The following is a 55,881-nucleotide window of genomic DNA, read 5'->3' on the forward strand; positions in this document are numbered from 1 at the left end:
TCCAGCCTCATGCTGGGCTTCCTCGCCCGCGCCACCTCGACCGACATCAACGTCGACGGCGACGAGATCCACGAGGCCCGCTGGTTCTCCCGCGACGAGCTGGGCGCCGCCTTCGAGTCAGGCGAGGTGCTCCCGCCGTACGGCATCTCGATCGCGGCCCGACTGATCGAGCTCTGGTACGGCAAGCCGCTGCCGACGAGAAGCTTCGTCTGAGGTCGGGCACACCAAACCCTTACCGGATTCACGACGTCCGGGGAGTGGGACGAAACACCGGAAGGCGGCCCCTGAACCCATGTCAGGGGCCGCCTTCCGGCAACCGTCCGCGGCGCGCTACGCGCCGATCCTCTGCTTGACCTGAGCCAGCGAAGGGTTCGTGAGCGTCGAGCCATCCGGGAAGAGCACGGTCGGAACCGTCTGGTTTCCGCCATTCGCCTTCTCGACGAACGCGGCGGATTCGGGGTCCTGCTCGATGTTGATCTCCGTGTACGCGATGTTCTCGCGGTCCATCTGGCTCTTGAGCCGACGGCAGTAGCCGCACCACGTGGTGCTGTACATCGTCACAGTGCCCAGCATGTCTCTCGTGCTCCTTCGGCGGGTCGGCGGATGTGCTCGCAGTGGGGAACGTACTTGAAAGGGTCACCATTCCCGCGGGCCGGGTTCCGCTGCACGTGACGCCTGCCGCATTAGTACGACTGCAGATGCCTGCCTGTGGACAACCGGCTCACCCGTCTCCGCCGACCTGGCAGCATGGCCGTGTGACAGCAGCAACGCACTCCCCGCTCTTCCCGCGAACACCGGACTCGGCCGACGCGGTGCTCGAAGGGCTCGACCCCGAGCAGCGCGAGGTGGCCACCGCCTTGCAGGGTCCGGTGTGCGTCCTCGCGGGCGCCGGCACCGGCAAGACCCGCGCGATCACCCACCGCATCGCCTACGGGGTGCGTGCCGGGATCCTCCAGCCCTCCAGCGTGCTGGCCGTCACCTTCACCAACCGTGCCGCCGGCGAGATGCGCGGCCGGCTGCGACAGCTCGGCGCCGCCGGCGTCCAGGCCCGCACCTTCCACTCGGCCGCCCTGCGTCAGCTCCAGTACTTCTGGCCGAAAGCCGTCGGTGGCTCCATGCCCCGGCTGGTCGACCGCAAGATCCAGCTCGTCGCCGACGCCGCGGCCGCCTGCCGGATCCGCCTCGACCGGGGCGAGCTGCGGGACGTCACCGGCGAGATCGAATGGTCCAAGGTCACCCAGACCGTCCCCTCCGAGTACGCGCCGGCGGCCGCCAAGGCAGGCCGTGAGTCCCCCCGGGACCCGGCGGAGATCGCGCAGCTCTACTCCGCCTACGAGGACCTCAAGCGCGCCCGCGCGGTCATCGACTTCGAGGACGTCCTGCTGCTGACCGTCGCCGTCCTCCAGGACCGGCACGACATCGCCGAGCAGGTGCGATCCCAGTACCAGCACTTCGTGGTCGACGAGTACCAGGACGTCAGCCCGCTTCAGCAACGCCTGCTGGAGCTGTGGCTCGGCGACCGCGAGAACCTGTGCGTGGTGGGCGACGCCAGCCAGACGATCTACTCGTTCACGGGAGCAACTCCCGACCACCTGCTCGACTTCCGCACCCGTCACCCCGGCGCCACGGTCGTCAAGCTGGTCCGCGACTACCGCTCCACCCCTCAGGTCGTCCACCTCGCCAACGGCCTGCTCGCCCAGGCCCGGGGCCGCGCCGCCGACCACCGGCTGGAGCTGGTCTCCCAGCGCGCCGCCGGCCCCGAGCCCGTCTACAGCGAGTACCCCGACGAGCCGGCCGAGGCCGAGGGCGCCGCCCGGCGTATCCGTGAGCTCATGGACTCCGGCGTACGGGCCAGCGAGATCGCCATCCTGGTCCGTACGAACTCCCAGTCCGAGACCTACGAACAGGCCCTCGCCGACGCCGGAGTCCCCTACCAGCTGCGAGGCGCCGAACGGTTCTTCGACCGCCCCGAGGTGCGCAAGGCCGGCGTGGCCCTGCGCGGCGCGGCCCGCTTCGGCGGCAATGACTCGCTCCTGGACGACGTCGTCGACCTGCCCTCCCAGGTGCGTGCCGTGCTGTCGGGCGAGGGCTGGACCACCGAGCCCCCGGCCGGCTCCGGGGCCGTCAGAGAACGGTGGGAGTCACTGGCCGCCCTGGTGAACCTCGCGCAGGACTTCTCCGCCTCCAGACCCGGCGCCACCCTCAGCGACCTGGTGGCAGAGCTCGACGAGCGGGCGAGTGCCCAGCACGCCCCGACCGTCGAGGGCGTCACTCTCGCCTCACTGCACTCGGCCAAGGGGCTGGAGTGGGACGTCGTCTTCCTGGTCGGTGTCGCCGAGGGCATGATGCCGATCACCTACGCAAAGACCGACGAGCAGATCGAGGAGGAGCGCCGCCTGCTCTACGTCGGCGTCACCCGCGCCAGAGAGCGTCTGCATGTGTCGTGGGCCCTGTCCCGCTCACCCGGCGGCCGTCCGAACCGCAGGCCCAGCAGATTCCTCGACGGCCTGCGTCCGGGCTCGGTCGGTGCCGCGGCGCGGAGCGCGGCGAGTGGCTCCGGAGGAGTCGAACGCGGCTTCACCACCAGCAGAGCCGACACCGCCCCCCGGCGCCGGCAGCGCACTCCGGCCCGCTGCCGGGTGTGCGGACGCACGCTCACCGACGCCGGCGAGATGAAGCTGATGCGCTGCGAGGACTGTCCTTCGGACATGGACGAGGGGCTCTACGAGCGGTTGCGGGAGTGGCGTGCGCTCCAGGCACAGCGCAGCGGGCAGCCCGCCTTCTGCGTCTTCACCGACAAGACGCTGATGGCGATCGCCGAGACCGTCCCCGACGACGAGGGGGAGCTGGCGCGCATCCCCGGGGTCGGGACCCGCAAGCTCAACCGCTTCGGAGCCGATGTCCTGGCGATCTGCGCAGGCCAGGAGCTCGGGGGAGAAGAAACTGAGAACTGACGCGAACTCGTCGAAAAAATAGTTTGCGCATGCCCCAGCAATCCCCATAGGTTCGTAGCCACGAGAACGGAGGCCTTCTCGGGGGCCCCGCTTTCGTGCTGTACTTGCATATCCGTCGGACTGGTTCATCCCAGTCCCCCGACGCGCCGAGAGGAGGCGATTCCAGTGATCAGCATCAACAGCAGCTCTGTCAGCACCGCCAAAATGACCGATCGCTCGGTCGTCTCCACGTGCATGCTCGGCGTCTCGAACCTGGGCACCGGTCTGTCCGGCATTCCTGCCGCGCGTCCGGCGTCCTCCGTGTCTCTCGCGGGCCTTCCCGTCCGGGAGCGCAATGAGCGACCGACCAAGGCACTGGAAGCAGTAGAAGCACAGGCGCACGCCTATGCCTTTACGGCAGCCGGTGCCGGAGACCGGAAGCAGACGCAGCACCACCTGATGTGGGCCTTCCGTGGGCCAGAACCCTGGAGTGATCCAGCCTGATCGTCGATCAGGCCGGCGCCTTCAGGGCCGCGGAACCCCATCCGGGATCCGCGGCCCTTCTGTTTTCCCCGAACGGGGACGACGGAGCGAAGGGGCCTCGGGACAAGAAAAGACCCGGTACCAGCCGCAACTCGGCCCAACAGGGCCGGAACGACAGACGAGGAAGACGAACCGTGCAACTCGAAGCGCACGCCCCGTCCGTACCGCCTTCCGAAACGATCCCCCCGCCCGGCCTCACGGAGGACTCCACCTTGACCCCGCTCACGGCGCTCACCGCGCTCGACGACGCCATCGAGAACCTCGGCGTGCCCGTCCCCTGCCGTTCTTACGACCCGGAGGTCTTCTTCGCCGAGTCGCCGGCGGACGTCGAGTACGCCAAGTCCCTCTGCCGTACCTGCCCGCTGGTCGAGGCCTGCCTCGCCGGTGCCAAGGAACGGCGTGAGCCCTGGGGCGTCTGGGGTGGCGAGCTGTTCGTCCAGGGTGTCGTCGTCGCCCGGAAGCGGCCGCGTGGTCGCCCGCGCAAGAACCCGGTCACGGCATGAACACCACAGGAACAATCGACCGTCCCCTCACGCACGACCCCAAGAAGCAGGCCCCGATGAAGCCGTCCACCAACGAGCAGTTCGCAGGCTCCGCGCCTGAAGACTTCACCACCAGTGGTGCGATCGACTCGCGCCAGAACAGGACCCGAGAGATGCAACTCATCCCAGAAGCCCTTGCTCGTGCGCATATGCACGAGCGACTGTACGAGGCCGAGCGGGAACGCCGGGCCGTGCGCCTGGCGACCGCTCGCCGGATGCAGCGCAGGGCGGAGCGCGCCTCGATGCGCGCCCGCCGTGCGCTCGCCATGGCCGTCATGCAGTAAGCGGAAACCGAACACACCTGAAGCGGTGGCCTCCCTAGCGGGAGGCGGAGCTTTCCCTTCGGGGGCCGGTCCGTCCGAACGGACCGGCCCCCGCCGTGCGTTGTGCCCGTCGATCGACGGGTGGCGGAGTTATCGTCACCGCGTGAGGAGTCTTTCTGGAGGCAGTGAGGACCACGGCTCGGCCAGGGAACCCGAGGAACTCGGAACACCGACGGAGTCCGAGCCTGCTGTGTGCGCCCGGTGCGGTGCCGCGGCCGCCGGACCGCAGCCCACCTGGACCTGCTCGGTGGAGAACGGCGTCCGCCAGTACTTCTGCGACGCCTGCTCCCGGGAGAACCTCAGGGCGATCGAAGGGCGGCTGGACTCCGACTGGTGGTGAGACCTGAGACCTCCCGGAATCCTCCGCGCGCAAGCCTCACGCTTCAGCCGCGGATTCCTCCTCCAAGTCCTCCTCCAGGTTCTCCTCCGGGCGCTTCTCCGGGTCGAACCCCGGCAGCCACTCCTCCAGCTCCTCGCGAAGCCGCACCGTCGCGCCCAGCTGGCACAGCACGCCGATCGTGCTCAGCGTCACCCGGTGGATGAGCAGATACGCCGGGGGCAGGTTGAGCTGCTTGGCCAGCTGGTAGGCCGGGGAGCGCGGATCGCCGATCCGGGCCGCCTGGCTGCGCATCCAGCCGCGGGTGAAGGTGAACTCCTCCGCCTGGGCCGGTTCGATGATCGGCAGGAGATAGTCGAGTACGGCATCCGGGTCCAGCTCTATGGACTCCTTGACGAACCCCTCCGTGCAGAGGAGCTCGTAGACGGCCTCCGCCTCGCCGTCGAGCGTCATCCGCAGTGACGTGCCGATCGGGGTCGGCAGACCACCGGGGAGGCGGTCCACCGTGCCGAAGTCCAGGACGCCGAGACGCCAGTCGCCTTCGCCGTCCGGGCAGCCGGGCAGCAGACGGAAGTTTCCCGGATGGGGGTCGGCGTGCAGCAGACCGGTCCGGGCCGGGCCGGAGAACAGGAAACGGGCCAGGAGCTGGCCGGCCCGGTCGCGCTGCTCCTGGGTGCCGTCGGAGATGACCTCCGAGAGCGGGACGCCGTCCATCCATTCCGTGATCAGGACCTGGTCGCACTGGTGGACCACGTCCGGCACGACGACGTCCGGGTCGTCCATGAACTCCTCGGCATGGGCCCTCTGAGCCTGAGCCTCCAGGCCGTAGTCGAGCTCCTCCGAGACCCGGTCGCGCAGCTCCGTGATGAGGGGCTTGACGTCGATGCCGGGGACCAGGGGCCCCAACAAACGGGCGAAACGTCCCAATTGGTTCAGGTCGGACAGGAGGGCCTCGCCGGCTCCGGGGTACTGCACCTTGACCGCCACTTCGCGGCCGTCGCTCCACACCGCCCGGTGCACCTGACCGATCGACGCCGCCGCGGAGGGCTTTTCCTCGAACTCGAGGAACAGCTCACGCCAGTCCTCGCCGAGCCGCTCCTCCAGCACCGCGTGCACGGTGCGCGTGGGCATCGGGGGTGCCGCCTCCTGCAGCTTCGTCAGCGCCGCCCGGTAGGGGCCGGCGATCTCCTCGGGAAGCGCCGACTCGAAGACCGACAGGGCCTGGCCGAACTTCATCGCGCCGCCCTTGAGCTCGCCGAGCACCTTGAACAGCTGCTCGGCCGTGCGCTGTTGTACCTCGCGGCCGACCAGCTCGGCGGACTCGCCGACGATCCGTTTGCCGAGTCCCCAGGTCGCCCGTCCGGCGAAACCGAGCGGCAGCGCGGCGAGCTTGGCGGTACGGGTGACCGCCTTGCGGGGAAGATCAGACATGCGCCCTCCAGGTCCCAGCCAGCCGCGCCGCGTCTGTCCTACGGCGAAACTCCTTCGACGATCGTTGCACCATCATTGTCTCGTGCGGGTCCTCGTCGGTGGAGGTGTGTTCCTCCTTACCTTTCTCCGCCGCCCCGCATGGGCAGGCGGGGTGCCCCCAGACCGGCCGCGCATGCCAGTTGAGGGCGGGCAGGGAGACCTCCCAGCGGGCGCCGGCGCTCGACGGGACCCGGCCGTCCAGGAAGGCGAGTGCGTGTGCGGCGGCCAGTCCGGCGACCGTGGTGGCCAGCGCCAGATCGCAGGCCCGCTCCCGGCGCGGTCTGCCGGAGCGCCACTGTGCGACCAGGCGGGGCCAGGTCTGGTCGCGGTCCGTGCGAGCTTCGTGCAGACAGCCGGCGCAGCCCGTCTCACCCGGCAGTACGAACGGCCCGACCAGGCCGGTCGCCTCCACCACCCCGACGTACAGATGCGGTGTGCCCGAAGCGATCAGCGGGTCGGCGGCGGACGGGGCGGGCGCGTGTACGTCCACGTCGTCCCGTGGCGCGAGGATCACTAGGGAGAGGCCCTGGTCGTCGCCCGCCAAGGGTGTGCGGGGCCCGCGGCGCTCCGGACGGTCCGGCGCTGATCGCCGAACGGCCTGGCGCGCCGCCTCCTGCCTGCGGTCGCCCACTGACTCGGCGGGCAGCCCGCCCGGCGCGACATCTCCCGGCTCGACCGAGCCCACATCCCGCACCTCGACCTCGCCGACCCCGGCTCCCGACAGCAGCGCTGCCAGGACCGTGCCCACCCGGCCGGCGCCCCTGACCTGGACGCGCAGGGAACGACGGGCCGCCAGGAGCCGGATGGCCTCACCCGGCCCGGACGTGGTCAGCGAGAGCGAGGCCAGGTCGGGGCGCAGCCGGTCGAGGACGTCTTTCTTCGCGCGCAGGGCCTCGGCGGCCGGGCCGCCGCCCCTCGCGTCGTCGACGAGCCCGGCCCGCGCCAGCCTTTCCACCAGCGCGTCGACGTGCCCGTCCGGCAGGTCCATGCGGCGGCCCTCCTCCCGCAGGAGCGGGAGCCCGCGCGTGCCGTTGAGCAGGTCGAGGAAACTGCCCGTCGCCGTGTCCATCGGACCCAGCGTCAGCGCGTGCGCCGGAGTCATCCCGAACTGCACGGTGTTGAGATCCCGCCAGCCGCGCCGGAGCGCGGGCTTCACGAGCGGAACGATCTCCACAGGCTCAACCGCCGACGCCGACGCCGACGCCGACGCCGACGCCGACGCCGACGCCGACGCCGACGCCGACGCCGACGCCGACGCCGAGGTCGACTCGCCCTCCGGCGCCGCCGACACCCCAGGAGTGGGCGAAACCGGTGAGCCCGGTGAGCTCGGAGATCCCGGTGAGCCCGGTGAGCCCGGTGAGCCCGGACGAACCGTCGGATGTGGATTCCTCGACTGCATGACAGGCCCCCGTAGCCCTCGTAGACCATCCCCGTCCAGCCGGTGACGCTCGGTCGCAGCTCCGCCGGCCCAGCCAGCATGCCCGGGCCCGCCGCGGGGTGCCGAAAGTTGTCCACAAGCAGTGGGTATTCGTCGTACAAGTCAGTCGTACGAATCAAACACACGTGGGGGATCGGAACGCATCCGCCCCGGAGTCGGGACTTCCCCCGTGTGCAGCGGGTAACGTCGGGGCGTGCCCGCCGACCCCCTGCACCGCGCCGGAACACCACAGCGCAGCACGACGAGCCTGCCGCCGAGCGGCTCGGGGGCGAGCGCGATCGAGGTACGCAGGAGTTCCCGTCGACGTCGGACGGTCTCCGCGTACCGCGAGGGCGATCGCACCGTCGTACTGATCCCTGCCCGGATGTCCGAGGCCGAGGAGCAACGCTGGGTGAGCGTCATGCTCGACAAGCTGGCCGCACAGGAGAGCAAACGGGTCCTGGGCGACGCCGAGCTGGCTGAGCGGGCCGCACGCCTGTCCAGCCAGTACTTCGACGGCCGTGCCCGGCCCTCCTCGGTGCGCTGGGTCACCAACCAGAACACCCGCTGGGGCTCGTGCACCCCTTCCGAGGGCAGCATCCGTCTGTCGCACCGGCTGCAGGGCATGCCCGAGTACGTCGTCGACTACGTCCTCCTGCACGAGCTCGCGCATCTGCTGGTGCCCGGTCACGGTCCCCGTTTCTGGCGGCTGTTGGAGGCGTATCCGCGCACCGAGCGGGCCCGGGGCTATCTGGAAGGGGTGGTCGCCGCCGAGCGGTTGCCCCACCTGCCGGGTACCGGCTGAGCGTGCCCGTGGCCCGGTCGGGCCCGTACGGGGAGTCTCGTGCGGGATTTTGTACCGGATCTGTACCGACTTCCTCCGGTGTCCGAGATTGCCGTTAGCCTGTCGCGACGCACTCGCATTCGGGATGGGGGACGGTCGTTACGCATGGCCAGGGAATTCCAACGCGGCCACAAGGCCAAGATCAGTGACCTCACCGCGGGCACGGACCTGTACGTAGGCGTACAGATCTCCGGCCCCGGGCTGACCTTCGACATCAGCTGCTTCGGGCTCGACGCCGACGAACGGCTCTCCGACGACCGGTACTTCGTCTTCTTCAACCAGCCGAAGTCCCCCGAGGAATCCATTCAGCTCCTGGGCTCGCAGGCGGGCGACACGGAGGCCTTCAGGGTCAGCCTCGACAAGATCCCGTCGCAGATCCAGAAGCTGTCGTTCACCGCGACGATCGACGGCGCCGGTCAGATGTCGCAGATCGCCCCCGGGTACGTCCGTATCGTCGCCGGCGGTGAGGAGGTGGCCCGGTACTCCTTCGACGGTGGCGAGTTCTCGACGGAACGCGCCGTCATGCTGGGTGACTTCTACCTGAAGGACGTCTGGCGGTTCGCCGCCGTCGGGCAGGGCTTCGACGGCGGCCTCGACGCGCTGCTGAAGAACTTCGGCGGAGAGGTCGCCGAGGAAGAGCCCGCTCCGGCCGCCCCCGCGCCTTCCCAGGCTCCGGCGTTCGCACCCCCGCCCCAGGCCTCCCCCGCACCCGCGCCGGCGCCCGGCTTCGCAGCCCCCGCGCCGGCCCCCGCCCCCGCGGCCCCGTCCGTCCACACCGCGCCCACGATCGTCGGCACCACTCCGCCCGGCGGAGTCGGCACCCCGCCCGGAGTCCCGCCGCAGGCGCCCGCGCCGACCAGCCCGCAGATGTTCACGCCCCCCGGTGCGCCAGCCGGCCAGTTCGCGCCCCCCGGTGCGCCAGCCGGCCAGTTCACGCCCCCCGGGGCCCCCGCGGGCCAGTTCGCCCCTCCGGGTGCGCCCGCGGCCTTCCCGGGCCAGGCCCAGCCCTTCGCCGGGGCCACGGCGCTCGCGCCCGTGCCCCCGGAGGCGAACGTCCGTGTCGTTCTGACGAAGTACGCGGAAGCCCCCGTAGGGGACCGCTGGACGGAGCAGAACCCGCAGCTGGTGCGGGCCACCCTCACCAAGGGCGCCGCCATCCTCGCCAAGCAGGGCAGCATGGTCGCCTACCAGGGCGACATCGACTTCGCCCACAAGGGGTCCGGTCTGCTCGGCAAGCTCACCGGGGCGCTCACCGGCCAGGGCATGTCCCTCATGCGCTGCGCGGGTGACGGCGAGGTGTTCCTCGCCGACGAGGCCAGCCGGGTGTTCGTCATCCGCCTCCAGGGGGAGCAGCTCTACACCAGCGCCCAGGGCGTGCTCGCCTTCGACGAGGCCCTGGACACCGAGGTACGCCGCATCGAGGGCGCGGGTCTGCCGGGCGGCGGCCTGTTCAGCATGCTCTTCTCGGGCACCGGAGCGGTCGCCGTGAAGACACGCGGCGTGCCGGTCGTCATCCCCGTGGGCCCGGCCACCTATGTCGACGGGAACGCCGTCATCGCCTGGTCCGCCGGTGCGCAGGCCGTCACCACGACCGCGCTCAGGTTGCGCCGCTCCGGGTACTCCCGGCAGACCTCGGAGGCCGTGAACCTCCAGTTCCGCGGCGCACCCGGCAACTTCGTCGTCGTACAGCCCTTCGAGGTGTGAGGTTCATGGACACCCAGACACTCAGCGCGCACCGCGCCGTTTCGACCGGCGTCCGGATGAGCGTGCACAGCTCCAAGACGCTCAAGGTCACCATGGCCACCGGCCACGACCTGCTGGCCAAGGCCGGCTCGATGATCGCGTACGACGGTTATGTGCAGTTCGACGGGGCACCCGCCAGCCTGCGCCGTTCGGCGGAGGAGATGGTCAGCGGTGAGGGCGGCAGGCTGATGCTCTGCCGCGGTGACGGCGACCTCTACCTCGCCGACTACGGCGGCGACGTCCTCGTCCTCCACCTGAACGGGGAGGCCCTCTCCGTCAACGGTGCCACGCTGCTGGCCTGCGACGCCTCACTGGAGCTCACCATCGAGCCGGTCAAGGGTCTCGCCAAGCTGTCCGGCTCGGGCCTGACCAACCTCGTCATCCGGGGCACGGGCTGGGTCGCGCTGGTCAGCCGGGGCATTCCGATGGCCCTGGACTGCGCCGAACGGGAGACCTACGTCGACCCGGACGCGCTCATCGCCTGGACCACCGGCATGGACATGAAGGCCCGGCGCACGGTCAAGGCGAGCGCCCTCATCGGCCGGGGCAGCGGCGAGGCCTTCCAGATCGGCTTCAAGGGCCAGGGCTTCGTGGTCGTCCAGCCCAGCGAGGACACCGGCGACCGATTCAAGATCCGGGGCTGAAGGGAGCACCACGCACATCATGCACAGCACACTCTTCGCACACGTCCCGGTGGAGTCCACCGGCCGCTACACCCTGCAGAACCCACAGCTCCTCAAGACCGACGTCACCCAGGGCAGCAGCGCAGTGCTGGCCCGGCAGGGCGCGATGGTGGCCTTCGAGGGGCAGGTGGAGTTCGACAGCCAGTACCGTAACCGCAGCTGGCGCAACGTCGAGCGGATGACCGGCGAGCGCCTGGAACTCATGCGCTGCAAGGGCAACGGCATCGTCTACCTCGCCAACCTCGCCCAGCACCTGCACATCATGGAGGTCGGCCGCGGCCTGACCGTCGACAGTTCCTACGTCCTCGCCTTCGACGGCTCTCTCGGCCTCGGCATCGTGGCGGTCGACAGTGCGGTGGAGATCGCCTCGGCGGGCGCCTACAACCTGGAGCTGTCCGGATCCGGGCAGGTCGTCCTCATGACCTCGGGCGAGCCGCTGGTGATGGAGGTGACCCCGGAGAAGAACGTCTGCTGCGACGCGGACGCGGTCGTCGCCTGGTCCACGTCCCTGCGGACCCAGCTCCAGGCACCGACCTCCACGTCCGCCGTGTGGCGACGCAGGGGCTCCACCGGCGAGGGCTGGGAGATGCAGTTCTCCGGCACTGGGCACGTCCTGGTGCAGCCCAGTGAGCTGCTGCCGCCCCAGCACCTGCGCAACTCCGGGATGCTCGGCCAGTTCGGCATGCGGGGGAACTCCCTCGGAGGCAGCAACGCCTGAGCCGTCCGACGCCGTCGGGCGGGCGCGAGAAGGCCCTACGGCATCGTCGGGGGGCGCGAGAAGGCCCTCCGGCGTCGTCGCCCAGGCAGACGTAAGGGGCGCCCGCCATCGCGGGCGCCCCTTACGCACTCCTCCGGGAAGCCGCCTCTAGAGCCGCTCCCGGGTCGCTTGCAGCAGTCGCAGGACCGACTCGTCCGCCACTGCCGCCACCTCGTCGTATCCGAACCAGCGCAGGTCGAGCGACTCGTCGCTGATCGCGTGGGCCGCGCCGGGCGGGGCCACCACCGCGTACTGGACGTCGAAGTGCCAGTGGCACGGCGGCGGGATCGGATGCCGGTCCAGGCGCACCGGGCCGCCCGGAAGCAGCGTCAGCCCCTCGACACCGGACTCCTCCGTCGCCTCCCGCAGGGCCGCCGTCTCCAGCGAGGCGTCCTGTGGCTCGCAGTGACCACCCATCTGGAGCCACATGCGCAGCTTCTTGTGGAGCGTGAGCAGTACCCGCCCGTGCTCCGGATCGATCACCAGAGCGCTCGCCGTGAGATGACCGGACCCACACGCCTTCCACATGCCGTCCGGGTGGGCGGCGAGGTGGTCGAGGTAGGCCTGGCGCAGCTCTCGCTGGCCCTCGTACTCCTTGAGCACGAGGACCGCGTCGTCGTGCAGGCTCACTCGGTGTCGTCGCCCTTCTCGGGGTCGGACGTCTTCGGGTCGGACGCCTTCGGGTCGCCCTTCTCGGGGTCGGACTTCTTGAGGTCGGGCTTGCCCGCCGCCTCGCCGAGCATCTTGTCCAGCTCGGAGAAGTCCAGCTGCTCGCGGTGCACGAAACCGTCCGGGTCGTCCAGGTCGGAGGCCGTCGGCAGCATGTCCGGGTGGGCCCACAGGGCGTCCCGGCCGTCGACACCGCGCGCGTCGGTGAGCGAGGCCCACAGACGGGAGGCGTCCCGCAGGCGGCGCGGGCGCAGCTCCAGACCGATCAGCGTGGCGAACGTCTGCTCGGCGGGACCGCCCGAGGCGCGGCGGCGGCGCAGCGTCTCGCGCAGTGCGTCCGCGGACGACAGACGCGGCTTGGCAGCCGCGTGCACCACCGCGTCCACCCAGCCTTCGACGAGTGCCAGGGCCGTCTCCAGACGGGCCAGAGCAGCCTTCTGCTCGGGCGTGTCCTCCGGCTGGAACATGCCCTGCTGAAGGGCGTCCTGCAGCTGCTCGGGGTTCTGCGGGTCGAACTGGCCGACCACGTCCTCGAGCTTGGCGGTGTCGACCTTGATCCCGCGCGCGTAGCCGTCGACCGCGCCGTACAGGTGCGAGCGCAGCCACGGCACGTGCGCGAACAGGCGCTGGTGGGCGGCCTCGCGCAGGGCGAGATACAGCCGCACCTCCTCCTTCGACACGCCGAGGTCCCTGCCGAACGCGTCCATGTTCACCGGCAGCAGCGCGGCCTTGCCGGCCGGGCCGAGCGGCAGGCCGATGTCGGTGGAACCGACGACCTCGCCCGCGAGCACGCCGACGGCCTGCCCGATCTGCGTGCCGAACATGGCACCGCCCATCGAGCGCATCATGCCGATCAGCGGGCCGGCCATGGCCTGCATCTCCTCCGGCAGGACATCGCCCATGGCCGCGCCGACCCGCTCGGCGACCGGGTCCACGAGCTCCTTCCAGGCGGGCAGGGTCGCCTCGACCCACTCCGCGCGGCTCCACGCCACCGCGGAGCCCGCGCCGGACGGCAGGGACGTGGCGTCGTCCAGCCAGAGGTCGGCGAGCCGGACGGCCTCCTCGACGGAGCTGCGCTCGGCGGGGCCGACGCTCGCGTCCTTGGTGCCGTCCGCCGTGCCCTGGGAGACCGTCTGGCGGGCGATCTGCTTGGCCATGTCCCAGTTCACCGGACCGCCCTCGTACGAGAGCATCTGGCCCAGCTGCTGGAAGGCGGCGCCCAGGTCGGTGGGGTTCAGGGAACCGAACATGGCAGCGAGCGGGTTGTCGGCGCCGGGGCCACCGAAGCCACCGGCTCCGGGCAGCCCGCCGAAACCGAACGGGTTGGCCGGGCCCTGACCACCACCGCTCTGCTGGTCCTTCTTCTTGCCCTCGTCGCCGTCGTCCGGCTCCTCCGGCGGAAGGCCGAATCCGAATGGGGTGTCACTCACGGGATTCCTCGGCTGGTAAGGCCGCCGGTTGTCTCCGACGGCGCGACTGCCCGATAACACCACCCAGCGTAGACACCATGGGCGGTTCGGGCCTCGGTGCTTCGCCGACTCGCGGCCTGCGGCAGGATGGATGCCACCTGGTACGTACGCGTCACTAGCGTTCGTACTGAAGACAACCGCTGGAGACGCCCGGTGAGTTCCCCAGATCCGCAGGTTCGCGCAGCGCGAAACCACTCAACCACGCCCGGAGTGCGCGGGCCCGTCGTCGCGGTCACCGGTGCCGCGTCCGGCGTCGGCGCGATGCTCACCGAGCGGCTCGCCGCGTCGGACGAGATCAAGCAGGTCATCGCCATCGACGAGCGGCGCGGCGAGTGCGCTGCGGCCCAGTGGCACATCCTGGACGTACGGGATCCGGCCATCGCGGAGAAGCTGCGCGGGGCCGACGTGGTGGTCCATCTGGCCCTCGACCTCGATCTGGAGACCGACGGAGCCGCCCGAACGGCCTACAACGTCCGGGGGACCCAGACCGTCCTGACGGCTGCCGCGGCGGCCGGGGTGCACCGGGTCGTGCTCTGCACGTCGGCCATGGTCTACGGCGCCCTGCCGGACAACGAGCTGCCCCTCTCCGAGGACGCGGAGCTGCGGGCCACCGCCGAGGCGACCGGGGTCGGGGACCTGCTGGAGATCGAGCGGCTCGCGCGGCGTGCCCCCCGGGCGCACCCGGGGCTCAACGTCACCGTGGTCCGGCCGGCGGTGCTGGTGGGGGAGACGGACACCGCGCTGACCAGGTACTTCGAGTCACCTCGGCTGCTGGTCGTGGCCGGCTCACGGCCCGCCTGGCAGTTCTGCCATGTCGAGGATCTGTGCAGCGCTCTGGAGTACGCCGTCCTGGAGAAGGTCGAGGGTGAGCTCGCCGTCGGGTGCGACGGATGGCTGGAGCAGGAGGAGGTCGAGGAGCTCAGCGGGATCCGCCGCATGGAGCTGCCCTCCACCGTCGCCCTGGGGGCCGCCGCGAGGCTGCACCGGATCGGACTGACGCCGTCTCCGGCGGGTGATCTGGCCTACACGATGTACCCCTGGGTGGTGAGCGGCAGCCGGCTGCACGACGCGGGCTGGCGCCCGCAGTGGACCAACGAGGAGGTGCTCGCGGAGCTGCTGGACGAGGTCTCCGGGAGGCACACCGTGGCCGGGCGGCGGCTGGGCCGAAAGGACGCGACCGCGGCGGGTGCCGCGGGCGCGACGGTGGCTCTGCTCGGTGCGGCGGCGGTGGTACGGCGGGCTCGGAAGGCCAGGCGCCGTATCTGAGGGCGGACGGTGGGCGTGTCGCGCGGCGGCGGGACCGGCGCCGCCCTGCGCCGGGGCAGGCCGGAGGCGTTCGTGCAGCCCTTCCGTCAGTCAATGGGCGCCTCCTGCGCCCGTGTGCGGACGGCTACGCCCGTGTGTGACGGCTGCGACGGCGCCCGCTGGTGCCGCCCGGGCGGCACGACCGCCCACAGCCGTGCGGTGCCCGGCACGCGGGCGCCCGAGCGGCACAACGGCCCGCCCGCAGCCGGGTGGCGCCCGGCCCGAGCGGCACGACCGCCCACGGCCATGCGGTGCCCGGCACGCGGGCGCCCGTGCGGCAAGACGGCCCGCCCGCAGCCGGATGGTGCCCGGCCCGTGCGGCACGCCCGTCCGCCCGCAGCCGGATGGTGCCCGGCACGCGGCCTGTAGGAGGCTCCAAGCAGCCACGCACGCGTGCCGGGCGATCACGCTATTCCCCCTGGTTCATGGCGTGCGGCACGATGGAGGGCATGGCACCCACACACGACCATCCCGGTGAGCAGGCCGCGCAGGACCCGGTCAAGCTCCTCGCCATCCGTGAGACGGCCCTCTCCCTGGACGAGGTCTTCCGGGCGGTCGGGGACGACGCCGCGGGCGGCACCGCCCTGTTCGTCGGGACCGTAAGGAACCACGACGGCGGGGCCGACGTCGACGAGCTCGGCTACTCGTGCCACCCCAGCGCCGAGGCCGAGATGCGCCGGATCGCCGAGAAGGTCGTCGCGGAGTACCCGGTGCGGGCCCTGGCGGCCGTGCACCGGGTGGGGGACCTCAAGGTCGGGGACCTGGCGGTCGTCGTCGCCGTCTCCTGTCCGCACCGGGGCGAGGCCTTCGAGGCCTGCCGGAAGCTGATCGACGACCTCAAGCACGAGGTGCCCATCTGGAAACACCAGAAGTTCTCGGACGGGACCGAGGAGTGGGTCGGCGCCTGCTGAGGCCGTCTCAGCCCCCAAGCGCTCGGTGACGGCCCTTTCCGGTTGCGTAACCGCACCCCTGGCGTGAGCGTTGTCAGTGCGGATGGTTAATCTGCTGATCAGTCAGTTGCGGTCGCTCATCGGGGTTGGGAGGACGGCATGGCGGCGCTCGCCTGGTTGCTGATTCCGCTGTTGGCTGCGATCGGCGCCGGTCTCTGGGGCAGTTGGGCCCATCGGACCAGAAGGGCCCGCGGCGACGGCCCGGAGCTCGACGGATACGCCCGTTTTCGGGCCGCCATGGAGAAGCCCCCTTCCGGCGCATGATCGGGACGCGGCCCTGACGGTGCGCTGACAGACACGTCCCGTACTGTCGTGCCATGCCACGCCGCACCGCGACGATGCTCGCCTCCACCCTGATGCTGATCGCGCTCCTGTGCGCGGGAGTCTTCATCACCGTGCCGTACTCGGAGATGTCACCGGGGCCGACCGTGAACACGCTCGGGGACCACGACGGCGAGCCGGTGCTGCAGATCTCCGGGCGCAAGACGTACGCGACGAGCGGGCATCTGAACATGACCACCGTCCGGGTCACCAGCGCCGACTACAAGATGAACCTCGTCGAGGCCGTGTACGGCTGGCTCGCGCACGACAACAAGGTCGTGCCGCACGACACCCTCTACCCGGACGGCAAGACCGAGCAGCAGTCCACCCAGGAGAACGCCGAGGAGTTCAGCCAGTCCCAGGAGAGCGCCAAGGTCGCCGCCCTGAAGGAGCTGGACGTCCCGGTGCGGTCCTGGGTGATCGTCTCGACCGTCGTCAAGGACTCCCCGGCCGAGGGCCGACTGCACGCCGGTGACGTGATCAAGGCCGTCGACGGTACGACGGTGAAGGAGCCCGGCGACGTCGCCGAGCTGGTGACCAAGCACAAGCCGGGTGAGGACGTCGTCTTCACGATCGTGCCCGCCAAGGAACAGGCCGCGGCCGAGAAGGAGAACCGGACGGCGACCAGAACCCAGGACGTCACCATCACCACGAAGACCTCCGCGGACACCGGCGAGAAGCGCGCCATCGTCGGGATCTCGGCGGGCACGGACCACACGTTCCCGTTCACCGTCGACATCAAGCTGGCCGACGTCGGCGGGCCGAGCGCCGGCCTCATGTTCGCGCTGGGCATCTACGACAAGCTCACCCCGGGCAGCCTCACCGGCGGCAAGTTCGTCGCCGGCACCGGGACGATCGACGACGACGGCAAGGTCGGCCCGATCGGCGGCATCGAGATGAAGACGGTCGGCGCGCGCAGCAAGGGCGCCCAGTACTTCCTCACGCCCGCCGACAACTGCGCGGCCGCCGCGAGCGACGCCCCCGAGGGGCTCACCCTGGTCAAGGTGAAGACCATCGACGACGCTCTGGGCGCCCTCAAGGACATCCGCTCCGGCGACACCGCCGACCTGCCGCAGTGCACGACGAAGTAGCCCGGCGGGCTACTCCTCGAACGTCGCCGCCAGGGCCTCCGCCAGCCCCGGGACCAGGTCGCCGCCCGTGAGGACCTCGGTCGGGGAGTCCTTCTCGCGCAGCCGCAGGGCCGAGTCGCGGCCGCCGTCCCGCAGGACCGCGACCGTCATCCGGACCTCCTGACGGTCCGGATGCTCGGCCACCCAGCGGGCGAGCTTCTGCTCGCTCAGTCCCTCCGGGACGGACGCCTCGGCGGACGGCGGCAGCATCAGGCGCTCCACCGTGAGCGCGCAGCCGACCACCGCGTCGGGCCAGGCGATCGTGCCGAGGAACTCGTCGAGTGGTTTGCCCTTGGGGATCTCCTCCTGCTCGATCGGGGTGAGACCGGTGGTCTCCTGCTCCCCGTCGAGACCCAGCTGGGCCGCGAGGCCGGGTTCCTGGGTGCGCAGCCGGGCGGTGTCTACGAGGGCGAAGAGGCGGGCAGGCTGGTCCCAGCCGAGGCCGGAGGCGTACTCGTCGATCTCGAGAACGGCCCGGGTCAGCGGGCTCGCCGCCATGGGTGTGTTGGACATGGTCACAATCCTGCCTCGTTCAGGGCCGGAATCGGGAACCGAGTAAAGCGTGAGTAAGTTGCATAGGTGGGGGCCTACGATCACGAGGCCCACGGACGGCCCGTGAAGACGCGGGTCTGACAGACCAACAGCGAACTTCGAGGTGCGCACCTTGGCTTTCCAGATGCCGGACCGCGGCGGAGGCCCGACGGGGCCACGGATCAGAGTGGGCCGCCCGTCCCGGCGCGTCCGGACCCTGCTCATGACACTGGGCGTGCTTGCCGTCCTCGGCATGGCGTTCACCATGTTCGCCGGGTTCTGGACGGACTGGCTCTGGTACCGGTCGGTGAACTACTCGTCCGTGTTCACGACCACACTGTGGACCAAGATCGGACTCTTCTTCGTCTTCGGTCTGCTGATGGCCCTGGCGGTCGGCTTCAACATCTGGCTGGCCCACCGCCTGCGCCCGCCGCTGAGCGCCATGTCGATGGAGCAGCAGAACCTCGACCGCTACCGGATGGGCATCGCGCCGTACAAGCGGTGGCTGCTGATCGGGATCACCGCCCTGGTGGGTCTGATCGCGGGCGCCTCGGCGTCCGGCCAGTGGCGGACGTGGCTGATGTGGGTCAACGGCGTGCCCTTCAACCAGAAGGACCCGCAGTTCCATCTCGACGTGTCCTTCTACGCCTTCGACCTGCCCTGGTACCGGTTCCTGCTCGGCTTCGGCTTTGCCGCCGCGATCCTCTCCGTGATCGCCGCCGCGCTGACCCACTACCTGTACGGCGGGCTGCGGGTCACCTCCCCGGGCGCGCGTGCCACGGCGGCCGCGACCGGGCACCTGTCGGTGCTGCTGGGCATCTTCGTCGCCCTGAAGGCGGTCGCCTACTGGCTCGACCGGTACGGACTGGCCGTGAAGTCCAGCGACTTCAAGGCCACCGACAGCTGGACCGGCCTGAGGTACGTCGACGCCAACGCCTATCTGCCGGCCAAGACGATCCTGTTCTGCATCGCCGTCATCTGCGCCGTGCTGTTCTTCGCCACCCTGTGGCGGCGCACCTGGCAGCTGCCGGTGATCGGCTTCGGCCTGATGGTCCTGTCCGCCATCCTCATCGGCGGCCTGTACCCGGCGATCGTCCAGAAGTTCCAGGTCCAGCCCAACGAGCAGGCCAAGGAATCGCCGTACGTCGAGAAGAACCTCAAGGCGACGCGCGAGGCGTACGGCATCGACGACACCAAGGTCACCGAGTACGCGGGCCGGTCCAACACCACGGACAAGACCAAGCTGCGCGACGACGTCGACGCCACGGCCAGCATCCGCGTCATGGACCCGAACGTCGTCTCGCCGACGTTCCAGCAGCTCCAGCAGATGCGTAACTACTACGCGTTCCCGACCAACCTGGACGTCGACCGCTACAGCAAGGACGGCAAGGACCAGGACACGGTCATCGGTCTGCGGGAGCTGAACCTCAACGGCATTCCGAAGAACAACTGGATCAACGACCACTTCCGCTACACCCACGGCTACGGCGTGGTCGCCGCCAAGGGCACCACCGCCGACGCGGAGGGCCGCCCGGTCTTCACCGAGTCCGACCTGCCGTCCAAGGGCGACCTGGGGACGTACCAGCAGCGGATCTACTACGGCGAGAAGACGGAAACGTACTCGATCGTCGGCGGTCCCCAGAAGGAGATCGACTACTCGGACGACAGCGGCGAGAAGACCTTCAGCTACACGGCCGACAGCGGGGTCAACCTCTCCAACCCGGTCAACCGGGCCGCGTACGCGGTGGCGTTCAGCGAGCCGCAGATCATGTACTCCGGCGCGATCGGCGACGGCTCGCGGATCCTGTACAACCGCACGCCCAAGCAGCGGGTGGAGGCGGTTGCCCCCTGGCTGACCATCGACGGCGACGCCTACCCGGCGGTCGTGGGCGGCAAGATCCAGTGGATCGTCGACGCGTACACGACGACGAACGGCTACCCGTACTCCTCGCGGACGACCCTCGGTGACACGACGGCCGACTCGCTGACCGCGACGAACACCTCGCGTGCGGTGGTGGCCCAGCAGAACCAGGTCAACTACATCCGTAACTCGGTGAAGGCGACCGTCGACGCGTACACCGGTCAGGTCAAGCTCTACCAGTGGGACACCCAGGACCCCGTCCTGAAGACCTGGATGAAGGCGTTCCCGGGCACGGTGGAGCCCAAGGGCGACATCTCCGAGGCGCTGATGGCCCATCTCCGCTACCCGCAGGACCTGTTCAAGGTCCAGCGGGAGCTGCTCAGCCGCTACCACGTCGAGGACGCGGACACGTTCCTCAGCGGCAGCGAGGTGTGGCAGGTGCCGGACGACCCGACCAACAAGTCGGGCGACGCGGTGCCGCCGTACTACCTGAGCATGAAGATGCCGGACCAGTCGGCGCAGGCGTTCTCCCTGACGACCACCTTCACACCCAACGGCCGGGACAACCTCAGTGCGTTCATGGCGGTCGACGCGGAGGCGGGCACTCCCGACTACGGCAAGATCAGAATTCTGAAACTGCCGACCAGTACGACCGTCAACGGGCCCAAACAGGTGCAGAGCCAGTTCAACTCCGAACAGGACATCGCCGAGTCCATCAGACTTCTGCAGGGCGGCGACTCCGAGGTGGAGTACGGCAACCTGCTGACGGTGCCGCTCGACGGAGGCCTGCTCTACGTGGAGCCGGTCTACGTACGGGGTGGTGGACTCAAGTACCCGCTGCTGCGGAAGGTGTTGGTGACCTACGGAGGCAACACCGCCTTCGAGGACACCCTGGACCAGGCCCTCAACAAGGTCTTCGGAGCGGACGGCGCGACCACCGAGCCACCGGACGAGGGCGAGGGCGACGGTGACGGCGGCACGACCACACCGCCACCGACGTCCGACAACCCGACGGTCCAAGAGGCGTTGAACGACGCCCAGAAGGCCTTCGACGCCGGCCAGGAAGCTCTGAAGAAGAACGACTGGCAGGCGTACGGCGAGGCGCAGAAGGACCTGGAGGACGCGCTGCGGCGGGCCGAGGAGGCGCAGGCCGCGGCCGACAAGGCCGGCGGTGGCGGCACCGGCAGCCCGAGCCCCAGCGGCAGTCCGAGCGGCAGTCCGAGCCCCAGCCGCAGCCCCGACAGCAGCTGATCAAAGTCCACCCCGCGCCGTGATACGGTTGCAGAACAACGGCGCGGGGTGGAGCAGCTCGGTAGCTCGCTGGGCTCATAACCCAGAGGTCGCAGGTTCAAATCCTGTCCCCGCTACTGAAGTCGACGACACGAGTCGTAGGCCGGCGAAGGCCCGGATCCTGAAATGGGATCCGGGCCTTCGCCGTGTGCGAACGCATGTGCCGACCCGACGGACGGCTGTGCCGCCGTGGGGAGTTGGACGATCTGTGTTTGACTTGTCTCTCTGTGGGCATGTCGACAAAACGCTGAAGTGACCTCACTGGCTGCGGTATACCAGGTGTACCCAGGTTGCAGGTGGTGCGACGATGGACGTTATGGGGGACAAGGCAACTCTGTTCGAGACAGGGCGTTTTGTGCAACCTTCCGGGCGGGACGAGGCCGGGGAGGTGGTCGAGGGTGTCGCCGAGGACGCGGCCGAGGAGGTCCGTCGACGGATCGCCGCCGAGTCCGGCGACGTCGAGGCGATGAGTGTCCTCGGGGCCATGCTGCTGCGCCGCGGTGATCTCGACGGAGCCGAGCCCTACCTGCGTGCTGCCACCGCGGCCGGTGACCGGGCCGCCGCCAACAACCTGGGAGTCCTCCTTCACCAGCGCGGTTACGCCGACGACGCCGCCGGATGGTGGCGGGTCGCCGCCGTCGCCGGGTCCGCGGCGGCCGCGCACGCGCTGGGCCGGCACCACCGGGAGCGGGGCGACGAGCCGGCCGCCGAGTACTGGCTGCGGCAGTCCGCCGAGCAGGGGCACGCGCTCGGCGCGTACGCCCTCGCCGATCTGCTGGAGCACCGCGGGGACGCCGGGGCCGAGCGATGGATGCGGTCCGCGGCCGAGCGGGGGCACCGCGAAGCGGCCTACCGGCTGGCCCGCCGGCTCGACCGCCGGGCGGGCGGCGAGACCGAGACCGGGACCGACGGCGGCGCCGCCGTGCTGGAGGAGGCCGAGCAGTGGTACCGGCAGGCCTCCGCGCGCGGGCACCGTCGGGCGGCACTGCACCTCGGGGCGATCCTCGAGAAGCGCGGAGAACTCAAGGAGGCCGGGCGCTGGTACCTGACCTCCGCCAAGGACGGGGAGGCGCGGGCCGCCTGCGCGCTCGGGTTCCTGCTGCGGGACGCCGGGGACACCGAGAGCGCCGCCGTGTGGTGGCTGCGGGCCGCGCAGGACGGCGACGGCAACGCGGCCAACGCGCTGGGGGCGCTGCACGCCGAGCGCGGTGAGCCGCAGACCGCCGAGCGGTGGTACCGGGCGGCGATGGACGCCGGGGACGACAACGGCGCCTACAACCTCGGGCTGCTCTGCGCCGAGCAGGGGCGGACGGCGCAGGCCGAGCAGTGGTACCGGCGGGCTGCCTACGCCGGGCACCGGGAGGCGGCGAACGCGCTGGCGATCCTGCTGCTGCAGGGCGGGGACGCGACGGGGGCGGAGCCGTGGTTCTCCAAGGCCGCGGAGGCCGGGAGCGTCGACGCCGCGTTCAACCTGGGCATCCTGTTCGCGGGGCGGGGCGAGGACACCGTCGCGCTGCGGTGGTACGAGCGGGCGGCCGGCGCCGGGCACACCGAGGCGGCGCTGCAGGTCGGGATCGCGCGGCTGCGGGACGGGGACGAGAGCGGGGCGGAGCGGTACCTGCGGTGCGCGGCGGGAGGCGGCAGCGCGGAGGCCGCCTACCGGCTGGCGACCGTGCTGGACGCTCGGCGCCCGCCGGTGCCCGCGCACGAGCTCGGGGAGACGGTGCACGAGAAGAGCGAGTGCGAGGAGTGGTACGAGCGGGCGGCGTCGCTGGGGCACCGGCGCGCGCAGGTGCGGGTCGGAATGCTGGCCGCCGCGCGGGGCGATGTCGTCGAGGCCGCTCGGTGGTACCGGGAGGCCGCCGAGGCCGGGTCCCGCAACGGCGCGTTCAATCTGGGGCTGCTGCTCGCCCGGGAGGGCAGTGAGCCGGAGGCGGCGGTGTGGTGGACCCGGGCGGCCGACGCGGGGCACGGGCGGGCGGCGTTGCGGCTCGCCCTGGTCTACGCGCGTCGTGGCGAGCTGGCGGAGGGGCAGCGGTGGGCTGACCGGGCGGTGGCGCTCGGCCCGGCGGAGGTCGCTGAACGCGCGGCCCGGTTGCGGGACGCGCTGCGGCAGGAACTGTCGGCGTGACGCCGCGCGAGTGCCGCGGAAGGCGTGGCTGACCTGCGGTGATGCTCGGCAGGTAATGGATTTGCCTCTGTCGCTGTCCTTGACGTAGTGTTGCATTCATCGCCGCGGGGTGGAGCAGCTCGGTAGCTCGCTGGGCTCATAACCCAGAGGTCGCAGGTTCAAATCCTGTCCCCGCTACTGAAGGCCGAGGGCCGGAATCCAGAAATGGGTTCCGGCCCTCGGTCGTTTGCGTTTCTCGGGTGCGAGGCCGCGGGCTATCGCCACCCGTTGGCGCCATTCCGCCCGAAAGGGCCGCCGGGTGGGCATAGGCGAAGTCCGCGAGGCCCAGGCGGGTCAGCCCACTCGTCGGCGCGGGCGTTCGCCTCGCGACGCGGGACGCGCTGGATGTCCAGGCCGAAGCGGACGTTCGCGCGGACCGTCTTCCAGTCGTAGATGCCGTAGTCCTGGAAGATCACGGCGGCCGGGCGGGGGCTGGACGTGCGGATCTCCAGGCGGCCCGTGCTCGGGCGGAGCAGGCCCGCCGCGATGCGCAGGAGCGTGGACTTGCCACAGCCCGACGGACCCGCGAGGCAGACGAACTCGCCGGGGGCGACGGTGAGGTCGACGGGGCCGAGGGCGTCGACGGCGTGGGGCGCGCGGCCGAAGACGCGGGTCAGTGCGGTGGCGTGGAGTTTCGGGTGCGGGTCTCCCACGGCTGCTTCTTGCGGAGTTCGGTACGGGGGTGGGGGGGGTGTGCCCACGACGATATGACGACCCGTCAGATATCGGAGGGGTGTATACGGCGGAAAGCCCCGGCGCTCATGCGTGCCGGGGCTTTCCGAAGTCGAGGACGGCTATGCCGCCGCACAGTTGGGGCAGACGCCCCGGTAGGTCACCTCGACGTCCGAGACCGTGAAGCCGAAGCGCTCGGTGTCGGGGAGGTCGGCCAGCGGGTTGCCGCCGGGGTGGACGTCCCGGATGGTGCCGCACCGGGCACAGACCAGGTGGTGGTGCGGACGGTGCGCGTTCGGGTCGTAGCGCTTGGCGCGCTTGTCCGTGGCGACCTCGAGGACCTCGCCGAGGGAGACCAGCTCGCCCAGCGTGTTGTAGACGGTCGCCCGGGAGATCTCGGGCAGCTTGGCGACGGCCCGGGCGTGGACCTCGTCGGCCGTCAGGTGGACGTGATCACCCTCGAGCACCTCGGCCACGACACGCCGCTGCGCGGTCATCCGCCATCCGCGTCCGCGCAGCCGTTCCAGAAGGTCACTCATACGCATCAGCTTAACAGCACGAGGACCAGATCCCGAACAGGTGTGACTTTGGAGCGCTGCTTGACTTAGACCTTGTCTATTGTGGGGCCGGGTTCGGAATTGCTTCGGAGTGCCCACGGGTTGCGGGCGCGAAGTGAGCGGACGGGCCGGACCCCCACGGAAGGGGGGTCCGGCCCGTCCATGCGCTCAGGCCGGTACGTGGTGGGCCTGCCGGGCCGGGGCCCAGCAGCGGATGATGTCGCGGACCGAGACGACGCCGACGGGCTCGTCGCGGTCGAGGACGATGAGATGGCGGAAGCCGCCGTGCGCCATGGCGCGGGCCGCCTCCTCCAGCGTCCAGGTAGGGGTGGCGAAGACGACGTCGGTGGTGGTGTGGGCGTGGACGTGTTCCGTGTCAGGGCTCTGGCCGAGGCCGACGGAGTTGAGGACGTCGCGTTCGGTGAGTATGCCTATGCCGCCGGCGTCGGGATCGTGGACGATGGCCGCGCCGACCCGGCGGGCGGACATCAGGGCGGCGGCCTGTCGGAGGGTGTGGGCGGGGCCGATGGTGAGAACCACCGTGCTCATGGCGTCGCGGACCAGCATGGGTGCGGAGTCACCTCCCGGGAACCACTGTGGTAGTTCAGTGGTTCACAAGTTCACAAATGAGGGTGCTCTCAGAGTCGCAGGCAAAGCGGAGGTCAACAAGAGGGCGTGCGGGGCCGATTGAGGGCGTGCGCGCTCACATGTGTGGTGTCGACGGCTCTTCCGGCCGCTCAGTAACGCTCGTTGAGGTAGCCCAGGAACTCGTCGTGGAGCAGTCCGTTCGACGCGGCCGCGTTGCCGCTGTGCGGGCCGGGGCGGCCGTCGAGGCCGGTGAAGGTGCCGCCGGCCTCGGTCACGATGATCGCGGTCGCGGCCATGTCCCAGAGGGAGAGCTCGGGTTCGGCGCAGATGTCGACCGAGCCCTCGGCGACCATCATGTACGGCCAGAAGTCGCCGTACGCGCGCGTGCGCCACACCTCCCGTGTCAGGTCCAGGAAGCCGCCCAGGCGGCCCTGGTCCTCCCAGCCGGTGAGCGAGGAGTACGCGAAAGAGGCGTCGGAGAGCTTCGAGACCTGGGAGACGCGCAGCCGTGAGGCCGAGGACAGGCTGCGCCCGGAGAAGGCGCCGCCACCCTGGGCGGCCCACCAGCGGCGGTTGAGAGCGGGTGCGGAGACCACGCCCACGACCGGCTGGAAGCCGCCCTCGCCCGCCTCCATGAGCGAGATGAGGGTGGCCCAGACGGGCACCCCACGTACGTAGTTCTTGGTGCCGTCGATGGGATCGATGACCCAGCGGCGGGGACCGGTGCCCTCGACGCCGTACTCCTCGCCGAGAATCGCGTCCCGTGGGCGGGCGCGCTGGAGCTGGCCGCGGATGAGCTCCTCCGCGGCCTTGTCCGCTTCGCTGACCGGTGTCATGTCCGGCTTCGTCTCCACCTTGAGGTCGAGCGCCTTGAAGCGGGCCATGGTCGCCGCGTCCGCCGCGTCCGCGAGGACGTGGGCGAATCGCAGGTCGTCGAGGTAGTCGGGCATGTAGCGAACGGTATCTGCCGCTGGTGGCGGGGTGCTACCGGGGGCCGGGGCGCGAGCGGTGCCCGCGTGCGGCGGCCGAAGGCGCCCCCCGCATGCTCTCGCGAACCCTTGACAGTGCCTCCGTGCGCGTCAAACCTGGGGCGCACAGCCGATCGCCCCAGGGAGGCGACGATGCCTGCAGCGCGGGAATCCCTGCTGGACGCCGCATACACGGCGCTGGCGCGCCGGCCGTGGTCGGCCGTGCGGATGGTGGACGTCGCCGCGGCGGCCGGGGTGTCCCGGCAGACGCTGTACAACGAGTTCGGCAGCAAGGAAGGCCTGGCCCGGGCGCTGGTCCGGCGGGAGGCGGACGGGTATCTCGCCGGCGTCGAGCGCGCGCTGTCCGGGCACGGTGACGCCCGCGAGCGGCTGACCGCCACCGCCGAGTGGACCGCGTCGACGGCCCGCGAGAACGCGCTGGTACGGGCCATGCTCACCGGCTGCTGGAGCGAGCGGCTGCCCTCACCGACCCTGTCGGCGGTGCCGTCCTCCTCGGCCGTACCGGCGCAGCGCCGGGCGGACGGTCCGCTGCCGTCACCCGGTGACTTCGTGGTCCTGGTGCGCGACCGCGCGGTGACGGTTCTCTCCGGACCCGGCACGCCCAGGCCGGACTCCGCCGAACTGGCCCGTTCCTGCGAACTCGTCGTCCGCCTCGCCCTGTCCTGCGTGGCGGCCCCGCCCGGCGAGGGCGGCGTCGCGGACCTCGTACGCAGCGCGCTCCAGCGCCAGTTGACGTACTAGGCAGCCGTCGTGGCCGTCGTGGCCGTAGTAGCTGTCGTAGCCGACGGGCCGGGCGCCGTTGTCAGTGCGAAGAGCCCGACAGCTGGAGGCCGATCACCCCGATGATCACCAGGCTGATGGAGACGATCTTCAGCGTGGAGACCAGGTCCCCGAGGAAGATCATCCCGTAGATCGCCGTCCCCGCGGCTCCGATGCCCGTCCACACGGCATACGCCGGCCCCACGTCGAGTTTGCGCAGTGACAGGGTCAGCAGGCCGAAGCTGCCGAGCGCGAAAACGGAGAACGCGACCGTGGGCCACAGCCTCGTGAAACCGTGTGAGAGCTTCAGGCACACGGCGAAACCGGTCTCGAGCAACCCGGCCACCACCACCAGCAGCCACGCCATGTGCTGTCCTCCCGTAGGTCCGGCTCGGTGCGAGTATGCCTTTACCTAACCTGCACGGGCACAAACAACGCGGAGGTCAGTCGCCTTCCTTCCGCTCCCTCGTGGAGAGCAGCCGGCGCAGTGAGTACAGCCGCGCCGGGTCCGCGTGCCCCTGGGCCACCCACTCGTCCAGTGCGCAGTCGGGCTCATCATGACTGCACGCGCGCGGACAGCCCTCGGTTCCCGGTTCCAGGTCCGGGAAGGCCTGGATCACCCGGGACGGATCCACGTGGTGCAGGCCGAACGACCGTAGGCCCGGGGTGTCCACCACCCAGCCCGCGTCGCCCGCGAGCGGCAGTGCCAGGGCCGAGGTCGTGGTGTGGCGGCCACGGCCCGTCACCGCGTTCACATGGCCGGTCAGCCGGCGGCGGTCTTCTGGGACCAGCGAGTTGACCAGGGTCGTCTTGCCGACGCCCGAGTGACCCACGAAGGCGGTGATCCTGCCGTCGATCTGCTCGCGGACCCGGCCCACCGCGGCACCGCTCTCCAGCTCCTCGCGGCTGGTGACGACGTGCGGGATGTCCAGGTGACCGTAGAGCTCCAGCAGCTTGTCGGGGGAGGCGAGGTCCGACTTGGTCATGACCAGGAGGGGTTCCAGTCCGGCGTCGAACGCCGCCACCAGGCAGCGGTCGATCAGGCGCGGGCGGGGTTCCGGGTCGGCGAGGGCCGTGACGATGGCGAGCTGGTCGGCGTTGGCGACGATCACGCGCTCGTAGGGGTCGTCGTCGTCCGCCGTGCGGCGCAGGACCGACTTGCGTTCCCCGATGCGGACGATGCGGGCGAGGGAGTCCTTCTTGCCGGTCATGTCGCCGACGATGGCCACCCGGTCGCCGACCACGGCGGCCTTGCGGCCGAGCTCACGGGCTTTCATCGCCATCACGATCCGGTCGTCGACCAGGCAGGTCAGGCGGCCCCGGTCGACGGTGACGACCATGCCCTCGACCGCGTCCTCGTGCTTGGGGCGGATGTGCGTACGCGGCCGGTTGCCCTTGCGGTTCGGGCGGGAGCGGATGTCGTCCTCGTCGGTGTTCTTGCCGTAGCGGCGCATGAGTGAGTCCCTACGCCCCGAGCATCCCGGTCCACAGTTCGGGGAAGTCCGGGAGGGTCTTCGCGGTCGTCGCCACGTTCTCGATCCGCACCCCCTCCACCGCCAGGCCGATGATCGCGCCGGCGGTCGCCATGCGGTGGTCCTCGTACGTGTGGAAGATCCCGCCGTGCAGGCGGCGCGGGCGGATGTGCAGGCCGTCGGCGGTCTCCGTCACGTCGCCGCCGAGCTCGTTGATCTCCTTGGTGAGCGCGGCCAGGCGGTCCGTCTCGTGCAGGCGCAGGTGCGCCACGCCCCGGAGGGTGGAGGGGGAGTCCGCGAGGGCCGCGACCGCCGCGATGCCCGGCGTCAGCTCGCCGACCTCACCCAGGTCGACGTCGATGCCGTGGATCGCGCCCGACGCGGTGAACACCAGGCCGTACTCGGTGAGTTCGCAGGAACCGCCCATTTCGGTGAAGATCTCGCGCAGCCGGTCACCGGGTTGGGTGGTGCGGGCCGGCCAGTCCGGGACGACGATCCTGCCGCCGGTCACCAGGGCCGCCGCGAGGAACGGCTGGGCGTTCGACAGGTCCGGCTCGATGGTCAGGTCCCGGCCGAGCAGGGCCCCCGGCGTCACCCGCCACACGTTCGGCTCGCCGCCCGACTCCGGGGTGTCCACCTGGGCGCCGACCGAGCGCAGCATGTCGACGGTCATCCGGATGTGCGGCATGGAGGGGAGGGCGGAGCCGGTGTGGCGGACCTCCACGCCCTGGTTGAAGCGCGGGCCGGAGAGCAGCAGCGCCGACACGAACTGGGAGGACGAGGACGCGTCGATCTCCACCGGGCCGCCGTCCAGGGCACCCCCGCCGTGCACCGTCAGCGGCAGCGCGCCCCGGCCGTCGTCGTCGATCCGGGCGCCGAGGACGCGCAGCGCGTCGATCACGCCGTTCAGGGGACGTTCGTACGACCTCGGGTCACCGTCGAAGCGGATGGGACCGTCGGCGAGCGCGGCGACCGGCGGCAGGAAGCGCATCACGGTGCCGGCGTTGCCGACGTCGACGGTGGCCGGGCCGCGGAGGCCGGCCGGCAGCACCCGCCAGGTCTCGCCCGTGCCGTCGGGGCCCACGCCCTCCTCGATGCCGACGCCCATCTCGCGCAGGGCGGCCGCCATCAGCAGGGTGTCCCGGGAGCGCAGCGGGCGGCGCAGCCAGCCGGGCTCGGAGGCGAGGGCGGCGAGCACCAGGGCGCGGTTGGTGACCGACTTGGACCCCGGCACGTGGACCGTCGCGTCGACGGCTTCGCTCGCGTGCGGGGCGGGCCAGAGGGCGGTGGGTGCGGGGTTCGGGGCCATGGGCCCCACTTTAGTGGTCGGCAGGGGTTCGGGTGCGGCGCCGTCGGGGCTGGTCGCGCCCCCGCGGCCGCGCCGTGCACGGCTGTCGCCCCTCGCCTCCGCCAACGCGTTCTCGGGGGGTGCTCAGTGGCTTCTCAGCCTTCCAGGAGCCAACGACCGCCACCTATCAATGAGCACAGCGACACGGCGTGGAACAGGAACAGCCACAGTCCCGCGGGCACGTGCGTCAGCCGCGACAACTGGTCGGCGTCGGAATCGCCCGCCCCACCCCGCGCCCGCTTCGCCTGCAGCTCGAAAGCCGGACGCACGCCTCCGACGAGCAGGAACCACACCACCGCGTACGCGAACGCCGCCTGCACCTGGGGACCCGCCAGCCACGACACCACCACGAACGTGCCACCCGTGAGGACGACCGTCAGGGCGCCGTACGCGTTGCGGATCATCACCAGCATCGCCACCAGCAGGAGCGTCGCCAGCCACAGCAGGGCGGTGATGTGGCCGGCCGCGAGGAGGGCGGCGCCGCCGAGGCCGAGCAGCGGGGGAGCGGTGTACCCGGACGCCGCGGTGAGGATCATGCCGATGCCGTGCGGCTTGCCGCGGCTGACGGTGAGGCCGCTGGTGTCGGAGTGCAGGCGTATGCCGGTGAGGGTGCGGCCGGTGAGGAGCGCGACCAGCCCGTGGCCGCCCTCGTGGGCGATGGTGATGGCGTTGCGCGAGACCCGCCACAGAACGGGCGGGACGACCACGGCGAGCGCGGCGACGAGCGTGGCGATCACCACCCACAGGTCCGGATCGGGCTGACTGCCGAAGACCTCGTCCCAGAGGGAGGCGAGCGAGTCGGATGCGGTGCTGTCCATGGTGGGCGGTTGCTCCCGTGGGTGGCGTAGGAAACAAACAGCGGCGGCGCCGGGCGCCGTCGTCGAGAGGTGGTGGCCGGGTGGCGGCTGGGCCTGGCAGTGTGGCACGTATGTGCGGACGGTATGCGGCAAGTCGTGGGCCCGAGGATCTCGCAGGAATCTTTGAGGTCGAGAAGTGGGAGCCGGAGGAGACCCTGGCCCCCGACTACAACGTGGCCCCGACCAAGGAGGTCTACGCGGTCCTCGACCGCCCCCTCAAGGACGCCGGGGAACCGCGGCCGGTTCGGCAGCTGCGCAAGCTCCGCTGGGGGCTGGTCCCGTCCTGGTCGAAGACCCCCGAGGGCGGCGCCCGGATGATCAACGCCCGCGCGGAGACCGTCCACGAGAAGCCGTCGTACCGGCGGGCCTTCGCCGCCCGGCGCTGCGTCATCCCCGCCGACGGCTACTACGAGTGGGTCACCGGCCGGTCCGAGCGCGATCTGGAGGTGGAGGGCAAGAAGAAGCGGCCGCGCAAGCAGCCGTACTTCGTGCTGCCCGCCGACGGGTCGGTGTTCGCGATGGCGGGACTGTACGAGTTCTGGCGGGACAGGACCCTTCCCGACGACCACCCGCAGGCCTGGTGGGTGACGTGCTCGGTGATCACCACGGAGGCGGAGACGACCCCCCTAGCGGTCGCCCCGGAGGACGGACCGCACGCACTGGCCGAGATCCACCCCCGGATGCCGCTGATGCTGACCCCGGACCGCTGGGACAGCTGGCTCGATCCGTCCCACACCGACCCCGGGAACCTGCGCGAACTCCTCGCCCCGCCGCCCGCCGGGCTGATGCGCGCCTACCCCGTCTCCACGGCCGTCAGCAACGTCCGCAACAACGGCTCGGAGCTGCTGAAGGAGCTGGAGGGCCCCGAAGAGGGCACACTCTTCTGACGTGACGAAAGACACCAGTGAGGTCATCGAGACGGACGCGGGTACCGCCCGCATCACCTGGCACACGGCGGACAGGGCGCGGCTCGTCCTCGCCGTCAGCCACGGGGCCGGGGGCGGCGTCGAGGCGCGCGATCTGCAGGCGCTCGCCCGGGTGCTGCCGGGCCACGGGGTGACCGTCGCCCTCGTCGAGCAGCCCTGGCGGGTGGCCGGCAAGAAGCTCGCGCCGGCCCCGAAGACCCTCGACCTCGGCTGGCGGGGACTGTGGCCCGCGCTCGCCGGGCCCGGCCTGCCCGTGATCTCCGGGGGCCGCAGTGCCGGCGCCCGCGTCGCCTGCCGGACGGCCGTCGAGCTCGGCGCGCACGCCGTCCTCGCCCTCAGCTTCCCGCTGCACCCGCCGGGCAAGCCGGAGAAGTCCCGCGCCGAGGAGCTGCTCGGCGCCGGGGTGCCCACGCTCGTCGTCCAGGGCGGCAACGACCCCTTCGGCAGGCCGGAGGAGTTCCCGGAGGGGACGTACGAGCTGGTCGAGGTGCCGTACGGCGACCATGGCTTCGCCGTGCCCAAGCGGGCGCCGCTCGACCAGGACCAGGCTGTGGCGGTCGTCACCGACGGCGTCGTGAAGTGGGCCGGGTCACTCGGGTAAAGACCCGGGAATGTTGCGGAGCGGACCTCTGTTGTGCGGGACAGAAGTGCTGGGGCACCGGCACCGACGTCGTAGGAGAGGAAGTCCGCCGCATGGGTTCTACCGCATGCCCGAGCCGTAGCAGCCGTGCCGACCTGGACTGGACGGTGCTGCACGCGGCCAAGGCCGGCCCTATTCGGGCGGCGGGCGGACCGGATCGTGTTCTATCCTCCGATTCTGGTGGGTCCGGTTTCGGCCCCGCCCGGAATCTTGAGGAGGTGGGTCCGGTTCCCGGTACCGACGCAGGGACCGAACAAGGCCAGGCGGAGCAGCCCGAGGGCCAGGGCAGCACGGGTGTGGAGTCGACCGCGGAGCGCAGCGCGCGCTTCGAGCGGGACGCGCTCGAGTTCCTCGACCAGATGTACTCGGCGGCCCTGCGCATGACGCGCAACCCCGCCGACGCCGAGGACCTGGTGCAGGAGACGTACGCGAAGGCGTACGCGTCCTTCCACCAGTTCCGTGAGGGCACCAACCTCAAGGCGTGGCTGTACCGCATCCTCACCAACACCTTCATCAACTCGTACCGCAAGAAGCAGCGCGAACCCCAGCGCTCCGCGGCCGAGGAGATCGAGGACTGGCAGCTGGCGCGTGCCGAGTCGCACATGTCGACCGGTCTGCGCTCCGCCGAGTCGCAGGCGCTCGACCACCTGCCCGACTCGGACGTGAAGTCAGCCCTGCAGGCGATCCCCGAGGAATTCCGCATCGCCGTCTACCTCGCTGACGTAGAGGGCTTTGCGTACAAGGAGATCGCGGACATCATGGGGACACCCATCGGTACGGTGATGTCCCGGCTGCACCGGGGACGCCGTCAACTGCGCGGAATGCTCGAGGACTACGCCCGCGAGCGCGGTCTGGTCCCGGCCGGTGCCGGAGAGTCGAACGAAGCGAAAGGCTCGGGCTCATGAGCTGCGGAGAGCCGCACGAAACGGATTGCAGCGAGATCCTGGACCATCTCTACGAGTTCCTCGACCGAGAGATGCCGGACACCGACTGCACCAAGTTCGAGCACCACTTCGAGGAGTGCTCGCCGTGCCTGGAGAAGTACGGCCTCGAGCAGGCCGTGAAGAAGCTCGTGAAGCGCTGCTGCGGTCAGGACGACGTGCCGACCGACCTGCGCTCCAAGGTCATGGGGCGGATCGAGCTGATCCGCTCCGGGCAGGCCGTGCCCGACCATGACGTGACCGCGGCTCCGACGGGCCCGCAGGAGTCCTGAACTCCCGCCCGGGAACGGGCTGTCGTCACTCGAACGTGCTAATCCGCGGGTTATCGGCCCGCCCACTCCCCCTTGCCGCCTAGGCTCCGGACGCCGGACGGGCACGGCCGGGGGGAGTGGCATATGGAGGCGGTACCACCACGGGCACGTGTGTACGTGGCCTGTGTGGTCCTGGGCGCCCTGTGCTGTCTGCTTCCGCTGCCGAACCCGCGTGCGTCCTGGTGGGCGGTGCTGCTGCTCGCCGTGCTGTACGGCGTCTGTGAGCGGGTCGGCGCCCGGTGGCGCTTCGCCGGCACGTTCTACCCCGTGCTCCTCGCCGGGGCCTTTCTGCTGTCCCCACCCGCCGCCGCGCTGGTCGCGCTGCCCGGAGCGCTGCTGTCCCCGGTCGAGCAGCGACCACGCCTGCTGCGCCGGCTCTGGCGGTCGGCGCAGCTCGTCGTCGCCGTCTGGGCGGCCGCGCGGGTGCACCGGGCGCTCGGCGGGCGGGACGCCGTCGACGCCGCCGACTTCCCCTACGCGCTCGCCCCCGCCGGGGCCGCGGTACTGACGTTCTGCCTGGTGCTGACCGTGCTCGACGGGGGGATCCTGGCGTTCGCCGAGAAGGTGCCGGCGCGACGGGCCTGGCGCGGCCTGTTCGTACGGTCGCTCCCGCCGGGTGTCGTGCACGGGCTCGCCGGGCTGATGATGGCCGTGCTGTGGCGCAGCCGGTACGGGCCCGTCGCCGCTCTGCTGGTGCTGCTGCCAATGTGCGTGTCCTGGTGGGTGTTCGCCCAGTACCACCGGGAACGGACCGCGCACCAGGCGACGATCCGGGCGCTCGTGCAGGCCGTCGACATCAAGGACGGGTACACCCGCGGGCACAGCGAGCGGGTCGGGCAGGCGTCGATGATGATCGCGCGTGAGCTGGGGATGGACGAGGGCCGGGTCGAGGTCCTGCGCTTCGCCGGGATCCTGCACGACGTGGGCAAGCTCGGGGTCCCGACGCGGTTGCTGCGCAAGGACGGGCCGCTGACCGCCGAGGAACGGCGGGTGATCGAGCTGCATCCCGAGTACGGGCACGAGATGGTGCGCGGGATCTCCTTCCTCGGCGAGGCCCGGGCGGCCGTGCTGCACCACCACGAGCGGCTGGACGGGAGCGGGTACCCCTACGGGCTGGCCGGGGCGCAGATCCCGGAGTCGGCCCGGGTGGTGGCGGTGGCGGACGCGTTCGACGCGATGACGTCCACGCGGGCCTACCGCCGGGCCCGGCCCGTCGCCGTGGCCCTGGAGGAACTGGAGCGGTGCGCGGGCGCGCAGTTCGACCCCGTCATGGTGCGGGCGTTGGTCGGCGCGCTGCGACGGTACGGGTGGCATCCGGCGGTGACCGCCGACGGCGTCCCGTCGCCCTGCCCCGCTCCGCCGCACTCGCCGCCCTCCAGCCGGGCAGGAGGGCACCCCAACAGCGTCGGCCGGAGGGCCCCATGACCTCGTCGCCCCGCCCGAAGCGCCCGAAGCACCCGGCGTGCCCGCCCCCCCCTCTCCTGCTCGTCCTCGTCCACACCGCCGCCGCCCTCCTCGCCGCCGCCGCCCTCCTCGCCACCCTCCGGACCGGCCTCGACGAGCGCGGCACCGCCCTCGCCTTCGGCCTGCTGGTCACCGTCGGTGAGCTCGCCCGGTGGACCGGGGCGCAGGTCAGGGAGGCCGCGCCGCTCGCGGCCGCCGGGGCGCTGTCGTACGCCCTGCTGGGGGCCGACGCCGGGGAGCCGAGCCGGCACGGGGCCGCGCAGGTGATCGCCGTGGTCGTGGGCGCCGCCCTCCTCGGCGCCGTTCCGCACATCGCGCGGGGGCAGCGCGGCCTGCTCGACCATCTCGCCCGACGGGTGCTCACGGTCGGGTTCGCCGCCGTCTGTTTCCAACCCCTCCATCTCCAGGGGACGTTCAGCCGCTGGGGCGGGCCCGCCCAGGCCCTGCTGCTGCTCGCGCTGCTCGCCCTGACCGCGCTGTGCGACGCCGTGCTCGCCGCCGCGCTGGCGCACTCCCGGACCAGGTGGCCCTTCGGTCCCTTGCTGCGCGACGAGCTGCGGGCGCTGCTGGGGATCGGGTCCGCCGTGTGCGCGACGGGGGCCGTGATGGCGCTCGCGGTCGCCGTCGCGGGCCTGTGGGCGCTGCCGGTGTTCTGCCTGCCCCTGCTGCTCACCCAGCTGTCCTTCCGGCGGTACGCGGCCGTCCGGGCCACCTACCGGCAGACCATCGCCTCCCTCGCCCGGGCCACCGAGATCGCCGGGTACACCCCGGCCGGGCACGCCCGCCGGGTCGCCGCGCTCGGGCAGGCCGTCGGGCGGGATCTGGGGCTCAGCGAGCCGGAGCTGACCGTGCTGGAGTACGCGGCCCTGATGCACGACATCGGGCAGTTGAGCCTCGTCGATCCGGTGCCGGCGGGCGCCACGGCCGGGCTGCCCGCCCAGGAGCAGCGCCGGATCGCACTGCTCGGCGGGGCCGTCGTACGGCAGACCGGGGTGAACGCGCAGGTGGCGATGGTCGTGGAGCGGCAGGCCGACCCCTGGCCGGAGCAGCCGGTCGCCGCCCGCGTGGTGCGGGCTGTCAACGCGTACGAGGAGAAGGCCCGGGACGCCGGTCCCGGCGGGCCGCTCAAGGCCCTGGAGGAGCTGCGGCTGGCGACCGCGGAGGAGTACGCGCCGGAGGTCGTGGAGGCGCTGGCGCGTGTCCTGTCACGGGACTGTCTGACCCTGCCCGCGGCTGGGTAACCCATGGGTAATGAGCGCCCTTCCAGCCGCACGTGGTTGGATGCGATGGAGAGGGTGTCCGGGGGCACAGCCAGCCCACTCCACGGAACTGGCAGGCGGGAATCGTGAGGATCTTCGGCAAGGGACGGCACCGGCCCTCCGCCTCCTGGCGGCAGGCCACCGACCGTGCGTTCACGCTGATCGGGGACGGTCGGTACGAGGACGCGGGGGCGCTGCTGACACGCGCCGCCGACCTGGAGCCGTGGCTGTCCGAGTCCTGGTTCAACCTCGCCCTGCTGCACAAGTTCCGGCACGACTGGGAGCAGGCGCGGGCGGCCGGTCTGCGGGCCGTGGCCCTGCTGGACCGGGAGACCGGCGCACCTGACTGGTGGAACGTGGGCATCGCGGCCACCGCCCTGCAGGACTGGCCGCTGGCGCGGCGGGCCTGGCAGGCGTACGGGCTGCGGGTGCCCGGCGGCGCCACCGCCTCCGGCGAGCCCGTCGGCATGGACCTCGGCAGCGCGGCCGTACGGCTGTCGCCCGAGGGCGAGGCCGAGGTGGTGTGGGGGCGCAGGCTGGACCCCGCCCGGATCGAGGTGCTGTCCATTCCGCTTCCCTCGTCCGGGCGACGCTGGGGCGAGGTCGTCCTGCACGACGGAGTGCCCCACGGGGAGCGGACCACCGCCGCCGGGCACTCCTATCCGGTGTTCGACGAGATCGAGCTGTGGGCGCCGTCGCCGGTGCCGACGTGGGTCGTGCTGCTGGAGGCGGCCACCGAGGTCGACCGGGACGCCTTGGAGCAGCTGGCGGCCGACGCCGGCTTCGCCGCGGAGGACTGGTCCTCGTCCGTACGGCTGCTGTGCCGGATGTGCTCCGAGTCCCGGATGCCGTCCGACGAGGGTGACGGCGAGCATCTCGACCCGCACGACCACAGTGAGCCGGGGCATCCGGGGCCGCTCGGCCACCGGACGGACGGGCAGCTGTGGGTGCCGGAGCGGGAGTGCGGGGTGGCCGCGCCCGCTTCGCTGGTGCGGGGGCTGCTGGACGGGTGGGTCGCGGACAGTCCGGATTCCCGCGACTGGCGGGACCTGGAAGAGGTCTGCTGAGCCGTCCTCGCCCGACCGCTCCCCTTAGGCTGTACTCGCAGAATTTCTCATGGTTGCAGGAAGGCGTACGTCGGTCATGGCGCAGCAGGACACCGATCAGCAGCACGCGGGCGTGCTCCCCGTGGACGACGAGGGCTTCGTCATCGACACCGAGGAGACGGAGGAGCGCGAGAACGCCTGGCGTGAGCGCGGCACCTCGCGGCCGATCACGGTGGTGGGCAACCCGGTGCTGCACAAGGAGTGCAAGGACGTCACCGAGTTCGGTGCGGAGCTGGACCAGCTGGTCGCGGACATGTTCGCCTCGCAGCGCACCGCCGAGGGCGTGGGCCTGGCCGCCAACCAGATCGGTGTCGACCTGAAGGTCTTCGTCTACGACTGCATGGACGACGAGGGCAGGCGGCACGTGGGCGTGGTCTGCAACCCGAAGGTCGTCGACCTGCCCGCCGACCGGCGCCGGCTGGATGACAGCAACGAGGGCTGTCTGTCGGTGCCCACCGCGTACGCGCCGCTCGCCCGTCCGGACTACGCCGAGGTGACCGGGCAGGACGAGAAGGGGAACCCGGTCAAGGTGCGTGGCACCGGCTACTTCGCTCGGTGTTTGCAGCACGAGACCGACCACCTGTACGGCTACCTCTACATCGACCGGCTCTCCAAGCGGGAGCGCAAGGACGCGCTGCGGCAGATGGCCGAGAACGAGCCCCGCTACCCCGTGGTCGCCAACGACTGACCCCGCGGGGACCTCACCACTTCCGTACGTACGGCGTCTGTTCCGGAGAACCCTCCAGAACAGGCGCCGTTCGTCTGTGTGCCGCACGTGCGACGGCCTGTGGTCTGCCGATGATCCAGAACAAGTCACGCAGGGGGGAGGATCTCAGCACTGTGGGGTAGTGAATGAAGCAAATCCGTTCCCAGAACGGTCAGTTGTAGGGCTGAATGGGAAGTGCGGGGATACGCAACGGCGCACGCCCGGCACAACGGGAGAGGTGCGTGCGCCAACTGGCGGCTGGAAGGGGTTTGTTCGTGCCTGCTTTCCCACACAGCACCACATCGACACCGACGGCGATCGCGGTTCCACCAGCGCTCTTCCTGCCGGTGGTCGAGACAGCGTTTCCCAGGCAACTGCACCCGTATTGGCCCAGGCTCCAGGAGAACACCCGAACCTGGCTTCTGGAAAAACGGCTCATGCCGGCGGACAAGGTGGAGGAATATGCCGACGGACTTTGCTACACCGACCTCATGGCGGGGTACTACATCGGCGCCACCGACGAGGTCCTCCAGGCGATAGCGGACTACAGCGCGTGGTTCTTCGTCTGGGACGACCGCCACGACCGTGACATCGTGCACCGCCGCCCGGCCGCCTGGCGGCGGCTGAGGTCTTGCCTGCACGCGGCGCTCGACTCCCCGCGGACCCATCTGCACCACGAGGACCCGCTGGTCGCCGGGTTCGCGGACAGCGTGGTCCGGCTGTACTCGTTCCTGCCGCGGACGTGGAACCTCCGGTTCGCCCGTCACTTCCACCAGGTGATCGAGGCGTACGACAGGGAATTCCACAACCGCACCGAAGGCGTGGTCCCCACCGTCGAGGAATACCTCGCGCTGAGGCGGTTCACCTTCGCCCACTGGATCTGGACCGACCTGCTGGAGCCGACCGCCGGCCGTGAACTCCCGGACCGGGTAAGGAAACACCCGGCATATCGGCGGGCGGCTCTGCTCAGTCAGGAGTTCGCCGCCTGGTACAACGACCTGTGTTCGCTCCCCAAGGAATTGGCGGGAGACGAGGTGCACAATCTCGGAATCAGCCTCATCAAGCACGAGGGGCTGACGCTGGAGGAGGCGGTCAACGAAGTCAGGCGACGGGTCGAGAAATGCGTGTCGGATTTCCTCGTCGCCGAGAAGGACGCCTTGCGTTTCGCCGACGACCTTGCTGACGGAACGGTATCCGGAAAGGAACTGAGCGCCGCCGTGCAAGCCTGCGTCTGCAATATGCGGAACTGGTTCAGCACCGTCTACTGGTTCCACCACGAGTCCGGCCGATACATGGTCGACAGCTGGGACGACCGGTCCACGCCCCCGTACGTCAACAACGAAGCGGCAGGTGAGAAATGACCGTCGAATCTGTGAAGCCCGCGACGCCCGAGGCGCGGGAGCTGCGTGAGCCGCCCCTGGCGGGCGGCGGCGTCCCGGTCCTGGGCCACGGCTGGCGGCTGGCACGCGACCCGCTCAGCTTCATGGCCCGGCTGCGCGACCACGGCGAGGTCGTCCGGCTCAGGCTCGGCCCCAAGACGGTGTACGCCGTCACCAGCCCCGCGCTGACCGGGGCCATGGCGCTGAGCACCGACTTCATCATCGCCGGCCCGCTGTGGGAGTCGCTGGAGGGACTGCTCGGCAAGGAGGGCGTGGCCACCGCCAACGGGCCCCAGCACCGGCGCCAGCGGCGCACCATCCAGCCCGCCTTCCGGCTCGACGCCATCCCTGCGTACGGGCCGATCATGGAGGAGGAGGCACATGCCCTGACCGAGCGCTGGAAGCCCGGCGAGACCATCGACTGCACCTCCGAGTCGTTCCGCGTCGCCGTGCGCATCGCGGCCCGCTGCCTGCTGCGCGGCGACTTCATGGACGAGCGGGCCGAGCGGCTGTGCATCGCCCTCGCCACCGTCTTCCGCGGCATGTACCGGCGGATGGTGATACCCGCGGGGCCGCTCTACCGACTGCCGCTCCCGGCCAATCGGCAATTCAACCGGGCACTGGCCGATTTGCATCTCCTCGTCGACGAGATCGTCGCCGAGCGAAGGGCATCTGGTCAAAAGCCGGACGATTTGCTGACGGCATTGCTGGAGGCCAAGGACGACAATGGCGACCCCATCGGGGAACAGGAGATCCACGACCAGGTCGTCGCCATACTCACGCCCGGAAGCGAAACCGTCGCGTCCACGATCATGTGGCTGCTCCAGGTCCTCGCGGAACACCCGGAACACGCGGACAGGGTGTGTGCGGAAGTCGAATCCGTGACCGGTGGGCGGCCGGTGGCATTCGACGACGTACGTACGCTCAGCCACACGAACAATGTCGTCGTCGAGGCCATGCGTTTGCGGCCCGCCGTCTGGATTCTGACGCGCCGGGCGGTGCGTGACACCGAACTCGGCGGGTATCGCATTCCGGCCGGTGCCGACATCGTGTACAGCCCGTACGCGATCCAGCGTGACGGCCGCTCCTATGCGGACAACCTGGCGTTCGACCCCGACCGCTGGCTTCCGGACCGGGTCAAGGACGTGCCGAAATTCGCCATGAGCCCCTTCAGCGTCGGGAACCGCAAGTGCCCCAGCGACCACTTCTCGATGGCCCAGCTGACCCTCGTCACGGCGGCACTGGCGGCGAAGTACCGCTTCGAGCAGGTGCCCGGCTCCGACGACGCGACCCGGGTCGGCATCACGCTGCGCCCCCAGCGGCTGCTGCTGAAGCCGGTGCCCCGGTGAGAGGTCAGGCCGCCTCGGGGCCCCGGAAGGTGCGTCGGTAGGCGTTCGGGGTGGTGCCCACCGCGCGGACGAACTGGTGGCGCAGCGCGGCCGCGTTGCCGAACCCCGTTCGACCGGCGATCGCGTCCACCGTCTCGTCCGTCGCCTCCAGCAACCGCTGGGCCAGCAGCACACGTTGGCGCAAAATCCAGCGGTACGGGGTCGTCCCCGTCTCCTGCTGGAAGCGGCGGGCGAAGGTGCGCGGTGACATGTGGGCACGGTCGGCGAGCTGCTCCACGGTGACCTCCTCGTCGAGGTGCTCCTCCATCCACACCAGCACCTCGCCGACCGTGTCGCACTGCGAGCGGGGCAGCGGCCGCTCGATGTACTGGGCCTGGCCGCCGTCCCGGTGCGGTGGCACGACCATCCGCCGGGCGATCTTGTTGGCGACCTCGGGTCCCTGCTCCTTGCGCACGATGTGCAGACAGGCGTCGATGCCCGCGGCGGTCCCTGCCGAGGTGATCACCGGGTCCTCGTCGACGTACAGCACGTCCGGCTCGATGATCGCCCGCGGGCTGCGGCGGGCCAGCTCGTCGGCCTGCCGCCAGTGCACACTGCATCGCCGGCCGTCGAGCAGGCCGGCGGCGCCGAGCACGAAGACTCCGGAGCAGACGCTGAGCACCCGGGCACCGCGGTCGACCGCTTCGACCAGGGCGTCGAGGAGGTCGGGCGGGTAGCTCCGGGTCGTGTAGTCGCGCCCGGCCGGCAGGGCGATCAGGTCGGCCTCCTCCAGCCGGTCGAGGCCGTAAGGCGTGGAGACGGTGAGTCCGCCGACATGGGTGCCGAGCGAGGGGCCCTCCGCCGAGACGACCGCGAAGTCGTAGGTCGGCAGGCCCTCGTCGCTGCGGTCGATGCCGAAGACCTCGCACACGACGCCGAGTTCGAAGGGATGCACGCCGTCCAGCAGGACCGCGGCCACGTTTTCCAGCATGCCTCCAGTGTGCCTCCCTCGTGGCAGGAAATCGAGGGTCTGCGGCAGTCCTGCCACTGTTTGTAAGGAGTGTCAGGCGCGACAGTGGTGTCCATGAACGCGACACAGATGCAGGGACTCATCGGAATGCTGGCCGTCCTCGGACTCCTGGTGCTCATGGTCACCCCCGCGGTGATCGGCATCCTCCACGAGCGACGCGTCGACCGTCAGATCAAGGAGGCGCAGAATCAGCGCTCGTCCGGGCGCCGCATGGCCCGCGCGGCCTGAAGGCGGACCCGTACGACTCCGTCCGGACCTCGTGTGTAGCCTCTCCTCACCATCAGGGGAGGACCATGAGAGACAGAGCGCGCTCAGGGCGCGGCAGAACCTGGGCCGTGGCGGGCGGGGCCGCGGCCCTCGTACTCGTGACGGCGACCGGCGCCCACGCGGAGGGGCGGGGTGACGTCAGGGTCACCCAGATCGTGGTCAACGGCGGGAACAACGTCGTCGTCGGCACGTCGAAGACCGTCAAGTACAAGATCGCCGTGACGATCAAGGACGACTCGGGCGTCAAGGGGATCACGGACGTCAGCACGTTCAACACGTCCAACGGCTACGGCTTCGTCACCTGGGACGGCGACTCGACCTGCGTGAAGAAGTCCTCGACGACGTCGGTGTGCACCGCCACCATGACGGTCGATCCCGGCTGGATTCCCGACAGCGACGACATCGACTCCAACAGGGTGGCCGGTGTCTGGCAGGTCAACGCCACCGTCAAGGCGAACGACGGAGACTACTGGATCTCCGACCACATCGCCGAGTACAAGGTCAAACGGGCCTCGAGGCTGACCACCGACGCGACCCCCGAGCCGGTCGCCAAGGGGGCGCAGCTCACCGTCAACGGCAAGCTGACCCGCGCCAACTGGGAGAACCTGGAGTACCACGGGTTCACCGGGCAGTCGGTCAAGTTGCAGTACCGCCCCGCCGGGGGCGCCCACTACAGCACGGTCAAGACCGTGAAGACGGGCACCCACGGCAGGCTCAGCACCAAGGTGACCGTCACCAAGGCGGGCAGCTGGCGCTGGTACTTCCCCGGCACGACGACGACCGCGAGGATCGTGTCGGCCGGGGACGCGGTAGTCCTGAAGTAGCCGGCGGGTCAGAAGTCCTCGTCCAGGTCGACGGTGCCCTCCACCGCGACCTGGTACGCCGACGGGCGCCGCTCGAAGAAGTTGGTCAGTTCCTGGACGCCCTGGAGCTCCATGAAGGAGAACGGGTTCTCCGAGCCGTACAGCGGGGCGAAGCCGAGGCGTGTCAGGCGCTGGTCGGCGACACACTCCAGGTACTGGCGCATGGAGTCGGTGTTCATACCCGGCAGACCCTCGCCGCACAGGTCGCGCGCGAACTGGAGCTCCGCCTCGACGGCCTCCCTCAGCATGTCGGTGACCTGCTGCTGGAGCAGGTCGTCGAACAGCTCCGGCTCCTCCTTGCGGACGGTGTCGACCACCTCGAAGGCGAAGCTCATGTGCATCGTCTCGTCACGGAACACCCAGTTGGTGCCGGTGGCGAGGCCGTGCAGCAGACCCCGGCTGCGGAACCAGTAGACGTACGCGAAGGCACCGTAGAAGAACAGGCCCTCGATGCACGCGGCGAAGCAGATCAGGTTGAGCAGGAAGCGGCGGCGGTCGGCCTGGGTCTCCAGACGGTCCAGCTTCTCCACCTCGTTGATCCACTTGAAGCAGAACCCGGCCTTCTCGCGGATGGACGGGATGCTCTCCACCGCGTCGAAGGCGGCCGCCCGGTCCTCCGGGTCGGGGAGGTAGGTGTCCAGCAGGGTCAGATAGAACTGGACGTGGACGGCCTCCTCGAAGAGCTGGCGCGACAGATACAGGCGCGCCTCCGGGGAGTTGATGTGCTTGTACAGCGTCAGCACGAGGTTGTTCGCCACGATCGAGTCGCCGGTCGCGAAGAAGGCGACCAGCCGGCCGATCATGTGCTGCTCGCCCTGCGACAGCTTCGCGAGGTCGGCGACGTCGGAGTGGAGGTCGACCTCCTCGACGGTCCAGGTGTTCTTGATGGCGTCCCGGTAGCGCTCGTAGAAGTCCGGGTAGCGCATGGGGCGGAGCGTCAGCTCGAAGCCCGGGTCGAGCAGGTTCTGGGTGGTGGGCATTACTGGCAGGCCTCGCAGGACTCGGGGTTTTCCAGGGAGCAGGCGACGGCTTCCTCGTCGTCGGGAGCCGTCTGGACGGGGACGGTGGCTTGGGCCTGTGCCGCGCGGGCGATGCGGGTCGCCGGGCGCGAGCGCAGGTAGTACGTCGTCTTCAGGCCCTGCTTCCAGGCGTACGCGTACATCGAGGAGAGCTTGCCGATCGTCGGCGTCTCCAGGAACAGGTTCAGGGACTGGGACTGGTCCAGGAACGGCGTCCGGGCCGCCGCCATGTCGATCAGTCCGCGCTGCGGGATCTCCCACGCCGTGCGGTACAGGGCCCGTACCTCCGCCGGGATCCAGGCGAAGTCCTGCACCGAGCCGTTGGAGTCACGCAGCGCCTCACGGGTGCGGGCGTCCCAGACGCCCAGCTCCTTGAGCTCCCGCACCAGGTACGAGTTGACCTGGAGGAACTCCCCGGACAGCGTCTCCCGCTTGAACAGGTTGGACACCTGCGGCTCGATGCACTCGTACACGCCGGCGATCGAGGCGATGGTGGCGGTCGGCGCGATGGCCAGCAGCAGCGAGTTGCGCATCCCGGTCGTGGCGATCCGCTCGCGCAGGGCCGCCCAGCGCTCCGGCCAGGTGAGCTCGACGTCGTAGTGGTCGGGGTGCAGGACACCCTTGGCCGTACGGGTCTTCTCCCAGGCCGGCAGTGGGCCGTTGCGCTCGGCCAGGTCGGCGGAGGCCTCGTACGCGGCGAGCATGATGCGCTCGGCGACCCGGGTGGACAGGGCCTTCGCCTCCGGGGAGTCGAAGGGCAGCCGCAGCTTGAAGAAGACGTCCTGCAGACCCATCGCGCCGAGACCGACGGGACGCCACCTGGAGTTGGAGCGGCCCGCCTGCTCGGTCGGGTAGAAGTTGATGTCGACGACCCGGTCGAGGAACGTGACCGCGGTGCGGACGGTCTCGTCCAGCCGCTGCCAGTCGATGTCCCCGGCCGCCGTGTCGACGAACGCGCCGAGGTTGACCGAACCGAGGTTGCAGACCGCCGTCTCCCCGTCGTCCGTGACCTCCAGGATCTCCGTGCAGAGGTTCGAGGAGTGGACGACGTGGCCCGGCTCGGCCGTCTGGTTGGCGGTGCGGTTGGCGGCGTCCTTGAAGGTCATCCAGCCGTTGCCGGTCTGCGCCAGGGTGCGCATCATGCGGCCGTACAGGTCGCGCGCCGGGATGGTCTTCCTCGCGAGTCCGTCCGCCTCGGCCCTGCGGTAGGCCGCGTCGAACTCCGCGCCCCACAGGTCGACCAGCTCGGGCACGTCGGCCGGGGAGAACAGCGACCACTGCGCGTCGGCGTTCACCCGGCGCATGAACTCGTCCGGGATCCAGTGCGCGAGGTTGAGGTTGTGCGTACGGCGGGCGTCCTCACCCGTGTTGTCGCGCAGTTCCAGGAACTCCTCGATGTCGGAGTGCCAGGTCTCCAGGTACACCGCGGCGGCGCCCTTGCGACGGCCGCCCTGGTTCACGGCGGCGACCGAGGCGTCGAGGGTCTTCAGGAACGGGACGATGCCGTTGGAGTGCCCGTTGGTGCCGCGGATCAGCGAACCGCGGGAGCGGATGCGGGAGTAGGCGATGCCGATGCCGCCCGCGTGCTTGGAGAGCCGGGCGACCTGGTGGTAGCGGTCGTAGATGGAGTCCAGCTCGTCCTTCGGGGAGTCGAGGAGGTAGCAGGACGACATCTGGGGGTGGCGGGTGCCGGAGTTGAAGAGGGTGGGGGAGGAGGGGAGGTAGTCGAGGCGGCTCATGAGGCCGTAGAGGGCCGCGACTTCGTCCAGCGCGCGCGACGTGTCGTCCTCCGCCAGGCCGCAGGCGACCCGCAGCATGAAGTGCTGGGGCGTCTCGATCACGCGCCGGGTGATGGGGTGCCGGAGCAGATAGCGGCTGTGCAGGGTGCGCAGGCCGAAGTATCCGAAGCGGTCGTCGGCGTGCGGGTCGACCAGGGCGTTCAGGCGCTCGGCGTGGACCCGCACGAACTCGGCCGTACGGTCGGCGACCAGGCCCTCGCGGTGGCCCACGGAGACGGAGTCCGTGAAGGAGGTGACGCCCTGGGAGGCGGCCTCGGCGCGGACACTGATCGTCAGCAGACGGGCGGCGAGCCGCGAGTAGGCGGGGTCCTCGGAGATGAGGCCGGCGGCCGCCTCCGTGGCCAGCTCGCGCAGTTCCGTCTCGTCGGCCCGGGCGGACCGGCCGCGCAGCGCGGCGGCGGCGACCCGGCCCGGGTCGGCCTCGGGGAGGTCGACGGTCAGCTCGGTCAAGGTCCGCAGCAGCGCGGTCCCGGGGCCGTCGGTCTCCACCTCGGCGGCCTCGACGACCTCGATGGCTGAAGCCGGGTCTGCTGGCGCGATGGTCACGTGGGGCTCTCCCTCGCTCGGCACGGGGGCCTCAAGGAGGGCAGGGGGCAGCACACGAGCGCGCACGGCGTCGCGTCCACCGGCCCATTCCACGAGGCCCGGACGTCATGGCACCCGGGCCTGATGGCCGGGCGCGCTGTCGACAGGTCCTCGGACTGACTCCCATACGCGCATAAGCAGGCATGAGTACACCGTTGCGGGACAGTTCCGGATTCGCACCGGATTCCCCTGCGGCGACAGCGAGCATGAGCATACATCTTGTGCCGGGCCGGGGAGACGCCCCCATATGTTGTGTCGCGCCGGTTTCGCAGCGTCAACTCATAGGTGAGGAGAGTGATGTCGTCCAGGTCCGGGAGCGGTTCCGGTCACGCACGGGAGCGGGCCGCCGACGTGATGGTTCGTCGGCGGCCCGCTCCGGGGTGTGCGCGCGGTTTCCCGCGTTCCGGTGGGGCGTCTGTCAGTGAGCGGATCCGGCGGTCGCCGGGGGCAGTTCGACCTGCACGCCGGGGTCGCCCGCGTCCGCCGTGTAGTCCTCCGGGGACGTCTCGTCGACGCCGTCCGGGGCCTTCATCGCCTTCAGGGCGAAGGTGAGGACCACCGTCACCACGACGTTCAGGACGAACGCCGTGAGGCCGATGTACCCGATCTCCCCGATGCCGGGGATCTCCTTCGACGAGCCGCCGAAGTGCTTCTGGGTCGGCGAGGCGACGCCGTACGCGGCGACCGTGCCGTAGACCATGCCGACGGCCCAGCCGGCCAGCAGGGCCCAGCGGTGGAACCAGCGGGTGAACAGACCGCCGACCAGCGCCGGGAAGGTCTGCAGGATCCAGATGCCGCCCAGGAGCTGGAAGTTGATGGCGACCGTCTTGTCCATGGTGAGGACGAAGGCCAGGGCGCCGACCTTCACCAGCAGGGAGACCAGCTTGGAGACCTTGGTCTCCTGCGCCGGGGTGGCGTCGGGCTTGATGAAGTCCTTGTAGATGTTGCGGGTGAAGAGGTTCGCGGCCGCGATGGACATGATGGCCGCGGGCACCAGCGCGCCGATGCCGATCGCCGCGAAGGCCACGCCCGCGAACCAGTCCGGGAACATCGTCTCGAACAGCTGCGGAATCGCCAGCTGCCCGTTCTGCACCTTGATCCCGGCCGCGATCGCCATGAACCCGAGCAGCGCCAGCAGACCCAGCATCAGCGAGTACAGCGGCAGGATCGTGGTGTTGCGGCGGATCACCTCACGGCTCTTCGAGGACAGCGTCGCCGTGATCGAGTGCGGGTACATGAAGAGGGCCAGGGCGGAGCCCAACGCCAGCGTGGCGTACGTCCACTGGCCGGCCTCGGCCGGTACCAGCGCACCGCGTGGCGCGCCCGTCGCCGGGTTGGTCTGGCCGTACGCCTCGCTCGCCTTGGCGAAGATGTCGTCGAAGCCGCCCAGTTTGATCGGGATGTAGATGATCGCCACCGCGATGACGATGTAGATCAGCGTGTCCTTCACGAACGCGATGAGCGCCGGGGCCCGAAGACCCGACGAGTACGTGTACGCCGCGAGCACGCCGAACGCGATCAGCAGCGGCAGGTCCTTGATGAACCAGTTGGTGTCCTCGCCGCCGCCGACGCCCATCACGTCCAGCACGGCCTGGATGCCGACCAGTTGGAGCGCGATGTACGGCATCGTGGCCAGGATGCCGGTCAGCGCCACTGCCAGGGAGAGGCCCTTCGAGCCGAAGCGGCCGCGCACGAAGTCCGAGGTCGTCACGTACCCGTGCTTGTGCGAGACCGACCACAGGCGGGGCAGGAAGGTGAAGATCAGCGGGTAGACCAGGATGGTGTAGGGCACCGCGAAGAACCCGGCCGCGCCGGCCGCGTAGATCGCCGCGGGCACGGCGACGAAGGTGTACGCGGTGTACAGGTCGCCGCCGAGCAGGAACCAGGTGACCCAGGTGCCGAACGACCGGCCGCCCAGGCCCCATTCGTCGAGGCTGTCGCTCTCGGCCTTCCGCCAGCGGGCGGCCAGGAAGCCCATGACCGTGACGGCCAGGAAGAAGAAGATGAAGACGGCGAGTGCGACGCCGTTCACGCCGTCGTTCATTCCGCCACACCTCCCTTCCGGGACGAGCGGCCGCGCTGGTCACGCCGCCACAGCTGGTACGCGATCATCGTCAGCGCGGTGGAGATCAGCACCCACGCCATCTGGTACCAGTAGAAGAACGGGATGCCGATGAAGGCCGGGTCGGTCTTCGCGTAGGAGCCCACCCACAGCATCGCCACGAAGGGCACGAAAAGGCAGAGGGCGATGACCACGCGGACCGGTGTCACCACCGGTGGTCTCGCTTCGGGTGCTTCTGGCATTCCGTGGCTCCGTCCCCTCGCTGATCACCTGTGTAACGCGCTGGAATCTAGGCGACGGTGTCAGCAGAGCGGAAGACCTCGTCCGCATATCGGTATGTGGCGGTTCTGTGTCCGCCCCGGACCGCCTTCCGCCGTTGTCAGCAGTCTCGTTCGGACGCGCGCGGTACGCGCCGGGGGTCCTCCCGTCCACGCGGAGACGGGAGGACCGCGGGGCAGGAACGGCGGTCGCCGTCGCGCTGCACCGCGCGCACTACTCGACGGGCCTCTTGAGGCGGGCCACGAACTTGTAGCGGTCCCCCCGGTACACCGAGCGCACCCATTCCACCGGCTGTCCCGTCCGGTCCAGGGAGTGGCGGGAGAGCATCAGCATCGGCAGGCCGACGTCGGTACCGAGCAGGCCGGCCTCGCGCGGGGTGGCCAGCGAGGTCTCGATGGTCTCCTCGGCCTCGGCGAGATGGACGTCGTAGACCTCGGCGAGCGCGGTGTACAGGGAGGTGTACTTGACCAGGGACCTGCGCAGCGCCGGGAAGCGCTTCGCGCTCAGGTGGGTCGTCTCGATGGCCATCGGCTCGCCGTTGGCCATGCGCAGGCGTTCGATGCGCAGCACCCGGCCGCCCGCGGTGATGTCGAGCAGTCCGGCGAGGCGGTCGTCGGCGGTGATGTAGCCGATGTCGAGCAGCTGGGAGGTGGGTTCGAGGCCCTGGGCGCGCATGTCCTCTGTGTAAGAGGTGAGTTGGAGCGCCTGGGAGACCTTCGGCTTGGCCACGAAGGTGCCCTTGCCCTGGATGCGCTCGAGGCGCCCCTCGACGACCAGCTCCTGAAGGGCCTGGCGCACGGTGGTGCGCGAGGTGTCGAACTCGGCGGCCAGCGTGCGCTCGGGCGGTACGGGGGTGCCGGGCGACTGCGTCTCCGTCATGTCGAGCAGGTGCTTCTTCAAGCGGTAGTACTTGGGCACGCGCGCGGTACGGACGGTCGCCCCACCCTCGTTCTCCGCACTGCTGACGTCGGTGCTCATGTTCTGCCTTCCCGGCTCCGGATGCGGCTCACATCGTGGCACGGCAGCGTACCGGCATCTTCCCCGCACGCTCCGTGATCCCTTCTGTATACCGTCGCGGACCTTTCTGGTCTAGTCCACCAAGCAAGTGGTCTACCGGAAGTATGCCCTCCGGGACGGTGTTTTCGCTGGCTTCTTACTTAAAGGTTCCTGCATATATAGGTCGCATAACGGCTGGTCAGAGCCATTCGAGGACCCTTGACAGGCGGGTTGGCCTGAGTCAAGCTCCCGGTACTGGTCTACACCATTGGTCCAGGTCCCGGCCCCACGTTCACCGCGGGGAGCAGGGGGGTTTGTGGCATCCCTGAGGAGGGTGGCGTGAAGCGCAAGCTGATAGCCGCGATCGGTATCGCGGGCATGATGGTCTCCATCGCGGCGTGCGGGGACGACGGTGGCAGCGGGGGCTCGGACAAGAGCGGGGCGGACGCCAAGGAGCTGACCGTCTGGCTCACCGTCGACGCACAGAACAACTGGCCGGAGCTGGTGAAGGCGGCCGACGCCGCGGTGACGAAGAAGCACCCCGGCATCAAGATCAACCACGAGTACTACGGCTGGCCGGACAAGAACACCAAGCTGGACGCCGTCCTCGCCACCGACAAGGCCCCCGACGTGGTCGAGATGGGCAACACCGAGATGCTCGGCTACATGGTCAAGGGCGCCTTCGCCCCCCTCGACACCTCCAAGTTCGACAACTCCTCCGCCTGGCTGGACGGCCTCAAGGCCTCGGTCACCTACGAGGACAAGACGTACGGCGTTCCCTACTACGCCGGCGGCCGCGTCGCCAACTGGCGCAAGGACCTCTTCGCCTCGGTCGGCGTGAAGTCCACCCCGAAGACGTACGACGAGCTCACCGCCGCCCTGGACAAGGTCCAGAAGAAGGAGGGCGACAAGTTCAGCGCCTGGTACCAGCCCACCCGTGACTGGTACGCGGCGATGTCCTTCGTCTACGACGCCGGCGGCTCCATCGCCGTCGAGTCGGGCGGCCAGTGGAAGGGCAACCTCTCCTCGCCCGAGTCCGTCAAGGGCCTCGAGGCGTTCAAGAACGTCGTCGACACGTACATGCACGGCGACAAGACCAAGGACGAGTCCGACCGCTACATCGTCTACGGGCAGGGCAAGTCCGGCATGATCTTCGCCCCCGCCTGGGAGGGCGCGACCGCCGCCGCCAAGGAGAACGACAAGACCGGCAAGCTCAAGGGCAACGTCGAGAACTTCGTGATGCCCGGCCCGTCCGGCAAGAACCTCCCCGTCTTCCTCGGCGGCTCGGACCTCGCCGTCCCGGTGAAGTCCGACGCGCAGGCCGTCGCCGCCGAGTGGATCAACGCCTTCACCGGCTCCTCCGGCCAGAAGGGCCTGATCGCCAAGGGCAACCTGCCCAACAACAAGACCGACCTCGCCACGCTCAAGGACGACCCGGCGACGGCGGTCCCGGCCACCGCTGCCGAGTCCAACTGGTTCGTGCCGATGGCGCCGGGCTGGGGCCAGGTCGAGAAGGCCCAGGTCCTGCAGACCATGCTGCAGAGCATCGGCACCGGCAAGAAGTCGGTCGAGGCCGCCGCGAAGGAAGCGGACGCCGCGATCGACAAGGTCATCAACAACAAGTGACCGACGGCGGGGCCCCGTTGAGAGCGCGGGGCCCCGCTTCTCGTACGAACGGCCCGCCGGTGCGGGGCGTCGCCGCGTACCGGGGCCGCGTACGAGTGCTGCGAACGACCTGAGGGACCGCTGAGGAGCGCGCGGATGAGTGCCGACACGACCACCCCTGCCAAGGTGCCGCCACCGCGGCAGGCGCCGCCACCACCGGCCGTCGCGAAGCGGCCACCCGGAAAGCCGGCCTCGGGCGCGGCGGGCACCCCCTGGCTGCTGCTCGCCCCCTGCCTGCTGATCCTGGCCCTCGTCCTCGGCTATCCGCTGGTCCGCCTGGTCACCCTCTCCTTCCAGAAGTTCGGGCAGTCCCAGCTGTGGGGCTTCCAGCCGGCCGAGTCGGTCGGGTTCGACAACTTCGGCAAGGTGCTGGGCGACGGCGAGTTCTGGGCGGTCGTCGTAAGGACGATCGTCTTCGCGGCCGGCTGCGTGATCTTCACGATGGTCATCGGCATGCTGATCGCGCTGCTGCTCCAGCGGGTCTCCGGCTGGGTGAAGACCCTCGTCAACATCGCGTTGGTGGCCAGCTGGGGCATGCCGATCATCGTCGCCACCACCGTCTTCAAGTGGCTGTTCGACGCGGACTACGGCATCCTCAACGCGCTGCTCAGCAAGCTGCCGGGTGTGGAGATGATCGGCCACAACTGGTTCGCCAGCGGGCCGCAGGGCCTGGCCGTGATCATGCTTCTGGTGGTCTGGGGGGCCGTGCCCTTCGTCGTCATCACGCTGAGCGCCGGTCTCACCCAGGTCCCCAAGGAACTGGAGGAGGCGGCCCGTCTCGACGGCGCCGGCGCCTGGGGCGTCTTCCGGTACGTCACCCTGCCCATCCTCAAACCGATCATCGTGATGCTCACGACCCTGTCGGTCATCTGGGACATGGGCGTCTTCCCGCAGGTCTTCGTGATGCGCAACGGCCACCCCGAGGCCGAGTTCCAGATCCTGACGACCTACTCCTACGACCGCGCCTTCGTCGTCAACGACTACGCGCAGGGCTCGGCGATCGCCCTGCTCACCGTGGTGCTGCTGCTCGGCGTGGTCGCCGTCTACATGCGCCAGATGCTGAAGATCGGAGAGGTCGAATGAGCACGCCCGTCGCCCCTCGGAGGTCGCGGTCCGGCTGGAACCTCCTCGGGCTCCTCGTCTTCGTCACCGCCGGCTTCCCCGTCTACTGGATGCTCAACACGGCCTTCAAGCCGGCCAAGGACGCCATCGACCCGGACCCGAGCGTGCTGCCCACGGGCCTCACGCTCTCCAACTTCAGCCGCGCGCTTGACATCGCCGACTTCTGGGGCCCGGTCGGCCGCAGCCTCGTCGTGTCCCTCGCCGTGGTCGTGATCGGCATGGTCGTGGGCATGCTGGCGGCGCTCGCCATCTCCCGCTTCGCCTTCCGCGGCCGGAAGATCGTGATCGTGGGCATCCTCGCGGTCCAGATGGTCCCGCTGGTCGCCATGATCATCCCGGTGTTCCTGCTGCTCAACGACCTCGGCCAGTACGACAGGCTGACCGGCCTGATCATCACCTACCTCACCTTCATCCTCCCCTTCACGGTGTGGACGCTGCGCGGCTTCATCGTCAACATCCCGAAGGAACTGGAGGAGGCGGCGATGGTCGACGGCTGTTCCCGCACCACCGCCTTCATCCGGGTCGTCTTCCCGCTGCTCGCCCCCGGCATGGTCGCCACCTCGGTCTACGGCTTCATCCAGGCGTGGAACGAGTACCTGTACGCCCTCATGCTCCTCAGCCAGAAGAACCAGACCGCGACCGTCTGGCTCGGCAACTTCACCACCAAGCACGGCACCGAATACGCCCCGATGATGGCCGGATCCACCATGATGGCCGTGCCGATCGTCGTCCTCTTCCTCCTCGTCCAGCGCAAGATGGCCGCGGGTCTGACCGCGGGCGCCGTGAAGGGATAACGCCCCCGATGACGACATTCGCCAGCGGAACCGACACCCTGACCCGTGACGCGCTGACCGTCCTGCAACCCGGCTTCACGGGCACCACCGCCCCCGACTGGCTGCTGCGCCGCCTGGGCGAGGGCCTCGCCTCGGTCGGTCTGTTCGGCCGCAACATCGCGACGCCCGAACAGCTCGCGTCCCTGACCGCCCAGTTGCGCGCCGAACGCGACGACGTCCTGGTCGCGATAGACGAGGAGGGCGGGGACGTGACGCGCCTGGAGGTGCGCACCGGCTCCAGCTTCCCCGGCAACCACGCGCTGGGCGCCGTCGACGACGTGGAGCTCACACGGGACGTGGCCCTGGAACTGGGCCGCCGCCTCGCCGCCTGCGGGGTGAACCTCAACTGGGCCCCGTCCGCCGACGTGAACTCCAACCCCGGGAACCCGGTGATCGGCGTCCGGTCCTTCGGCGCCGACCCCGACCTGGTCGCCCGGCACACCGCCGCCTACGTCACCGGCCTCCAGTCCGCCGGAGTCGCCGCCTGCACCAAGCACTTCCCTGGCCACGGCGACACGGCGGTCGACTCCCACCACGCGCTGCCCCGCATCGACGTGGACGCGGCGACGCTGCGCGAACGTGAACTGGCCCCCTTCCGCGCGGCGATCACCGCCGGCACCCGGTCGATCATGACCGCCCACATCCTGGTCCCGGCCCTGGACCCGGAACGCCCGGCCACCCTGTCCCGCCGGATCCTCACCGACCTGCTCCGCGGCGAACTCGGCTACGACGGCCTGATCGTCACGGACGGCATGGAGATGCAGGCCATCGCCGGCACCTACGGCATCGAACGCGGCAGCGTCCTCGCCCTCGCCGCCGGAGCCGACGCCATCTGCGTGGGCGGCGGCCTCGCCGACGATGCCACGGTGCGCCGCCTGCGCGACGCCCTGGTCACCGCCGTACGCACCGGCGAACTCCCCGAGGAACGCCTGGCAGAAGCGGCGGAACGGGTACGGGGGATGGCGGCCTGGACGGCCTCTGCGTCGGCATCGACATCGGTGCCTGCATCGGCGTCCGCATCGGTATCACCGGTGTCACCGGTATCGGCGTTGTCGCCGTCGGCGACCAGCGCGGGGACCAGCGCGGCGGATGGCACGGCGGTCGGGTCGGCGGGAGCCGCGGTGGGCGTGGCGGCCGGGCAACCGGCAGGAGACGTGACCGGGCCGCCGGCAGGAGATCCGGCAGGAGACCCGGCAGGGCATCCGGCAGGGCATCCGGCAGAGAGCGTGCCGGGCAGCGTGACCGGAACCGGCTCTCGGGGCGCTGCCGCGCGCGACGTCGGCCTCCGCGCCGCCCGCCGCGCCCTGCGCCTCACCGGCGCCGAGCACTTCACCCCGCTCACCGAAGCGCCCTACGTCGCCGCGCTCACCCCCGTCGCCAACATCGCCGTCGGCGACGAGACCCCGTGGGGCGTCGCCGCGGAGCTCTCCCGACTCCTCCCCGGCACGGAGACGGGCAGTTACGCGGGGGAGGAGGCGGCCGCCGCGGCCCTGGCCTCGGCCGGCCCGCGCCGCATCGTCGCCGTCGTCCGCGACGAACACCGTCACCCCTGGATGGCCGCCACCCTCGACACCCTGCTGGCGGCCCGCCCCGACACCATCGTCGTCGAGATGGGGCTCCCCCAGGCCACCCCCCGAGGCGCCCTGCACATCGCCACCCACGGCGCGGCCCGAGTCTGCGGTCGCGCGGCGGCGGAGGTCATCGCCGGGGTGTAGCCGGACGGCAGGGGGTGCGTGGCGAACGGGGTGCCCCGCACACATGCCGCCGTACGACAGCCGCCATGAGAAAAGCGCCGGCCCGCTGGATCAGAGCGCCGGCGCCTTTCCGCGGTCGACTGCGGGGCGGCTAGATCCCCTGCCAGTCCGGCTTGTTGGCGTAGGTGTGCCGGAAGTAGTCCGCGAGCTTCAGCTTGGAGGCGGCGGCGTCGTCCACGACGACCGTGGCGTGCGGGTGGAGCTGGAGCGCCGAGGCCGGGCACACCGCGGCGACCGGACCCTCGACGGTCGCGGCGACCGCGTCCGCCTTGCCCTCGCCCGTCGCCAGCAGCACCAGGTGCCGGGCCTCCAGGATCGTCCCGATGCCCTGCGTGATGACGTGGTGCGGGACCTGCTCGATGTCGCCGTCGAAGAACCGCGCGTTGTCGATCCGCGTCTGCTCGGTCAGCGTCTTGATCCGCGTACGCGAGGCCAGCGACGAACAGGGCTCGTTGAACCCGATGTGCCCGTCGGTCCCGATCCCCAGCACCTGGAGGTCCACCCCGCCGGCCTCCGCCAGCGCCCGGTCGTACGCCTCGCTCGCCCCCTGCACGTCCTCGGCCGTACCGTCCGGCCCCATGAACGCGTCCATCCCGATGCCGAGGGGCTCCAGCACCTCGCGCCTGAGTACCGAGCGGTACGACTCCGGGTGCTCGGCCGGCAGCCCCACGTACTCGTCGAGCTGGGCGATCCGGGCCCGCGACGCGTCCACGGCACCGGAACGCACCTTCGCCGCCAACGCCTCGTAGATGGGCAGCGGTGTCGACCCCGTGGCCACGCCGAGCAGGGCGCCGGGCTTGTGCCGGAGCAACTGCGCCATGGCCTCGGCGATGAGCTCGCCGCCCGACTTGGCGTCCGGAACGATGACAACTTCCACGCTGGGCCTGCCGATCTGAAGAGAAGGTCGGAAGAGAACGGTCCGAGGAGAACGTCCGACGAGAACGTACGAGGAGATCCGGGTATCCGAAGAGGGCTGGGTATCCGAAGAGGGCTGGGGAGGTGAGTCGACCGGCCCGA

The 55,881-nt window shown here is 70.4% G+C and carries 53 protein-coding genes, 2 tRNA genes, 1 pseudogene and 1 riboswitch (1 of these 57 running past the window's edge); of the genes and pseudogenes, 35 read left to right on the forward strand and 21 right to left on the reverse strand.

What is annotated here, in order from left to right; genetic code table 11:
- Positions 1-213, forward strand: partial view of an NAD(+) diphosphatase gene (gene nudC, locus AQJ84_RS13460; protein WP_030038273.1) — the 3' end only. The gene continues 732 nt to the left of window position 1, outside the view; 213 of the gene's 945 nt are visible here — the last part of the coding sequence; its start codon lies off the left edge, out of view; it ends in the stop codon at positions 211-213.
- Between the two features lie 117 nt (positions 214-330).
- Here the strand turns inward: nudC and AQJ84_RS13465 are convergent, their stop codons facing one another.
- Positions 331-573 carry a mycoredoxin gene (locus tag AQJ84_RS13465; RefSeq protein WP_030038272.1) on the reverse strand — a complete coding sequence of 81 codons (243 nt, stop codon included), beginning with the start codon at positions 571-573 and terminating at the stop codon, positions 331-333.
- A 182-nt stretch (positions 574-755) separates the two neighbouring features.
- Here AQJ84_RS13465 and AQJ84_RS13470 point away from each other — a divergent pair, with 182 nt between their 5' ends.
- The 5 genes from AQJ84_RS13470 to AQJ84_RS43040 all read left to right on the forward strand — a co-directional run bounded on the left by AQJ84_RS13470 (position 756) and on the right by AQJ84_RS43040 (position 4,681).
- Entirely contained in the window at positions 756-2,954 is a 2,199-nt protein-coding gene (locus AQJ84_RS13470) for an ATP-dependent DNA helicase UvrD2 (RefSeq protein WP_198536415.1), read from the forward strand.
- Between the two features lie 165 nt (positions 2,955-3,119).
- A complete protein-coding gene (locus tag AQJ84_RS40840; RefSeq protein WP_078631565.1) occupies positions 3,120-3,437 on the forward strand; it encodes a hypothetical protein in 318 nt (105 codons plus the stop codon).
- A gap of 173 nt (positions 3,438-3,610) precedes the next feature.
- Positions 3,611-3,979 carry a WhiB family transcriptional regulator gene (locus AQJ84_RS13475; protein ID WP_030038270.1) on the forward strand — a complete coding sequence of 123 codons (369 nt, stop codon included), beginning with the start codon at positions 3,611-3,613 and terminating at the stop codon, positions 3,977-3,979.
- Positions 3,976-4,302, forward strand: a complete 327-nt coding sequence (locus AQJ84_RS13480) for a hypothetical protein (RefSeq protein ID WP_030038269.1) — start codon at positions 3,976-3,978, stop codon at positions 4,300-4,302. Before AQJ84_RS13475 ends, AQJ84_RS13480 begins: the two co-directional genes overlap by 4 nt.
- A 142-nt stretch (positions 4,303-4,444) precedes the next feature.
- Complete coding sequence (locus AQJ84_RS43040; protein ID WP_128092196.1) at positions 4,445-4,681, forward strand: hypothetical protein; 237 nt, start codon at positions 4,445-4,447, stop codon at positions 4,679-4,681.
- Between the two features lie 36 nt (positions 4,682-4,717).
- Here the strand turns inward: AQJ84_RS43040 and AQJ84_RS13485 are convergent, their stop codons facing one another.
- On the reverse strand, positions 4,718-6,109 hold the full coding sequence (locus AQJ84_RS13485) for an ABC1 kinase family protein (RefSeq protein ID WP_030038268.1): 1,392 nt from the start codon (positions 6,107-6,109) through the stop codon (positions 4,718-4,720).
- On the reverse strand, positions 6,102-7,316 hold the full coding sequence (locus tag AQJ84_RS13490) for a TOMM precursor leader peptide-binding protein (protein ID WP_030038267.1): 1,215 nt from the start codon (positions 7,314-7,316) through the stop codon (positions 6,102-6,104). The genes AQJ84_RS13485 and AQJ84_RS13490 overlap by 8 nt, the downstream gene beginning before the upstream one ends.
- On the opposite strand from AQJ84_RS13490, the gene AQJ84_RS43465 reads away from it, so the two are divergent.
- The 5 genes from AQJ84_RS43465 (at position 7,210) to AQJ84_RS13510 (ending at position 11,553) form a co-directional block, all read left to right on the forward strand.
- Positions 7,210-7,593 carry a hypothetical protein gene (locus tag AQJ84_RS43465; RefSeq protein ID WP_169807746.1) on the forward strand — a complete coding sequence of 128 codons (384 nt, stop codon included), beginning with the start codon at positions 7,210-7,212 and terminating at the stop codon, positions 7,591-7,593. The genes AQJ84_RS13490 and AQJ84_RS43465 overlap by 107 nt on opposite strands.
- A 186-nt stretch (positions 7,594-7,779) precedes the next feature.
- Positions 7,780-8,370, forward strand: a complete 591-nt coding sequence (locus AQJ84_RS13495; protein WP_078631563.1) for a M48 metallopeptidase family protein — start codon at positions 7,780-7,782, stop codon at positions 8,368-8,370.
- Between the two features lie 144 nt (positions 8,371-8,514).
- Positions 8,515-10,113, forward strand: a complete 1,599-nt coding sequence (locus AQJ84_RS13500) for a TerD family protein (protein ID WP_030038265.1) — start codon at positions 8,515-8,517, stop codon at positions 10,111-10,113.
- Positions 10,114-10,118: 5 nt separating this feature from the next.
- Complete coding sequence (locus AQJ84_RS13505; RefSeq protein ID WP_030038264.1) at positions 10,119-10,796, forward strand: AIM24 family protein; 678 nt, start codon at positions 10,119-10,121, stop codon at positions 10,794-10,796.
- A gap of 19 nt (positions 10,797-10,815) precedes the next feature.
- Positions 10,816-11,553: an AIM24 family protein gene (locus tag AQJ84_RS13510; protein ID WP_030038263.1), complete on the forward strand. Its 738-nt coding sequence runs from the start codon at positions 10,816-10,818 to the stop codon at positions 11,551-11,553.
- A gap of 147 nt (positions 11,554-11,700) precedes the next feature.
- Here the strand turns inward: AQJ84_RS13510 and AQJ84_RS13515 are convergent, their stop codons facing one another.
- Together AQJ84_RS13515 and AQJ84_RS13520 are read right to left on the reverse strand one after the other, a co-directional pair.
- Positions 11,701-12,222 (reverse strand): NUDIX hydrolase, encoded by a 522-nt coding sequence (locus AQJ84_RS13515; RefSeq protein ID WP_030038262.1) that lies wholly within the window; start codon positions 12,220-12,222, stop codon positions 11,701-11,703.
- Positions 12,219-13,691 carry a zinc-dependent metalloprotease gene (locus AQJ84_RS13520; RefSeq protein ID WP_030038261.1) on the reverse strand — a complete coding sequence of 491 codons (1,473 nt, stop codon included), beginning with the start codon at positions 13,689-13,691 and terminating at the stop codon, positions 12,219-12,221. Before AQJ84_RS13520 ends, AQJ84_RS13515 begins: the two co-directional genes overlap by 4 nt.
- A gap of 192 nt (positions 13,692-13,883) precedes the next feature.
- Between AQJ84_RS13520 and AQJ84_RS13525 the strand changes: the two genes are divergently transcribed.
- The 3 genes from AQJ84_RS13525 to AQJ84_RS13535 all read left to right on the forward strand — a co-directional run bounded on the left by AQJ84_RS13525 (position 13,884) and on the right by AQJ84_RS13535 (position 17,397).
- Complete coding sequence (locus tag AQJ84_RS13525; protein ID WP_030038260.1) at positions 13,884-14,996, forward strand: SDR family oxidoreductase; 1,113 nt, start codon at positions 13,884-13,886, stop codon at positions 14,994-14,996.
- 488 nt (positions 14,997-15,484) lie between these two features.
- Entirely contained in the window at positions 15,485-15,946 is a 462-nt protein-coding gene (locus AQJ84_RS13530) for a molybdenum cofactor biosynthesis protein MoaE (RefSeq protein WP_030038259.1), read from the forward strand.
- A 356-nt stretch (positions 15,947-16,302) separates the two neighbouring features.
- On the forward strand, positions 16,303-17,397 hold the full coding sequence (locus AQJ84_RS13535; protein WP_030038258.1) for a YlbL family protein: 1,095 nt from the start codon (positions 16,303-16,305) through the stop codon (positions 17,395-17,397).
- Positions 17,398-17,406: 9 nt separating this feature from the next.
- On the opposite strand, the gene AQJ84_RS13540 is transcribed toward AQJ84_RS13535, so the two are convergent.
- Entirely contained in the window at positions 17,407-17,949 is a 543-nt protein-coding gene (locus AQJ84_RS13540) for a PPA1309 family protein (RefSeq protein WP_053190887.1), read from the reverse strand.
- A 163-nt stretch (positions 17,950-18,112) separates the two neighbouring features.
- On the opposite strand from AQJ84_RS13540, the gene AQJ84_RS13545 reads away from it, so the two are divergent.
- The 4 genes from AQJ84_RS13545 to AQJ84_RS13560 all read left to right on the forward strand — a co-directional run bounded on the left by AQJ84_RS13545 (position 18,113) and on the right by AQJ84_RS13560 (position 23,426).
- A complete protein-coding gene (locus AQJ84_RS13545; RefSeq protein ID WP_079022631.1) occupies positions 18,113-21,079 on the forward strand; it encodes a UPF0182 family membrane protein in 2,967 nt (988 codons plus the stop codon).
- A gap of 42 nt (positions 21,080-21,121) precedes the next feature.
- A tRNA-Met gene (locus AQJ84_RS13550) sits at positions 21,122-21,195 on the forward strand.
- A gap of 230 nt (positions 21,196-21,425) precedes the next feature.
- A complete protein-coding gene (locus AQJ84_RS13555; protein WP_079022632.1) occupies positions 21,426-23,249 on the forward strand; it encodes a tetratricopeptide repeat protein in 1,824 nt (607 codons plus the stop codon).
- Between the two features lie 103 nt (positions 23,250-23,352).
- A tRNA-Met gene (locus AQJ84_RS13560) sits at positions 23,353-23,426 on the forward strand.
- Positions 23,427-23,483: 57 nt separating this feature from the next.
- On the opposite strand, the pseudogene AQJ84_RS13565 reads toward AQJ84_RS13560, so the two are convergent.
- From AQJ84_RS13565 to hisN, 4 genes and pseudogenes are all read right to left on the reverse strand, one after another.
- Positions 23,484-23,941: pseudogene (locus AQJ84_RS13565) on the reverse strand (ABC transporter ATP-binding protein); the annotation flags it as partial.
- 141 nt (positions 23,942-24,082) lie between these two features.
- The gene (locus AQJ84_RS13570) at positions 24,083-24,499 is read right to left on the reverse strand and encodes a Fur family transcriptional regulator (protein WP_030038257.1); all 417 of its coding nucleotides are present in this window, start codon (positions 24,497-24,499) and stop codon (positions 24,083-24,085) included.
- A gap of 186 nt (positions 24,500-24,685) precedes the next feature.
- On the reverse strand, positions 24,686-25,084 hold the full coding sequence (locus tag AQJ84_RS13575; RefSeq protein WP_030038256.1) for a CBS domain-containing protein: 399 nt from the start codon (positions 25,082-25,084) through the stop codon (positions 24,686-24,688).
- 170 nt (positions 25,085-25,254) lie between these two features.
- The gene (gene hisN, locus AQJ84_RS13580; RefSeq protein WP_030038255.1) at positions 25,255-26,055 is read right to left on the reverse strand and encodes a histidinol-phosphatase; all 801 of its coding nucleotides are present in this window, start codon (positions 26,053-26,055) and stop codon (positions 25,255-25,257) included.
- 171 nt (positions 26,056-26,226) lie between these two features.
- On the opposite strand from hisN, the gene AQJ84_RS13585 reads away from it, so the two are divergent.
- Positions 26,227-26,835, forward strand: coding sequence for a TetR/AcrR family transcriptional regulator (locus tag AQJ84_RS13585; RefSeq protein WP_030038254.1), 609 nt, complete (start codon positions 26,227-26,229; stop codon positions 26,833-26,835).
- 61 nt (positions 26,836-26,896) lie between these two features.
- Here AQJ84_RS13585 and AQJ84_RS13590 read toward each other — a convergent pair whose 3' ends face one another.
- From AQJ84_RS13590 to AQJ84_RS13605, 4 genes are all read right to left on the reverse strand, one after another.
- Positions 26,897-27,220 (reverse strand): DMT family transporter, encoded by a 324-nt coding sequence (locus AQJ84_RS13590; protein WP_030038253.1) that lies wholly within the window; start codon positions 27,218-27,220, stop codon positions 26,897-26,899.
- A 76-nt stretch (positions 27,221-27,296) separates the two neighbouring features.
- The gene (rsgA, locus tag AQJ84_RS13595) at positions 27,297-28,307 is read right to left on the reverse strand and encodes a ribosome small subunit-dependent GTPase A (RefSeq protein WP_030038252.1); all 1,011 of its coding nucleotides are present in this window, start codon (positions 28,305-28,307) and stop codon (positions 27,297-27,299) included.
- 10 nt (positions 28,308-28,317) lie between these two features.
- The gene (gene aroA / locus AQJ84_RS13600; protein ID WP_030038251.1) at positions 28,318-29,634 is read right to left on the reverse strand and encodes a 3-phosphoshikimate 1-carboxyvinyltransferase; all 1,317 of its coding nucleotides are present in this window, start codon (positions 29,632-29,634) and stop codon (positions 28,318-28,320) included.
- Positions 29,635-29,768: 134 nt separating this feature from the next.
- Positions 29,769-30,491 (reverse strand): M50 family metallopeptidase, encoded by a 723-nt coding sequence (locus AQJ84_RS13605; RefSeq protein ID WP_030038250.1) that lies wholly within the window; start codon positions 30,489-30,491, stop codon positions 29,769-29,771.
- Positions 30,492-30,601: 110 nt separating this feature from the next.
- Between AQJ84_RS13605 and AQJ84_RS13610 the strand changes: the two genes are divergently transcribed.
- The 10 genes from AQJ84_RS13610 to AQJ84_RS13655 all read left to right on the forward strand — a co-directional run bounded on the left by AQJ84_RS13610 (position 30,602) and on the right by AQJ84_RS13655 (position 40,611).
- Positions 30,602-31,417, forward strand: coding sequence for an SOS response-associated peptidase (locus tag AQJ84_RS13610; RefSeq protein WP_078631561.1), 816 nt, complete (start codon positions 30,602-30,604; stop codon positions 31,415-31,417).
- Between the two features lies 1 nt (position 31,418).
- Entirely contained in the window at positions 31,419-32,057 is a 639-nt protein-coding gene (locus AQJ84_RS13615; RefSeq protein ID WP_030038248.1) for an alpha/beta hydrolase family protein, read from the forward strand.
- A 257-nt stretch (positions 32,058-32,314) separates the two neighbouring features.
- Positions 32,315-33,001, forward strand: coding sequence for an RNA polymerase sigma factor SigR (sigR, locus tag AQJ84_RS13620; RefSeq protein ID WP_030038247.1), 687 nt, complete (start codon positions 32,315-32,317; stop codon positions 32,999-33,001).
- Positions 32,998-33,309, forward strand: a complete 312-nt coding sequence (gene rsrA / locus AQJ84_RS13625) for a mycothiol system anti-sigma-R factor (RefSeq protein WP_030038246.1) — start codon at positions 32,998-33,000, stop codon at positions 33,307-33,309. The genes sigR and rsrA overlap by 4 nt, the downstream gene beginning before the upstream one ends.
- Before the next feature lie 123 nt (positions 33,310-33,432).
- Positions 33,433-34,773: an HD-GYP domain-containing protein gene (locus tag AQJ84_RS13630; RefSeq protein WP_030038245.1), complete on the forward strand. Its 1,341-nt coding sequence runs from the start codon at positions 33,433-33,435 to the stop codon at positions 34,771-34,773.
- Positions 34,770-36,053, forward strand: coding sequence for an HD-GYP domain-containing protein (locus AQJ84_RS13635; RefSeq protein WP_051869579.1), 1,284 nt, complete (start codon positions 34,770-34,772; stop codon positions 36,051-36,053). Before AQJ84_RS13630 ends, AQJ84_RS13635 begins: the two co-directional genes overlap by 4 nt.
- 104 nt (positions 36,054-36,157) lie before the next feature.
- Positions 36,158-37,138 (forward strand): tetratricopeptide repeat protein, encoded by a 981-nt coding sequence (locus AQJ84_RS13640; protein ID WP_030038243.1) that lies wholly within the window; start codon positions 36,158-36,160, stop codon positions 37,136-37,138.
- Between the two features lie 76 nt (positions 37,139-37,214).
- On the forward strand, positions 37,215-37,865 hold the full coding sequence (gene def, locus AQJ84_RS13645) for a peptide deformylase (RefSeq protein ID WP_030038242.1): 651 nt from the start codon (positions 37,215-37,217) through the stop codon (positions 37,863-37,865).
- Positions 37,866-38,158: 293 nt separating this feature from the next.
- Complete coding sequence (gene cyc1 / locus AQJ84_RS13650) at positions 38,159-39,244, forward strand: epi-isozizaene synthase (protein ID WP_107082674.1); 1,086 nt, start codon at positions 38,159-38,161, stop codon at positions 39,242-39,244.
- Positions 39,241-40,611 carry a bifunctional albaflavenone monooxygenase/terpene synthase gene (locus AQJ84_RS13655; RefSeq protein ID WP_030038240.1) on the forward strand — a complete coding sequence of 457 codons (1,371 nt, stop codon included), beginning with the start codon at positions 39,241-39,243 and terminating at the stop codon, positions 40,609-40,611. Before cyc1 ends, AQJ84_RS13655 begins: the two co-directional genes overlap by 4 nt.
- A gap of 4 nt (positions 40,612-40,615) precedes the next feature.
- Here the strand turns inward: AQJ84_RS13655 and AQJ84_RS13660 are convergent, their stop codons facing one another.
- Positions 40,616-41,581, reverse strand: coding sequence for a helix-turn-helix domain-containing protein (locus AQJ84_RS13660; protein WP_053190852.1), 966 nt, complete (start codon positions 41,579-41,581; stop codon positions 40,616-40,618).
- 93 nt (positions 41,582-41,674) lie between these two features.
- Between AQJ84_RS13660 and AQJ84_RS43045 the strand changes: the two genes are divergently transcribed.
- Positions 41,675-41,848 (forward strand): hypothetical protein, encoded by a 174-nt coding sequence (locus AQJ84_RS43045; protein WP_157874939.1) that lies wholly within the window; start codon positions 41,675-41,677, stop codon positions 41,846-41,848.
- Between the two features lie 65 nt (positions 41,849-41,913).
- Complete coding sequence (locus AQJ84_RS13665) at positions 41,914-42,711, forward strand: hypothetical protein (protein WP_225877124.1); 798 nt, start codon at positions 41,914-41,916, stop codon at positions 42,709-42,711.
- An 8-nt stretch (positions 42,712-42,719) separates the two neighbouring features.
- On the opposite strand, the gene AQJ84_RS13670 is transcribed toward AQJ84_RS13665, so the two are convergent.
- From AQJ84_RS13670 to AQJ84_RS13690, 5 genes are all read right to left on the reverse strand, one after another.
- On the reverse strand, positions 42,720-43,730 hold the full coding sequence (locus AQJ84_RS13670; protein ID WP_030038237.1) for a ribonucleotide-diphosphate reductase subunit beta: 1,011 nt from the start codon (positions 43,728-43,730) through the stop codon (positions 42,720-42,722).
- The gene (locus tag AQJ84_RS13675; protein WP_030038236.1) at positions 43,730-46,114 is read right to left on the reverse strand and encodes a ribonucleoside-diphosphate reductase subunit alpha; all 2,385 of its coding nucleotides are present in this window, start codon (positions 46,112-46,114) and stop codon (positions 43,730-43,732) included. The genes AQJ84_RS13670 and AQJ84_RS13675 overlap by 1 nt, the downstream gene beginning before the upstream one ends.
- Before the next feature lie 124 nt (positions 46,115-46,238).
- Positions 46,239-46,367: riboswitch (cobalamin riboswitch) on the reverse strand.
- Between the two features lie 204 nt (positions 46,368-46,571).
- Positions 46,572-48,197, reverse strand: a complete 1,626-nt coding sequence (gene mctP, locus AQJ84_RS13680) for a monocarboxylate uptake permease MctP (protein ID WP_030038235.1) — start codon at positions 48,195-48,197, stop codon at positions 46,572-46,574.
- A complete protein-coding gene (locus AQJ84_RS13685; RefSeq protein ID WP_078631555.1) occupies positions 48,194-48,457 on the reverse strand; it encodes a DUF3311 domain-containing protein in 264 nt (87 codons plus the stop codon). The genes mctP and AQJ84_RS13685 overlap by 4 nt, the downstream gene beginning before the upstream one ends.
- Before the next feature lie 250 nt (positions 48,458-48,707).
- The gene (locus AQJ84_RS13690; RefSeq protein WP_030038233.1) at positions 48,708-49,472 is read right to left on the reverse strand and encodes a GntR family transcriptional regulator; all 765 of its coding nucleotides are present in this window, start codon (positions 49,470-49,472) and stop codon (positions 48,708-48,710) included.
- 357 nt (positions 49,473-49,829) lie between these two features.
- Here AQJ84_RS13690 and AQJ84_RS13695 point away from each other — a divergent pair, with 357 nt between their 5' ends.
- The 4 genes from AQJ84_RS13695 to AQJ84_RS13710 all read left to right on the forward strand — a co-directional run bounded on the left by AQJ84_RS13695 (position 49,830) and on the right by AQJ84_RS13710 (position 54,825).
- Positions 49,830-51,116, forward strand: a complete 1,287-nt coding sequence (locus AQJ84_RS13695; RefSeq protein ID WP_030038232.1) for an extracellular solute-binding protein — start codon at positions 49,830-49,832, stop codon at positions 51,114-51,116.
- A gap of 135 nt (positions 51,117-51,251) precedes the next feature.
- Complete coding sequence (locus tag AQJ84_RS13700; RefSeq protein ID WP_030038231.1) at positions 51,252-52,238, forward strand: carbohydrate ABC transporter permease; 987 nt, start codon at positions 51,252-51,254, stop codon at positions 52,236-52,238.
- A complete protein-coding gene (locus AQJ84_RS13705; RefSeq protein ID WP_030038230.1) occupies positions 52,235-53,071 on the forward strand; it encodes a carbohydrate ABC transporter permease in 837 nt (278 codons plus the stop codon). The genes AQJ84_RS13700 and AQJ84_RS13705 overlap by 4 nt, the downstream gene beginning before the upstream one ends.
- 8 nt (positions 53,072-53,079) lie before the next feature.
- Positions 53,080-54,825 carry a glycoside hydrolase family 3 protein gene (locus tag AQJ84_RS13710; RefSeq protein ID WP_030038229.1) on the forward strand — a complete coding sequence of 582 codons (1,746 nt, stop codon included), beginning with the start codon at positions 53,080-53,082 and terminating at the stop codon, positions 54,823-54,825.
- A gap of 130 nt (positions 54,826-54,955) precedes the next feature.
- Here AQJ84_RS13710 and nagB read toward each other — a convergent pair whose 3' ends face one another.
- A complete protein-coding gene (gene nagB, locus AQJ84_RS13715) occupies positions 54,956-55,741 on the reverse strand; it encodes a glucosamine-6-phosphate deaminase (protein ID WP_030038228.1) in 786 nt (261 codons plus the stop codon).
- Positions 55,742-55,881 lie beyond the last annotated feature (140 nt).

The sequence above is a fragment of the Streptomyces resistomycificus genome, assembly GCF_001514265.1.
GTDB classification, from domain to species: Bacteria; Actinomycetota; Actinomycetes; order Streptomycetales; family Streptomycetaceae; genus Streptomyces; species Streptomyces resistomycificus.

Excerpts from the sequence above, each read along its gene's own strand:
- AQJ84_RS13465 (WP_030038272.1), bottom strand. The coding sequence starts at position 573 with ATGCTGGGCACTGTGACGATGTACAGCACCACGTGGTGCGGCTACTGC.
- AQJ84_RS13480 (WP_030038269.1), top strand. The coding sequence starts at position 3,976 with ATGAACACCACAGGAACAATCGACCGTCCCCTCACGCACGACCCCAAG.
- AQJ84_RS13485 (WP_030038268.1), bottom strand. The coding sequence starts at position 6,109 with ATGTCTGATCTTCCCCGCAAGGCGGTCACCCGTACCGCCAAGCTCGCC.
- AQJ84_RS13500 (WP_030038265.1), top strand. The coding sequence starts at position 8,515 with ATGGCCAGGGAATTCCAACGCGGCCACAAGGCCAAGATCAGTGACCTC.
- AQJ84_RS13505 (WP_030038264.1), top strand. The coding sequence starts at position 10,119 with ATGGACACCCAGACACTCAGCGCGCACCGCGCCGTTTCGACCGGCGTC.
- AQJ84_RS13510 (WP_030038263.1), top strand. The coding sequence starts at position 10,816 with ATGCACAGCACACTCTTCGCACACGTCCCGGTGGAGTCCACCGGCCGC.
- AQJ84_RS13530 (WP_030038259.1), top strand. The coding sequence starts at position 15,485 with ATGGCACCCACACACGACCATCCCGGTGAGCAGGCCGCGCAGGACCCG.
- AQJ84_RS13535 (WP_030038258.1), top strand. The coding sequence starts at position 16,303 with ATGCCACGCCGCACCGCGACGATGCTCGCCTCCACCCTGATGCTGATC.
- AQJ84_RS13540 (WP_053190887.1), bottom strand. The coding sequence starts at position 17,949 with ATGTCCAACACACCCATGGCGGCGAGCCCGCTGACCCGGGCCGTTCTC.
- AQJ84_RS13545 (WP_079022631.1), top strand. The coding sequence starts at position 18,113 with ATGCCGGACCGCGGCGGAGGCCCGACGGGGCCACGGATCAGAGTGGGC.
- AQJ84_RS13555 (WP_079022632.1), top strand. The coding sequence starts at position 21,426 with ATGGACGTTATGGGGGACAAGGCAACTCTGTTCGAGACAGGGCGTTTT.
- AQJ84_RS13570 (WP_030038257.1), bottom strand. The coding sequence starts at position 24,499 with ATGAGTGACCTTCTGGAACGGCTGCGCGGACGCGGATGGCGGATGACC.
- AQJ84_RS13575 (WP_030038256.1), bottom strand. The coding sequence starts at position 25,084 with ATGCTGGTCCGCGACGCCATGAGCACGGTGGTTCTCACCATCGGCCCC.
- hisN (WP_030038255.1), bottom strand. The coding sequence starts at position 26,055 with ATGCCCGACTACCTCGACGACCTGCGATTCGCCCACGTCCTCGCGGAC.
- AQJ84_RS13585 (WP_030038254.1), top strand. The coding sequence starts at position 26,227 with ATGCCTGCAGCGCGGGAATCCCTGCTGGACGCCGCATACACGGCGCTG.
- AQJ84_RS13590 (WP_030038253.1), bottom strand. The coding sequence starts at position 27,220 with ATGGCGTGGCTGCTGGTGGTGGTGGCCGGGTTGCTCGAGACCGGTTTC.
- rsgA (WP_030038252.1), bottom strand. The coding sequence starts at position 28,307 with ATGCGCCGCTACGGCAAGAACACCGACGAGGACGACATCCGCTCCCGC.
- aroA (WP_030038251.1), bottom strand. The coding sequence starts at position 29,634 with ATGGCCCCGAACCCCGCACCCACCGCCCTCTGGCCCGCCCCGCACGCG.
- AQJ84_RS13605 (WP_030038250.1), bottom strand. The coding sequence starts at position 30,491 with ATGGACAGCACCGCATCCGACTCGCTCGCCTCCCTCTGGGACGAGGTC.
- AQJ84_RS13610 (WP_078631561.1), top strand. The coding sequence starts at position 30,602 with ATGTGCGGACGGTATGCGGCAAGTCGTGGGCCCGAGGATCTCGCAGGA.
- rsrA (WP_030038246.1), top strand. The coding sequence starts at position 32,998 with ATGAGCTGCGGAGAGCCGCACGAAACGGATTGCAGCGAGATCCTGGAC.
- AQJ84_RS13630 (WP_030038245.1), top strand. The coding sequence starts at position 33,433 with ATGGAGGCGGTACCACCACGGGCACGTGTGTACGTGGCCTGTGTGGTC.
- AQJ84_RS13635 (WP_051869579.1), top strand. The coding sequence starts at position 34,770 with ATGACCTCGTCGCCCCGCCCGAAGCGCCCGAAGCACCCGGCGTGCCCG.
- def (WP_030038242.1), top strand. The coding sequence starts at position 37,215 with ATGGCGCAGCAGGACACCGATCAGCAGCACGCGGGCGTGCTCCCCGTG.
- AQJ84_RS13655 (WP_030038240.1), top strand. The coding sequence starts at position 39,241 with ATGACCGTCGAATCTGTGAAGCCCGCGACGCCCGAGGCGCGGGAGCTG.
- AQJ84_RS13660 (WP_053190852.1), bottom strand. The coding sequence starts at position 41,581 with ATGCTGGAAAACGTGGCCGCGGTCCTGCTGGACGGCGTGCATCCCTTC.
- AQJ84_RS43045 (WP_157874939.1), top strand. The coding sequence starts at position 41,675 with ATGAACGCGACACAGATGCAGGGACTCATCGGAATGCTGGCCGTCCTC.
- AQJ84_RS13665 (WP_225877124.1), top strand. The coding sequence starts at position 41,914 with ATGAGAGACAGAGCGCGCTCAGGGCGCGGCAGAACCTGGGCCGTGGCG.
- AQJ84_RS13670 (WP_030038237.1), bottom strand. The coding sequence starts at position 43,730 with ATGCCCACCACCCAGAACCTGCTCGACCCGGGCTTCGAGCTGACGCTC.
- mctP (WP_030038235.1), bottom strand. The coding sequence starts at position 48,197 with ATGAACGACGGCGTGAACGGCGTCGCACTCGCCGTCTTCATCTTCTTC.
- AQJ84_RS13685 (WP_078631555.1), bottom strand. The coding sequence starts at position 48,457 with ATGCCAGAAGCACCCGAAGCGAGACCACCGGTGGTGACACCGGTCCGC.
- AQJ84_RS13690 (WP_030038233.1), bottom strand. The coding sequence starts at position 49,472 with ATGAGCACCGACGTCAGCAGTGCGGAGAACGAGGGTGGGGCGACCGTC.
- AQJ84_RS13700 (WP_030038231.1), top strand. The coding sequence starts at position 51,252 with ATGAGTGCCGACACGACCACCCCTGCCAAGGTGCCGCCACCGCGGCAG.
- AQJ84_RS13705 (WP_030038230.1), top strand. The coding sequence starts at position 52,235 with ATGAGCACGCCCGTCGCCCCTCGGAGGTCGCGGTCCGGCTGGAACCTC.
- AQJ84_RS13710 (WP_030038229.1), top strand. The coding sequence starts at position 53,080 with ATGACGACATTCGCCAGCGGAACCGACACCCTGACCCGTGACGCGCTG.